This window comes from Thioalkalivibrio sp. ALE9, assembly GCF_000377445.1.
Taxonomy (GTDB): Bacteria; Pseudomonadota; Gammaproteobacteria; order Ectothiorhodospirales; family Ectothiorhodospiraceae; genus Thioalkalivibrio.
In genome coordinates, this window is record NZ_KB898135.1 from 1 (window position 1) to 57,671 (window position 57,671).

General features: G+C 65.2%; 43 protein-coding genes and 1 tRNA gene (1 of these 44 running past the window's edge). 9 read left to right on the plus strand and 35 right to left on the minus strand.

Annotated elements, in window-relative coordinates; genetic code table 11:
* Positions 1-1,178: IS256 family transposase (locus D106_RS0112490; protein ID WP_038045964.1), on the minus strand; the 1,178-nt coding region annotated here is incomplete at its 3' end.
* A gap of 379 nt (positions 1,179-1,557) precedes the next feature.
* Here D106_RS0112490 and D106_RS0112495 point away from each other — a divergent pair.
* Positions 1,558-2,337 carry a hypothetical protein gene (locus tag D106_RS0112495; protein WP_018880234.1) on the plus strand — a complete coding sequence of 260 codons (780 nt, stop codon included), beginning with the start codon at positions 1,558-1,560 and terminating at the stop codon, positions 2,335-2,337.
* 198 nt (positions 2,338-2,535) lie between these two features.
* On the opposite strand, the gene bamD is transcribed toward D106_RS0112495, so the two are convergent.
* The 13 genes from bamD to gspC all read right to left on the minus strand — a co-directional run bounded on the left by bamD (position 2,536) and on the right by gspC (position 14,646).
* Positions 2,536-3,243, minus strand: a complete 708-nt coding sequence (gene bamD, locus D106_RS0112500; protein ID WP_038045959.1) for an outer membrane protein assembly factor BamD — start codon at positions 3,241-3,243, stop codon at positions 2,536-2,538.
* Entirely contained in the window at positions 3,219-4,037 is an 819-nt protein-coding gene (gene gspN, locus D106_RS0112505) for a type II secretion system protein N (RefSeq protein ID WP_018880236.1), read from the minus strand. Before gspN ends, bamD begins: the two co-directional genes overlap by 25 nt.
* Position 4,038: 1 nt before the next feature.
* Complete coding sequence (gene gspM / locus D106_RS0112510) at positions 4,039-4,539, minus strand: type II secretion system protein GspM (RefSeq protein WP_018880237.1); 501 nt, start codon at positions 4,537-4,539, stop codon at positions 4,039-4,041.
* A complete protein-coding gene (gene gspL / locus D106_RS0112515; protein WP_018880238.1) occupies positions 4,536-5,828 on the minus strand; it encodes a type II secretion system protein GspL in 1,293 nt (430 codons plus the stop codon). The genes gspM and gspL overlap by 4 nt, the downstream gene beginning before the upstream one ends.
* A gap of 48 nt (positions 5,829-5,876) precedes the next feature.
* The gene (locus D106_RS0112520; protein ID WP_026280667.1) at positions 5,877-6,677 is read right to left on the minus strand and encodes a general secretion pathway protein GspK; all 801 of its coding nucleotides are present in this window, start codon (positions 6,675-6,677) and stop codon (positions 5,877-5,879) included.
* Complete coding sequence (gene gspJ, locus D106_RS0112525; RefSeq protein WP_018880239.1) at positions 6,674-7,360, minus strand: type II secretion system minor pseudopilin GspJ; 687 nt, start codon at positions 7,358-7,360, stop codon at positions 6,674-6,676. Before gspJ ends, D106_RS0112520 begins: the two co-directional genes overlap by 4 nt.
* Positions 7,347-7,739: a type II secretion system minor pseudopilin GspI gene (gspI, locus tag D106_RS0112530; RefSeq protein ID WP_018880240.1), complete on the minus strand. Its 393-nt coding sequence runs from the start codon at positions 7,737-7,739 to the stop codon at positions 7,347-7,349. The genes gspJ and gspI overlap by 14 nt, the downstream gene beginning before the upstream one ends.
* The gene (locus D106_RS0112535) at positions 7,736-8,314 is read right to left on the minus strand and encodes a prepilin-type N-terminal cleavage/methylation domain-containing protein (protein WP_018880241.1); all 579 of its coding nucleotides are present in this window, start codon (positions 8,312-8,314) and stop codon (positions 7,736-7,738) included. Before D106_RS0112535 ends, gspI begins: the two co-directional genes overlap by 4 nt.
* An 8-nt stretch (positions 8,315-8,322) precedes the next feature.
* Positions 8,323-8,793, minus strand: a complete 471-nt coding sequence (gene gspG / locus D106_RS0112540; protein WP_026280668.1) for a type II secretion system major pseudopilin GspG — start codon at positions 8,791-8,793, stop codon at positions 8,323-8,325.
* Between the two features lie 2 nt (positions 8,794-8,795).
* Positions 8,796-10,022, minus strand: a complete 1,227-nt coding sequence (gene gspF, locus D106_RS0112545) for a type II secretion system inner membrane protein GspF (RefSeq protein ID WP_018880243.1) — start codon at positions 10,020-10,022, stop codon at positions 8,796-8,798.
* A gap of 266 nt (positions 10,023-10,288) precedes the next feature.
* Positions 10,289-11,845: a type II secretion system ATPase GspE gene (gene gspE, locus D106_RS0112555; RefSeq protein WP_018880245.1), complete on the minus strand. Its 1,557-nt coding sequence runs from the start codon at positions 11,843-11,845 to the stop codon at positions 10,289-10,291.
* A complete protein-coding gene (gene gspD / locus D106_RS0112560) occupies positions 11,846-13,765 on the minus strand; it encodes a type II secretion system secretin GspD (RefSeq protein ID WP_018880246.1) in 1,920 nt (639 codons plus the stop codon).
* Positions 13,762-14,646 carry a type II secretion system protein GspC gene (gspC, locus tag D106_RS0112565; RefSeq protein ID WP_018880247.1) on the minus strand — a complete coding sequence of 295 codons (885 nt, stop codon included), beginning with the start codon at positions 14,644-14,646 and terminating at the stop codon, positions 13,762-13,764. Before gspC ends, gspD begins: the two co-directional genes overlap by 4 nt.
* 309 nt (positions 14,647-14,955) lie before the next feature.
* Here gspC and D106_RS0112570 point away from each other — a divergent pair, with 309 nt between their 5' ends.
* From D106_RS0112570 to D106_RS0112585, 4 genes are all read left to right on the plus strand, one after another.
* The gene (locus tag D106_RS0112570; protein ID WP_051077464.1) at positions 14,956-17,082 is read left to right on the plus strand and encodes an adenosylcobalamin-dependent ribonucleoside-diphosphate reductase; all 2,127 of its coding nucleotides are present in this window, start codon (positions 14,956-14,958) and stop codon (positions 17,080-17,082) included.
* A gap of 19 nt (positions 17,083-17,101) precedes the next feature.
* The gene (locus D106_RS0112575; RefSeq protein WP_018880249.1) at positions 17,102-17,803 is read left to right on the plus strand and encodes a hypothetical protein; all 702 of its coding nucleotides are present in this window, start codon (positions 17,102-17,104) and stop codon (positions 17,801-17,803) included.
* Between the two features lie 212 nt (positions 17,804-18,015).
* A complete protein-coding gene (locus D106_RS0112580; RefSeq protein WP_018880250.1) occupies positions 18,016-18,444 on the plus strand; it encodes a hypothetical protein in 429 nt (142 codons plus the stop codon).
* A 460-nt stretch (positions 18,445-18,904) separates the two neighbouring features.
* Positions 18,905-19,882: a 2OG-Fe(II) oxygenase gene (locus D106_RS0112585; RefSeq protein WP_018880251.1), complete on the plus strand. Its 978-nt coding sequence runs from the start codon at positions 18,905-18,907 to the stop codon at positions 19,880-19,882.
* 295 nt (positions 19,883-20,177) lie between these two features.
* Here D106_RS0112585 and D106_RS0112590 read toward each other — a convergent pair whose 3' ends face one another.
* From D106_RS0112590 to aroB, 19 genes are all read right to left on the minus strand, one after another.
* A complete protein-coding gene (locus tag D106_RS0112590; RefSeq protein WP_369773055.1) occupies positions 20,178-22,373 on the minus strand; it encodes a PhoX family phosphatase in 2,196 nt (731 codons plus the stop codon).
* Between the two features lie 668 nt (positions 22,374-23,041).
* Entirely contained in the window at positions 23,042-23,626 is a 585-nt protein-coding gene (locus D106_RS0112595) for a hypothetical protein (protein WP_018880253.1), read from the minus strand.
* Positions 23,627-23,890: 264 nt separating this feature from the next.
* A complete protein-coding gene (locus D106_RS0112600; protein ID WP_018880254.1) occupies positions 23,891-24,994 on the minus strand; it encodes a hypothetical protein in 1,104 nt (367 codons plus the stop codon).
* A gap of 120 nt (positions 24,995-25,114) precedes the next feature.
* The gene (locus tag D106_RS0112605) at positions 25,115-26,095 is read right to left on the minus strand and encodes an Abi family protein (protein WP_026280670.1); all 981 of its coding nucleotides are present in this window, start codon (positions 26,093-26,095) and stop codon (positions 25,115-25,117) included.
* The gene (locus D106_RS0112610) at positions 26,095-27,861 is read right to left on the minus strand and encodes a restriction endonuclease subunit S (protein ID WP_018880256.1); all 1,767 of its coding nucleotides are present in this window, start codon (positions 27,859-27,861) and stop codon (positions 26,095-26,097) included. The genes D106_RS0112605 and D106_RS0112610 overlap by 1 nt, the downstream gene beginning before the upstream one ends.
* The gene (locus tag D106_RS0112615; protein WP_018880257.1) at positions 27,858-29,348 is read right to left on the minus strand and encodes a class I SAM-dependent DNA methyltransferase; all 1,491 of its coding nucleotides are present in this window, start codon (positions 29,346-29,348) and stop codon (positions 27,858-27,860) included. Before D106_RS0112615 ends, D106_RS0112610 begins: the two co-directional genes overlap by 4 nt.
* A 79-nt stretch (positions 29,349-29,427) precedes the next feature.
* Complete coding sequence (gene hsdR, locus D106_RS0112620; RefSeq protein WP_018880258.1) at positions 29,428-31,839, minus strand: EcoAI/FtnUII family type I restriction enzme subunit R; 2,412 nt, start codon at positions 31,837-31,839, stop codon at positions 29,428-29,430.
* Between the two features lie 435 nt (positions 31,840-32,274).
* Positions 32,275-32,469, minus strand: coding sequence for a hypothetical protein (locus D106_RS0112625; RefSeq protein WP_018880259.1), 195 nt, complete (start codon positions 32,467-32,469; stop codon positions 32,275-32,277).
* 996 nt (positions 32,470-33,465) lie between these two features.
* Positions 33,466-33,837, minus strand: a complete 372-nt coding sequence (locus D106_RS0112630; RefSeq protein ID WP_018880260.1) for a hypothetical protein — start codon at positions 33,835-33,837, stop codon at positions 33,466-33,468.
* A 353-nt stretch (positions 33,838-34,190) separates the two neighbouring features.
* Complete coding sequence (locus D106_RS14940) at positions 34,191-34,433, minus strand: AlpA family transcriptional regulator (RefSeq protein ID WP_231372879.1); 243 nt, start codon at positions 34,431-34,433, stop codon at positions 34,191-34,193.
* 164 nt (positions 34,434-34,597) lie between these two features.
* Entirely contained in the window at positions 34,598-36,322 is a 1,725-nt protein-coding gene (locus D106_RS15125; RefSeq protein WP_155986361.1) for a hypothetical protein, read from the minus strand.
* Between the two features lie 103 nt (positions 36,323-36,425).
* Positions 36,426-37,646, minus strand: coding sequence for an integrase arm-type DNA-binding domain-containing protein (locus tag D106_RS0112660; RefSeq protein ID WP_018880265.1), 1,221 nt, complete (start codon positions 37,644-37,646; stop codon positions 36,426-36,428).
* Between the two features lie 171 nt (positions 37,647-37,817).
* Positions 37,818-37,894, minus strand: a tRNA-Ile gene (locus D106_RS0112665).
* 104 nt (positions 37,895-37,998) lie between these two features.
* Positions 37,999-39,909, minus strand: a complete 1,911-nt coding sequence (rpoD, locus tag D106_RS0112670) for an RNA polymerase sigma factor RpoD (protein WP_018880266.1) — start codon at positions 39,907-39,909, stop codon at positions 37,999-38,001.
* A 215-nt stretch (positions 39,910-40,124) separates the two neighbouring features.
* Complete coding sequence (gene dnaG / locus D106_RS0112675) at positions 40,125-41,906, minus strand: DNA primase (RefSeq protein WP_018880267.1); 1,782 nt, start codon at positions 41,904-41,906, stop codon at positions 40,125-40,127.
* Positions 41,907-42,265: 359 nt separating this feature from the next.
* A complete protein-coding gene (gene gltB, locus D106_RS0112680; protein ID WP_018880268.1) occupies positions 42,266-46,729 on the minus strand; it encodes a glutamate synthase large subunit in 4,464 nt (1,487 codons plus the stop codon).
* A gap of 348 nt (positions 46,730-47,077) precedes the next feature.
* On the minus strand, positions 47,078-48,940 hold the full coding sequence (locus D106_RS0112685; protein WP_026280673.1) for an SPOR domain-containing protein: 1,863 nt from the start codon (positions 48,938-48,940) through the stop codon (positions 47,078-47,080).
* 11 nt (positions 48,941-48,951) lie between these two features.
* On the minus strand, positions 48,952-50,121 hold the full coding sequence (locus D106_RS0112690; RefSeq protein WP_018880269.1) for a deoxyguanosinetriphosphate triphosphohydrolase: 1,170 nt from the start codon (positions 50,119-50,121) through the stop codon (positions 48,952-48,954).
* A gap of 4 nt (positions 50,122-50,125) precedes the next feature.
* Complete coding sequence (gene aroB / locus D106_RS0112695; protein ID WP_026280674.1) at positions 50,126-51,235, minus strand: 3-dehydroquinate synthase; 1,110 nt, start codon at positions 51,233-51,235, stop codon at positions 50,126-50,128.
* Between the two features lie 179 nt (positions 51,236-51,414).
* Here aroB and rpsU point away from each other — a divergent pair, with 179 nt between their 5' ends.
* The 4 genes from rpsU to hemE all read left to right on the plus strand — a co-directional run bounded on the left by rpsU (position 51,415) and on the right by hemE (position 54,689).
* Positions 51,415-51,630, plus strand: coding sequence for a 30S ribosomal protein S21 (gene rpsU / locus D106_RS0112700; RefSeq protein WP_012981683.1), 216 nt, complete (start codon positions 51,415-51,417; stop codon positions 51,628-51,630).
* A 40-nt stretch (positions 51,631-51,670) separates the two neighbouring features.
* A complete protein-coding gene (locus D106_RS0112705; protein WP_018876527.1) occupies positions 51,671-52,120 on the plus strand; it encodes a GatB/YqeY domain-containing protein in 450 nt (149 codons plus the stop codon).
* A 98-nt stretch (positions 52,121-52,218) separates the two neighbouring features.
* Complete coding sequence (locus D106_RS0112710; protein ID WP_018880271.1) at positions 52,219-53,625, plus strand: FAD-dependent oxidoreductase; 1,407 nt, start codon at positions 52,219-52,221, stop codon at positions 53,623-53,625.
* Between the two features lie 8 nt (positions 53,626-53,633).
* Positions 53,634-54,689, plus strand: coding sequence for a uroporphyrinogen decarboxylase (gene hemE / locus D106_RS0112715; protein WP_018880272.1), 1,056 nt, complete (start codon positions 53,634-53,636; stop codon positions 54,687-54,689).
* 90 nt (positions 54,690-54,779) lie between these two features.
* On the opposite strand, the gene D106_RS0112720 is transcribed toward hemE, so the two are convergent.
* Positions 54,780-55,409: a hypothetical protein gene (locus tag D106_RS0112720; protein ID WP_018880273.1), complete on the minus strand. Its 630-nt coding sequence runs from the start codon at positions 55,407-55,409 to the stop codon at positions 54,780-54,782.
* On the minus strand, positions 55,409-57,671 hold the 3' portion of the coding sequence (locus D106_RS0112725) for a penicillin-binding protein 1A (protein WP_018880274.1). The gene runs 110 nt beyond the window's last position; 2,263 of the gene's 2,373 nt are visible here — the last part of the coding sequence; the start codon falls outside the window, past its right edge; the stop codon is at positions 55,409-55,411. Before D106_RS0112725 ends, D106_RS0112720 begins: the two co-directional genes overlap by 1 nt.

The window sequence follows — 57,671 nt, forward strand, 5'->3', positions numbered from 1 at the left end:
TTCTTGTGCTCTTTGAGCAGATCCATGTTCAGGTAGCGGTTGTCCTCCAGCCAGCCTTCGTGGATTTCGACGGCCAGGGCCCGTACCAGGCGTAGACAGCTGTGGGTGTTGGGGAAGATCCGGACCACCCGGGTCCGGCGCCGGATCTCCTCGTTCAGCCGCTCGAGCATGTTGGTGCTCTTCATGTGCTTGTGATGGGCCCGCGGCAGGCGGTAGAACGTCAACGTCTCCTGGATGTTGTCTTCCACCCAGTCGCACAGGCGGGGATACTTCGCCTGCCAGCGCTCCAGCCAGGCCGCCAGATCGCGCTGGGCCTCGGTCAGATCCCGGCGGTCGTAGAGCCAGCGCAGCTCTTGCAGGCAGTCGTCGTCGGCCTTGCGCGGCAGGTGGTCCAGGGCGTTGCGCAGGAAGTGCACATAGCAGCGCTGCCATACCGCTTCCGGGAGGATCTCCAGGATGGCCCGGCGCAGCCCTGCGTGCTCGTCGCTGACCACCCGTTCGACCCCGTTCAGCCCGCGCTCGCGTAGCCGCTCCAGGAAGGCGCGCCAGCTGCTCGCGCTCTCGCGACTGGCCAGCTCCACCCCCAGCACCTGACGCCGGCCCTCCCAGTTGACACCGATAGCGATCAGTACCGCCTGGGACCGGATCACACCGCCCTCGCGGACCTTCTCGTAGCGCGCGTCCAGGATCAGATAGGGGCAGGGCTCCTCCAGGCGCCGCGACGCGAACTCCGCCAGGCGGCCGTCCAGCCCCCGGTTGATGGTCGAGATCGCCGAGGCCGAGAACCCGTGATCGCACAACTCCTCGGTGATGGCCTTGACCTTGCGCGTCGACACGCCCTGGACATACATCTCCATCAGGGCCGAGACCAGCGCCTTCTCCGAGCGCTGATAGCGCTCGAACAGGCTGGTGGAGAACTGGCCGTTGCGGTCCCGGGGGACCCGCAACTCCAGCTTGCCCACGCGCGTGATCAGGGTGCGCGGGTAGTACCCGGCCCGGTAGCCCAGGCGGCCCTCGGTGCGCTCGCCCGGTGCCGCCTGGAGCTGGTCGCTCATCTCGGCCTCCAGGACCTGCTGGACCGCCTCGCGCACCAGCGTGCGCATCAGTTCCTCGTCTGTCCCCAATAACGCTCGCAGTGACGTGCGATCCGCAGTAGCCTGGCTCTTGTGAGTGGTCATGGTCTCGCCCTCCTTGAGGGGTTCCGGTGGTCGCTAACCAACCCGAATACCATGGCCGCTCGCCTCCTGCCAGCTTCTGCACACAACTCAGCGCACTACTGTGAGCCAGTGGCTTGAGCCGGTAGCCGGTCGAGGTGGAAAGTAGGTTCAGGGGGCAGTCAGCAGTCTTCGCGCTAATCCACTCGCACAAGCCTTGCGGGTGAGGTCCGGGCCGCCAACCGTGTGCCCGAGTTCTCTTTTTCGAGATCCATCAAGCCGCTTTCTCTTGACTCTGCCGGGGCCGCATGTTCGATCCAGAGTGGCGATCGGGCTTCGGGATCTTTAGACTTTGCTATGGCCACAAGGCCTTTAAGGGAAAATTCTCAGGGAGAAAGACACGATGTGGAATCCGAAAACGGTCCAGGGACCGGCATGGACGGTCGGACTGGCAGCGGTAACGCTTGCTTTCGTCACAGGGTGTGGGGGTGGATCGTCCGATGATGGCGGTTCCTCCAACGGGAACGAGCAGGATGATGCCCGGGAGCCAGCGTCCGCAGAAGGGATTTGGCGTGGCACGTTCACCGAAGAAGGGGTTGGGACTTTCGATGCCCAGGGGCTTCTATACGACGGCCGGGTGATTGCGATAAGCGAAGGCGGCGGTGTTATCTATGATGGAGAGTATTCGGTAACGGGTGACTCGGTAGAGGCGTCAGTCCGTGCCTATCAGATTAATGGCTGGTACTTCGCAGATGCTGATCTCCAGGGCACGGTGAAGCCGTCCGAATCCATGGATCTAGAGTTTGAAACCACACTCGACACCGAGGGCTCGGTCTCTCTCGAGTACGACGCTCAATACGACCAACCTTCGGATACATCCATGATCGAAGGTATGTGGCGCTATGGGGAGCCAGGGTACGAGGCGATCGTCGATGTCGAGGCTTCGGGCGACTTCTTCGCCCAAGATACACACGGGTGTACCTATCTCGGCGAGGCGCGTTCTCTGAATCCGGACAAGAACCTTTACTCTGTTGATATGAGTGTCAGTTCCTGTGGTGACTTCGATGGCGCCTATACTGGCTTCGCGGCGTTGCTGGACGAGCCAAGTATGGGAGAGATTCTGCAGATCGTGGTCTCCAATCCAAATGCCATCGTCTTCAGGCCCTTGCAGCCTGTGGAATGATCGTCGGCAACCCTTGCGGTTGGCGTGGCGTGCCCCGTTGAACCGTTTTTGGATCGCCTTCCAAGAGGTCCGAATCCTGGCAGGATTCGGACCTCTTTGTTTTCCAAGGCGCGAATCCGGCGCGGCAACTATGGCGTGCGGGGGTATCAGGTGCGTGTGGCTGCGCCGCCCGTGCTGCTGGGGAGCTCTGAATGATGGTCAGCCTCCGGCATCCTCCTCCTGGCTTTGGAGCCGGTCGGCGGCCGTTTGCGCGGCGGCGGTGCCGGGGTAGTAGTCACGCACGTATTCGGTACGTGCATGGGCCTCGTCCTGGTTTCCGGCCGCGGCGGACTGGTCGGCGATCTGGAGCTCGATGTCGGCCAGGTTCTCGCGCAGGCGTGCGAGACGCGGGGCGACGGACTCCGTGTATTCCGACATGGGGTAGTCGTTCAGGAAGGCGGCGAGCCGCAGGAAGACCTGGCGGCCCTGCTCGCTGCGCTGTTTCGGCGGCACGGAGGAGGCCCGGTTCCAGGTTCCGAGTTGCGCCAGGGCGCCCAGGTAGGCGGCGTAGTCGATGTCCGGATGGTTCGGGTGCTCCTCGAGAATGGCATCGGCGAGGTTGCGGGTGCGCGTAAACTCCCCGCGCTGCAGGCATACGCGGGCAACGGACAGGCGGATGTCGACCACGGTCGGCGCATCGGCGCTATCGAGTGCATCGTAGGCGGCGCGGCAGTCCCCGCGGTCCAGCGCATGCCGGACGTCCGCTGTCGGGGAGTCGGCCCCCTGTGGCGGGGTTGTGGCGCACCCGGTCAGGGCCAGGCCGATGAGCACGCAGGCTGCGAGCGAAACGGGCGCAAGGGAGCGACGGTGGCTGTTTGGCGCGAACGTGGATTGTTCAGGTGTCACGGGGCTGATCCTGCGGTCCATAGATACCGTCCCTGCTCATTACGACGGAGGTTGTTTTCGAGTAGGCGCTTGATGCTGTCATCGGCGTGGTCGCGCGGGTCCAGCCGCACTTGCGCGTCCAGGGCCGGCGGGGTCGTTCGCAGGTCCAGGCGGAGGGTGCCGGTGATCCCCAGTTCGGCCTCCGGCGAGGCATCGAGCTCGATCCCCAGAAGCCCATCCCCGTCGCGCAGAGTGGCGCGTTGCTCGCCCAGAGGCAAGGGACGCGGGAGGCCTGCTGCCGCTTGCTGCCAGTTGACCCGTCCCGAGGCCTGCTCCACCGACCCGTCCCGCCGGATGCGAAGTTGCAGGTCGCTCGCCAGCAGGTGGCCGTTCAGCACGAGCGGGATGCCGGTATCCCACTGATGCAGGGCCGTTGCGGGCAGGGTGCCTTCGAGTCCCGATAGTTGCAGGCTGCCAGGCCTGACCCGCAGGGCCCCACGGAGCTCGCCTCCGCCGGGCGGAAGCCAGTGGAGGTTGGCGGCCAGCCCCCCGCGAAGCAATTCGCCAGGCCGGATCTCCCACTGCAGATGCCCCATGGGCCCCACAGGGGACTGGAGCCCATCGACGCTGCCCCGCCAGACCGACCCGTGCACCTGCTCCCAGGCGATGCTGTCCGGCAAACCGGCCCACCGTTCGGCCGCCGCCAGCGCGACGGAGGCGGGCAGGCGCGCAACCAGCGCGACCAGCAGCGCGAGCACGAAAAAGGCCCCCAGCGAGAACCACGGCGCGCGATATGCCTGCCGTTGGGCGGCCGGGTTGTCCTGGTCCGTATTCATGCTAGGGCTCGCGGGTGAGAAAGAGTTCGGCATTGACCCGCCCCGGATCGACGACGCGTTCCAGCAGGATGCGTCCCGGGACAACGCCGTCTTCCTGCTCCAGTTCGCCGAGCCAGCGCATCAGGGCGCTGTAGGGCACGGCTTCGAGGTGTACGTTCACGCCGGTCTCGCTCGGCCGCGCCCGGGCAAGGTGCTCGCCCAGGCCGGAGGCCCGGGCGGAGGCATCCACGTGGGCGATCAGCGAGCGGCCTTCGAGGCGCGGGCGCGGATCGGCCTGGGCCGAGCCACGGTCACGGGAGGCGGCAGCCGCGGCCGCAGAGGCATTGGCCTGCATCCAGGCGAGTTCCGCGCGGGCCTCGGCCAGCCGCTCGCGGGCCTGTTCGCGGCTGTCCAGCAGGGGCTCGATCACACCCAGGAACCCGGCCGCGATCAGGAGGATCAGCCCGCCCGCCAGCAGGAGGCGTTGTTCGCGACTTTGCAGGTTGTTCCAGAAGGCCTTCATGGTTCTTGCTCGATGGTCATGCGTGCCCGAACGCCCCGTTCCCCGGTCTCTGCGGAGACAATCCGGACGCGCGCGGTCAGGGCTTCGCGCAGGTCCTCGCGCAGACGTTCCAGCTCCGCGATTCCGCTGCCCTCCAGCTCGAGTTCCAGGCGGTCCGGCTCGCCTCGCAGCCGCTGCAGCGCAAGATCACGCGGTGCGAGGCCCTCCATGATGCCGGCCATGGATTCGCCGAGCGGGCTCAATACGGTGGGTGTCGTCGTTGCTGCCCCGTTCTGGCCCAGCAGGGCCTCGAACTGGGCGACCGGGTCCACCATGCGGGACTGTGGCAGGGTCGCCTCGAACAGGGCCGCGATGTCGCGTTCGGTCGCCCGGTATTCGCGCTCCAGCTGCGTGCTTTCCAGCCACAGGGATCCTGTCCAGAGTACGGCCAGTACGAGCGCCAGGGCGGCGGGTACGCGCCAGGGGGCGGGCAGGGCCGCGAACGAGGCCGGCCCCTCGCCGGGAGACGCGAAATCGAAGGCCAGTGCACCGCGCAGGGCCCGCTGCAGCCCGGACGGCGGGATAGCACCTGATTGCACCCCGGCCAGAAGGAGTTCGAGCACACCCCCTGCCCAGTCGGGCGGGGGGTGGACGGGGGTGCGCGGGTCCGGTTCCGTGCCGGGTTCGACCACAAGGGCCGCGCCCGTAGCGGGCTGCGCCTCGCCATGGGCGTCATCGGGGGGCGTAGTGAAGGGGCGCTGCTGCAACCACCAATCGGCGACCTCGCTCGGCATCGCGAGGGGTTCGGCCTCCGGCGAGAGCACGATACTGCGCTGTGCGCCCGAGAACAGAAAGGTCTCGTCACCGGTTTCCAGGCCTCGAAGGAGAGAAAGGTCCGGAATCAGGTGCGAGACATGGATGCCTTGCTCGTGCAGCCAGCCTTCCCAGTGTTCCAGGTCGCGGCGGGCGGCCACGCTGGCCGTGGTCTCGGTGCCGCGACGCGGACCGGCGACGATCCGGAGTTGCTCGAGATCCTCGCTGAGGCGCTCCTCGAGGGCGAACGGCAGCGCCCGGCGCCGGACACGGCTCGATTTGCCGGGGACGAAGACTCGATGGAGGGGGGCGCGTTCGCACGGCAGCAGTGCGACCGTCCGGTCGTCCGCGGAAATCAGCGTACACAGTTCGTCCGGCGTGGCCTCGCCCTGTCCCGCCACGGCCCCGTTCCTGTGCAGACGAAGCCAGCGCAGCCGCAGCGGCGCATCCGCGCCGAGCATTTCGGGTTCCGGTAACTGGAACAGGAGCCAGTTCATGCCGATTCCGGTCGCTGAGAGGCGTCTGCAGACATCCGTTCTTCCTGTTCAGGGTTCACAGGGGGTGTGTTCGCGAATGATGGTACGCCCGTTGGGCCCGTCCAGGATCGCGCAGTGAAAATAATCCCGTCCGGCGATGCGGACAACCAGTTGCAGACGGAAGTAGCGAATTTCAGGGGTCTCCTCGGTGGCCTGGTTCAGGCCTGCTGCATGGACCGGGTCCGGGGCACGGTCCATGTCGATCGCGTTGTCCATGCCCGGTCGGGCCACTACGTAGGGCGCCAGCGCCGACCAGAGGTCCGGGCTGAAACCGTGGACCTGGAGCAGCTCCGATGCGAGTCGCATGGGCCGGTTACCGCTGAGCCGGTGCGGTTCCATCCCCCGGTATACCGGATCATCCGTTTCCGGATTCAGCCAGTCGTGTACGGCGACGGCCAGGCGCCGGGCGTTGCCCGTTGACCCCTCGGTTTGCCCAAGGGCGTGCTCGACCAGGCCGGCGAATGCTTCGAGGGGCGGGTCGTCGGCCCGCGCGAGACTGTTGATGTTGAAGCGACAGTGGAGATTCTCCAGGCGAGCACGGACGCCGATGCCCTCGACCTCCAGTGGCATCGTGGGCGAGACGCAGCCCTCCCACGGCAGGTCGTCGTAGTTTGCCATCCTTTCCAGCATGTGGAGAGCGACGGTTTCCGCCCCCTGGGTTAGGCGCCGGGCGCGGTCCTGATCCTGGATGGTCGCCGCGCGGAATACCTGCTGATTGTCGCGCATGGTCATGGTGACCGCCGCCACGCTGGCGATCGCGACCACCAGCAGCGCCGTGATCAGGGCGGCACCCGATGCTTCGCGCTTCACTGGACCCCCGTCAGGGCGATGCGGCGCTCGACAAGACCAAGCCCCGGAATGACCAGGCTCACAATGACCTGGGCCGGACGTCGCTCGCCGGCGTCCAGTGGTGGCCAGCTATCCGTGATCTCCCGGGTGCGGCCGTCGACAAAATCGAAGCGGATTTGCAGCTCTTGATCCGGATCCCGGGACCCCGCGCGGCGCGCCGTGAAGGGTTCTTCATCGTGCGCCTTGCGCGCCAGAAACAGGCGTGCCTGCTCGGATTCTGCAAGCGCGCCGTCCAGAACCGGCCAGGTGACTCGTTCCAGCCCGCGCTCCGTGATCCTCCAGGCGACGCGTGCCAGGCGGTCATGTTCTCCGTTCCCCGCCCGCACCAGTTCAAGCTGCTGTGGTTCCGTGACCGGGCTGTAACGCAGGGGCGGCAGGCGATCACCGTAGCCGTCCCGGGGGCGCAGCGCTATGCTGTGGCGCAGGTCGCGCTCCAGTACGGCCAGGGTTACCTGGAGTTCCGTCAGCCGCTGACTCTGTTCCTGGGAGGCGTGGTCTGCCACCAGCACCGCGCGCAGCCCGCCAATGGCCAGTACGCCCACGGTGGCGAACACCGCCACCGCGACCAGCAGCTCCAGCAGGGTAAAACCGCGGGGTGCGCGGAGCGCTGGCGAATAACGGCGCGGGCGGTCAGGGCAGCGCATAAACGCTCGCCTGGGCCAGGGGTTGATCGGGATCGCCGTCCAGCGGCCAGACGCGGACCTCGATACGGCGCACCGCCGGCAGCGGCAGCGGGGCGTCGATGACGGTATCGCTGATCTCGACGCGGGCCTCCCATTCGCGCTCCGCGAGGGTCGAGCGGATGCGCTCGGTGCCGGGTTCGCCCCGACGCACCCCGGCCTCGTAGTCGGCGATCAGGTTGCTCGCGACCCACCCGGCGAGCGTGCGCTCCTGCAGGTATGCGGTATTGCGGGCGTGTTCGCTGCCCGCCTTGATGAGGGCGCCGAGCGCGACCCCCAGCACGACGAGGGCAATCAGCACCTCGAGCAGGGTGAAACCGCGCGTTGGGGCCCGTGCCGTCATCGCGAGTCGGGGCGTCCCGGGCGTTTCGCCAGCAGGCGTCGCGGTTCGCCGCCGGCCGGTGGCGGGTGCTCGAAGGCCTGGAGGGGCTGACCCCGTTCGAGGCGGAGCACGAAGCCGCTTCGTCCGTCGGGGTGCTCCAGGATGAGCTCGAAGGGCTCGATGTGACCGCTGCCGTTAATGGCGATGCGGTTGTGCTCGGGAGACTCGCGAAGACCGCTCCGGCGGCCGTCCACATAGAGCCGGGGTTGCAGCCCGTGCTGCCGGAAGTCGTGCGGCCCCAGTGGTCCCCTCTCGATGGGGATCCAGGTGACCCGGGTGTCGTCGATCCACTGGCGTTCCAGAATGACCAGCCCCTCCGTGCCAACGCCAATGGACAGTGCCTGTCCGGTCAGGAGGGTGTGCTCCCGGGCCAGTTCGATCTGGGATGCGAGCTGGCGTGCGGTCTGTTCGAGGTTTCGGCTGCCCAGCTGGCTCATGGACAGCACGCCGACGCTGGCGACCACCCCGATCACGAACATGACGACCAGCAGTTCTATCAGGGTAAAGCCGGAGGCGCGGTTGGAGCGGGTCGCCATGGGCGTTGTCAGAATTGGTCCATGTTCCAGTTGCCGATCTCGCCCTCGATGCCCTCGCCACCACGGCGGCCGTTGGCGCCGAAGCTGAAGACGTCGATATCGCCATGGCGCCCGGGGTTCAGGTACTGATAGGGGTTGCCCCAGGGGTCGCTGGGCAGGCGGTCCATGTAGCCCCCCTGGCGGTATTGAGGGGCCTCGGGCCCGCTGCGCGGCCGCTCCACCAGTGCATCCAGCCCCTGATCGGTGGTCGGGTAGCGGAAATTGTCCAGACGGTAGAGGTTCAGGGCGCTTTCAAGGGTGCGTATGTCCTGCTTGACCTTGGTGATACGGGCGTCGTCCGGACGGTCCATGACGCGCGGGACCACGATGGCCGCGAGGATGCCGAGGATGACCACCACCACCATGATCTCGATCAGGGTGAAGCCCCGGACGCCGCGAGAGCGGGGGCGCGCAGGAGAGGCAGGGCGGGAGTCTTGCATGTTCAGTTCACCAGCTGGTTGAGTTCGAAGATCGGAAGCAGGATGGCGAGCACGATGGTCAGGACGATGCCGCCCATGGTCAGGATCAGCAGCGGTTCGAACAGGCCCATGCTGACACTGATGCGCGACTCGACCTCCTGCTCCTGGGTCTCGGCGGCCCGTTCCAGCATCTCGGTGAGCCGCCCGCTGGATTCGCCGCTGCGGATCAAGTGTACGGTGATCGGAGGGAAGTATCCCGTCTCTTCCAGGGCCTGGCCAATGCTGCGGCCCTCGCGGATTCGTAGCGAGGCCTCCTCCACCGCAGCGCGCATCGGCCGGCTGCCGATGACCTCGGCCCCGGTACGCAGCGCCTCCAGCAGCGATACGCCGCTGGCGGCCAGAATGCTCAGGGTGCGTGCAAACCGGGCAGTGTTGAGCCCGCGCACCAGGCGGCCCAGGAGGGGAAGGCGCAGGATCAGCCGATCGAATTGCATGCGCGGGCCGGGCTGGCGCAGCCAGCGGGTGAGCAAGGCCAGCAGCACGCCCAGGGCGATCAGGGCGTACAGGCCGTAGGCGCGCAGGAGATCGCTGGTGCTGATCAGCACGCGGGTCAGGGTAGGCAACTGCTGGTCCAGCCCCTCAAAGACCTGGACCACTTCGGGCACGACATAGACGACCAGACCCACGGTGACGCCCAGGGCCACCAGGGTCAGGATGACCGGGTAGGTCAGGGCGAGCATGACTTTTTGCCGCAGCGCGTGACGATTTTCGAGGTATTCGGCGAGGCGTTCCAGTACCAGGTGCAGATGCCCGGAGGCCTCGCCGGCCGCGACGGTGCTGCGGTAGATATCGGGGAACACGCGAGGGAATGCGCCCAGCGCTTGTGCAAGGGAGTGCCCCTCCATGACTCTCGTGCGCACGGCGCTCAGGATGTTGCGAACCTTCTGCTTTTCCGACTGGCGGGCGACGGTCGCCAGCCATTCCTCGACGGGCAACCCGGCGCGCGCCAGCGTGGCCATCTGGCGCGTCGCCAGCGCGAGGTCGAGCGCGCTTACACCGCCCGCCACGCGTCCCGAAGGGGAGCGACTACCCCGGGTGGCTGCCGTGGAATCGCCGATTTCGTGCAGATCGAGTGGGGTCAGGCCTTCGCTGCGCAACTGGGACCGGACGCTCCGGGCGGTATCGCCTTCGGTGACGCCCTTGCGGGTCCGGCCGGCGGCATCCAGCGCCTGGTATTCGAAGGCGGGCACCTAGTGGACCTCCAAGGTGATCACTACGGGTTCAGTTGGTCTGTCAACGTTCAGGGCAAGGCGCGGCTCGCAGTGAATGGCGTCGCCCTTTACAAGAGCCGGAACGCGGCCATGGACGTTGACAGACCAACCCTTCGGGCGCTCCTGTCGCGCTCCGCTGCGGCGTTGCGGCGCTTGCCAAGGGCTACGGCCATTGCCTGCGCACCGCGCCTTGCAGCGGAGCGCCACAGGAGCGCTGAATCCGTAGTGATCACCTTGGAGGTCCACTAGCCCGCCTCGGTGACGCGCAGCATTTCCTCGAGGCTGGTGGTGCCGTCGAGCACGCGGCGGCAGGCATCGGCCCGCAGGCTGACGCTGTGTTCGCGGGCGGCCCGGACCATGGCCTGCTCACTGGCGTTGTCGTGAATGAGCGTGCGCATCTGTTCGTTCACCTCTACCAGTTCATAGATGCCGGTCCGCCCCCGGTAGCCCAGCTCGTTGCAGGCCGGGCAGCCCTTCGCGCGGTAAAGAGTGGGAGGGTGGCTGGAGGCGACACCCAGGAGTTCGCATTCCCGTTCCGAGGCTGCATGGGGTTCCCGGCAGTCCTTGCAGAGGACTCGCACCAGGCGTTGGGCAAGAATGCCGTTCAGGGTAGATGAGAGGAGAAACGGCTCCACGCCCATGTCGCGCAGACGCGTGATGGCGCCAATCGCCGAGTTGGTGTGCAGGGTCGAGAAGACCAAGTGCCCCGTCAGACTCGCCTGTACCGCAATCTGGACGGTATCGACATCGCGGATCTCGCCGACCATTACGACATCCGGGTCCTGGCGCAGGATGGCGCGCAGCCCCCGGGCAAAGGTCATGTCGATCCGGCTGTTGATCTGGGTCTGCCCGATCCCGTCGAGGTAATACTCGATCGGGTCTTCGACGGTGAGGATGTTGCGGCTGCGGTCGTTAAGCCGGGTCAGCGCCGCGTACAGCGTGGTGGTCTTGCCCGACCCGGTCGGGCCGGTCACCAGCACGATGCCGTGCGGCCGGGTCACCACGCGTTCCAGTGTGGCATGGGTGGCCGTATCCATGCCCAGGTGGGTGAGATCGAGGCGTCCGGCCTGTTTGTCCAGCAGTCGCATCACCACACGCTCCCCGTGACCCGAGGGCAGGGTGGAGACGCGCACGTCCACGGCGCGGCCCGCGACTTTCAGGGAGATCCGTCCATCCTGCGGCAGCCGCTTTTCCGCGATGTCCAGGCGTGCCATTACCTTGATGCGCGAGACGATGAGGGGAGCCAGGCCTGCCGGCGGGGTGAGGATCTCGCGCAGGACGCCGTCCACGCGCAGGCGCACGGCCAGTCGACTTTCGAACGGCTCGATGTGGATGTCCGATGCGTTTTCCCGCACCGCCTCGGTCAGCAGCGCATTGATGAGCCGGATGATCGGGGCGTCGTCCTCGGCTTCCAGAAGGTCTTGCGGCTCGGCGAGCGACTCCGCCACGCTGGACAGGTCGAGGCTGTCATCAATCCCCTCTATCGATTCCATCGCGCGCGAGCTGGACGATTCGTAGCGTTCGCGCAGTCGCTGTTCGAAGGTCGTTTCATCGACGGTTTCGGGCGCAAGAGGGTCGGGGCTGCGGCGGCGAAGCTCCAGCAGGCCTTGCGGATCGGCGTCCCGGCGCAGGAAGACCTGGCGCCTGCCATCGACAAGGTCGCCCGGTACCGCCCCGACCCGGCGGGCGAAGGAGTAGCTCACCGCAAGCGCCCCGTTCGGCGGCACCCGGGGCGCGCTGGGGTCGGCGGGCATGGGCTTACTGGGGGCTTCCGAATGCATGGCCGGGGTCTCGCGAGTCATTCAGTCACGGTTGCCATAGACATCATCGAAGCTGGGCGGGAGCTGGGTCAGGCGCTCCCATTCGGGCAGCGTCGGGCTGCTCCGGCGTTGGGTCCGTGCCTGCTCGCGCAATTGTTCGCCACGGATGAAGCTGTACTTCTCGCTGGTCAGCTCGGCCCCGCGCGCATTGTCACGGACGATGCGCGGATGCAGGAATACCATCAGGTTGCGTTTTTCGGTCTGGTTGCGATCCGCGCGGAAGAGCCGCCCGATCCCGGGGATGCTCCCGAGCCCCGGGACGCGAGCCTCGCTGTCCGTTTGCTGTTCTTCGATCAGCCCGCCGAGCACCAGCATGTCGCCGTCATCAATCAGCACGTGCGTCTTCAGGGTGCGGGTGTTGGTGATCAGATCGGCGGCGCCGGTAGTGCCCGGTGCCAGCTGGGACACCTCTTGCTCGATTTCCAGGCGCACCGCGTTGCCCTGATTGATCTGCGGGCGCACGCGAAGCTTGACTCCGACATCTTCGCGACGAATCGTGTCGAAGGCCTGCCCCGAGTCCTCGATCGAGCGACCGACGACAAACGGGACGTTCTGGCCCACCACAATCTCGGCTTCCTCGTTGTCCAGTGTCAGGAGGCTGGGAGTCGACAGGATGTTGCTGGAGCTGTCGCGTTGCAGCATGTTGACCAAGGCGGCAATCCGAGTGCTCCCGGTCGATCCCACCCCCCCGGCGGTCAAGCCGTCCCCGATGTTCGGGGGGGAGGAGACGTCGCCGTCCAGGAATGCCTCCACGCCGGCAGCGAGTTCTAGGATGCCGCCGGAACCGGCCCCGGAAAAGTTGAGGACTCCAGCGCCGCTGTTTCCGATGGCCCCCCACTGGACGCCGAGATCCTGCACACGGTCCGAGGAGACCTCGGCGATCACAGCCTCGACCAGAACCTGCGCGCGCCGGATATCGAGTTGCTCCACGATGATGTCGAAGTCCCGGATGAAGTCCGAAGGGCCATAGGTCACCACGGCATTTGTGGACTCGTGCGCCTCGATATGGACCCCGCTTCCGCCCGGGGCATCTGCGTCCACTTCGGGACTTTTTTCGGCGATGTTGCGGAGGAGTTCGGCGACTTCCTCGGCGCGCGCATACTTCAGATAATGCACCCGCGCGTTGCCCTCCTCCATCTCCCGGTCGAGCTGGGCAATTAGTCCCCGCAGTCGCAAGCGCGACTCCTCGCGCCCGGACAGGATGATGGCATTGCTGCGGCGATCGGCGAGGACCTGCGGTGAGCCGAGCTCGCCGGTACCTTCCTGGGCCAGGATCTGCAGTTGCTCGGCGAGTTCCCCCGCGCGGGCGTGCTTGAGCTCGATCACCTCGTAGTCATCCGCGAACGGCAGGTCCATGCGTTCGACCAGAGCCCGGATGCGATGCACGTTGTTGCGAGTGTCCGAGATTAGCAGTGTGTTGGGCTCGGTGGCCGCAGCCAGGTGCCCCCCCTGGGGGATGAGCGGGCGCAGGACCGGAACGAGCTGGGCGGCGGCTACATGGCGCAGCGCTATGACGTGGGTGACCATGCTCCCGCCGCGCACATCCGGATCGGTCTCGGCCTCGATGTCGAGCACCGACGGGGCATCCTGTTTGGCCTGAGCGTCGGGCACGATGCGCGTGGATGATTCGCCCGGGATGGCCGCGAATCCGTGGATCTTGAGGATGTCATGGAACAGGTCCATCAGTTCATCCCGGGGCACCGGGCGGCTGGAAACCACTGTGATGTTGCCGCGCACCCGCGGGTCGACGATGAAATTGGTCCCGGTTTCCTCGGACACCAGATCGATCAGGTTACCGATGTCCGTGTCGCGAAGATTAAGGGTCAGCTCGTCCGCCACGACGGGCCCCGCTGCGCAGAACAGGGACAGGACGAGGGCGAGGAGGCGCAGTCGGAAGGTCATTCGGTTAGCTCGATGGTCAGTGGCAGGGTTTGCCCGTCACGTTCAATGGTGATGTTGACCCGGTCCACACTGTCGAGTCCAGAGAGGATTTGTTCGGGGTCGCTGATATCGCGGATCTGCTGCCCCTCGACCGAGGTGATGATGTCGCCTTCCTGAAGGCCGGCCCGTTCAAACTCGCGCTGGTTGCGTGTGGGTGTAATCCGAATGCCGACCAGGGCGCCGTCGCGCATTACAGGTTGCGCCCGCAACGAGTTCATGGCCTGTTCCGGATCCTCGAGCCAGCGGGAACGGCTCACGCTCGCGGTGACCGGTGCCGGGGAGCCGGCGGGCTGGGAGGGGCGCTGGGGCGAGTCGGCCCTGCGATCGCCGACTCGCAGCTCCTCGCCTCGGGGGAGCCGGAGCGTCTCCAGCTGACCTTCACGCTCCAGGATGACCCGGTCCGGGTGAACCTGATGCAGCTTCGCCAGCTGATTCCCGATCGTGTCGCCTACATGGTAGAGCGCGACATTCGACCTGCCGCTGGAGATGATCGCGCTGCCGCGACCCTGGCCAGTCGCCAGCACCCCGATAAGCTCGAGGCTCAGACGTGTGTCCGGGGCGTGTTCAATCGCCTCGGGCTGGGTTTGCTGGAGGGTCCCGAACGGAGCGAAGTCCGCGCTTCTCGCAAAGCCGGATTGTACGGGCTCGTCGCTTGCCGTGGACGGGCTGGCCTGCTCGGCGGGGGCGCGGCCCATGAATTCCCCCGCGCCCGGTGCATAGGTGTGTCCCGGGACGGCGATCGTCCAGACCAGCCCGGCGATGACCCAGGCGCTGGCCGCAAGCAGCCCGGCACTGAGTATCCAGGGCAGGTGGGTGGGCGCGAGTCGGGGTAAAAGGATCATCTTCAGCTGAGTGCGCGGGTTATTCGAGTGCCTGGCGCCCGGGCCGGTTGCTCGGTCGAATGTGGCCGAGTCCCGGCGCAGGCTACGGCTCCGATCATGTGAGTTCGCATGGGGGTCCTTCGGGGCACACCCTTTCGCCGGGCACGGCATGAAGCGGCGCTAATCGGCCTAAAGAGACTTTTTGTATCGGATGACAAGCGAGTTCGCCCAAGGTAGTCCAGAATTTATCACAGGCCGCGCTGCGTCGTTTGTGTGAGGTGGAGACCCACTCGCGGGGTCGGGCTGCGAGCCATCGGCGGGGTTGGATCTATGCGTGACAAGCGAAAACGGAACCATCCAGATTGCGGCGACTGGAATCGCGTGCCGCCGCAGCCCTCGTCGTATTCCATCTGGGCCGAACGCTACCAGTTGCGCGATTCGGACGGTGAGCCGGAGGACGCCTCGGTGGAGGCGATGTTCGACCGCGTGGCCCGAGCGCTGGCGGCCGTCGAGGCGCCGGAGAAGCGCGCGCCGATCGAGCGCGAGTTCCGCTGGGCGCTGGACAACGGCGCCATCCCGGCCGGGCGAATACTGGCCAATGCCGGGGCCGAGGCGTACAAGCCGCAGACCACCCTGATCAACTGCACCGTCTCGCGCACGATTCGCGATTCGCTGCAGGCCATCCTCGATGCCAATACCGCCGCCGGGCTAACGCTCAAGGCCGGGGCCGGGATCGGCTACGACTTCAGCACCCTGCGCCCGAAGGGTGCGCTGGTCGCGGGCGCCGGCGCGCCGACCAACGGCCCGGTCGCGTTCATGCAGATCTTTGACCAGACCTGCCGCACCATCGGCGCGGCCGGTGGTCGCCGCGGGGCGCAGATGGCAACGCTGGACATCGGTCATCCGGATATCGAGCGTTTCATCCTCGCCAAGCGCCGCAAGGGGCGGCTGACCCAGTTCAACCTGTCCGTGCTGGTGCGCGATGCCTTTCTGGAGGCCGTGGAGCGCGACGACGAATGGGCGCTCGCCTTCCCGCTGCTGCCTCTGGAACAGGACGCGGTGGCCGCCTCCGATCTCGTCTATCGCGACTGGCCGGTGGTCGAGGACGGCTACCGCGTCGACGACCAGGGCCGGGTCGCCTGCCGTATCTACCGCCGCGTGCGCGCCCGCGAGCTGTGGGACACCCTGATGCGCAGCACCTATGACGTCGGCGAACCCGGCGTCATCCTGGTCGATCAGGTCAACCGCCAGAACAACGTCTGGTTCGACGAGGTGATCCGCGCCACCAACCCCTGCGGCGAGCAGCCGCTGCCGCCGGACGGGGCCTGCCTGCTGGGGTCGGTGAACCTGACGCGGTTCGTCTCCGCGCCGTTCGGCGCCGACGCAGCCTTCGACTGGGCGCGCTTCGAGGGGGTGGTGCGCGTGTTCACGCGCATGCTGGACAACGTCGCGGATATCTCCGGGCTGCCGTTGCCAGAGCAGCGCGCCGAGATGCTGCGCAAGCGCCGCCACGGCATGGGCATCCTCGGGCTCGGGTCGGCGCTGGCAATGCTGGGGGAGACCTACGGCTCGGATTCGGCCGCCGACTTCACCGCGGAGGTCTGTCGTCGCATGGCGCTGGAGAGCTGGCGCGCCGGGCTGGAGCTCGCGCGCGAGAAGGGCCCGGCGCCGATCATGGACGAGGACTTCACGCTGACCGCGGACATGCTCCGGCGTCAGCCGGCGCTGGCCGAGGCCGGCTATCAGGTCGATGACGTGCTGAAGGGTCGGGAGCTGCATGCGCGCTTCAGTCCCTACATGCAGCGCATCGCCGAGGAGGACCCGGCGCTGGTCGCGGCGCTGGCCGAGGAGGGCGCGCGCTTTACCCACGCGACCTCCATCGCGCCCACCGGCACCATCAGCTTCTCGGTCGCCAACAACGCGAGCAACGGCATCGAGCCAACCTTTCTGCACCACACCACGCGCAACATCCGTCGCCCCGGGCGGCGCACCCGCGAGGCCGTGGACTGCTACTCGTTTGAGCTGCTGGCCTACCGTGCCCTGGTCGATGCCGAGGCGGGGCCGGGGGATCTTCCCGCCAACGCGATCACCGCGGATCGGGTCAGTGTGGATGCCCACATCCGCATGCAGGCCGCCGCGCAGCCGTGGGTGGACTCGGCCATCTCCAAGACGCTCAACGTCCCGAGCGATATCCCGTTCGAGGACTTCCAGCAGGTCTACCTGCAGGCCTGGCGCGCGGGTCTCAAGGGCTGCACCACCTACCGGCCCAACCCGCAGGCGCAGATGGGTGTGCTGGTGGACCCCGAGCGCCTGCGCAGTACCTGGTACACCTTCACCCTGGCGGACGGCCGGGAGCTGACCCTGCGCGGCGACGAAGAGGTCGAATACGAAGGCCAGATCCACACCGCCGCGAATCTCTTCGCCGCGCTGGACGAGGGCTACTACGACGACGTCTGACGCCGTCGGGGAGGACACGATGCACCGGATCGACCAGCCCATCATCGCCTTTCGCCGCTCGGACACCCCGCAGGGCGAGGGCGCGTCCGGCAGCGACGATCACCCGCTGGGCAAGCGCATTCCGTCGCGCCCCGAGGGTGAGCTCGAGTCGGTCACCGAGAAGGTGCGCTACTGGACGCAGGACGGGCCGCAGACGGTTTACCTGGTGGTCAGCTTTGTAGCCGTCTCCGGCACGGTCAGCGGCGAGCGCGTGACCATCGAACGCCCGATCGAGTTCTTCCTGCCCACCGGGCAGCACTCCGAGTCCTACCAGTGGATCTCCGCGACGATGCGCAGCCTGTCGCTGGCGGCCCGTGGCGGCTACGCCGCCCGCGCCCTGCGCGACCTGCGCAAGGTCACCTGGGACCGCGGCCCGGTCCGCTGCGGCGAGAACGAATACGGCAAACCGCTGTACCACCCCTCCGAGGTCGCCGCCATCGCCCACGCCCTGCAACGCATCCTCCAGCGCCGCGGCTTCCTCGGCCCAGACGGCCACCCCCGCCCGCTACGCGAACTGGTCGCCGCTTATCGCGACCGGGACCGAATCCCGGAAGCCTCCGCCACCCTGGAGGCCCCGCACCTGGCGGCCACAGGCGCCGCGCCCTGCCCACAGTGCGACGGCCCACTCGAGCTCATCGACGGTTGTCTGACCTGTCGTGACTGTGGCTATTCGAAGTGCTAGTGCCTTCGGGCGAAGGCGGGCTGGACCCGAACGGCTGGCGACTGTGAAACCAATAAACGAACCGCGTACCCGGCGCCGACACGCGATCGACCAAAGGCTCACCTGGCCCTGGAGCAGCTTGGATAACCCCTTGGCTTGCGGGGCCGCCGTGGAAATCTCCCAGGGGGTCTCGTAGTCTCGCCGGCTCGTCCATCCCGCTCTGGAGACATCGTGTGGCCCACATCCTGAACCCGTACGCCGACGAACAGCCCGAGTCGAAGCACATCGTGCTGCGTGCCCGCAGTGGCCAGGCGGTCTCCGCCGAATTTACCCTGCAGGATCGGCGGGGGCGCCAGAGCGCGGCGGAATATCTGTTTCATCTCTATTCCACCATCAAGCAGAAGCTGGACGAGCCGGTGCTGGATGCCGCCGCGCCCTCGCCGGACGACCAGGCCGCCATGCAGCGATTGATCCTCTACTCGGCGGGTGCCCACGACACCATGTTCGGCACCTTCAATGGTTCCAATACCTCCTCGGAGATGCCGGAGGAGGAGCGCAACGAGTTCGTGGAGATCTTCCTGCTGGCCTGCGCCACGGTCATCGAGGGCCAGCGGATCACCGTTGATCTCCAGCGAGGCCTCATCACCGCCGAGGGCGCCTGAGCGTAACGACTTGCGCCCAGCACCGGCTTCTCCAGCACGGAGGTTTCCCTGATCTGCACAGACGCCCTTGTCCTTTGCATGGACTCAATGAACCATGCCGCGACCCGGAGTACCGGGCCGATAGAGAAGGCAAACGGCAAGGTTTGACCCTGGACTCGTGAGTTGCGTTAAGGCCCTCTTCATGGGGACTTTGTCGTGTCCGGGTGGCAAATGAGCTTGGCGAGGTGTACGAGGCCGGTCCCATGCGTCATGCAGTCATTTGTCTGCCGCATTTGTGGCCTTCACGGTCGATCAGGGGGCGCGTCGTGTACCGCAAATGGCATGGAGCCGGGAGTCGGACGTTTGAGTTCACGATTCCGAAACACGCGGTACGTATCGTTTTCCTGATCCCCTTGATTGAACACCCGGTCGCCTGAACGTTGCACCAGACGGTGATTCCCATGAAGCCCGTTGTCGACACATGAGCACGGTTCTCCCTGATTTCTGGCCCGGGCAGGTTCCCCCCGATTTCCTGATTCCCGGGCCGGGCGAGTCTCCAGCCACTTTCTACGAGCGTTTCTGCGGGCGGAAAACGGTCGTCGCGTTCGCCCCCGATATCCGGAGCTTGCCGGAGTTGAACGGGCTGTTGCCAGCCGTGGGTATCCTCGGCGTGGTGCCAGCGACTTCGGTGGAGGTGCAAGATCCCCCGTATCCCGTCGTACGCGACTCTGGACGGATTGCCGCGGCTTTCCTGGGAGAGCCGAACGCGAGTGAGCCCATGGTGGCCGTCCTGCGGACCACCCTGACGATCGAGAAATTACTCCGCCGCTCCGAGTTCGGGCAGATCCGGTATGTACTGGATGCCCTGCCCGATGAACCAAGCCGGGTCTGCAACGCAACCGCGCCGGTGCTGCTGGTCCCGAACGTTCTACCGCCGGCGCTTTGCAGCAGATTGATCGCCGCTCACGACGCCGACCATTTCGAGAGCGGGATGCTGCGCCACAACGGTGCTGGTGTCGTTCTGGAACCCGACGCCGTGACCAAGAAGCGGCGTGATCATCGCCTGACCGACCCTGAGCTGTCGGACGCGGTGACCGAGGCGCTGGGGGCACGGCTGCTACCGGCCATTGCGCGTGCCTTTCATTACCCGGTGACGCGGATGGAGGGTTACAAGGTCGTGGCCTATGATGCAGTCACTGGCGGCTATTTTCGGCCACACCGGGACAACTCGACACCGGATGCACGGCACCGCCGCTTTGCGCTGTCTGTGAACCTGAACGCGGAGTACTCGGGGGGGGATCTGGAGTTTCCGGAATTCGGGCCCTGCCTGTATCGGGCGCCGGCCGGAGGGGCGGTCGTGTTCTCGGGAACCCTGCTCCACGCGGCGCGCGATGTCACTGTGGGAAGGCGCTACGTCCTGTTGAGCTTTCTTTGGGGGGAAGAGGCGCCGGTCCGGTGAGAACGGAAGCGCCGCGCTGTTACCTGCAGCGCGTCCCGTGGGAGGAGGTTGCGTCTTCAGGTCAATGCTTCTGCCAGTATCAAGGATGCGCGGTGGGCTGCATTTCTCCCACCCAGGGCGGATGTCCGAGGGAACATCCTGATGAGGCCAAATCCGACAGACTGCCAACCTAGCAGCAAGTCGCCGATAAGCGGTTTGAGCTTCCCTGCGACCAAAAAGAAGCGGCACCCGGAACCTCCGAGTGCCGCCCGCGCAGGTGCAGTCCCTGCTTGCGTTTCGAGGGTAGAGCCCGGGCTCAGCTCCCGATTACCCCGCCATCATCCTTGGTGATCACCACCGTGGCCGAGCGGCCATAGTTGTTGCCACCCAGCGGCCAGTTCCCCTTGCCTGCGATGTCGCCTGCGGCAAAGTCGGTGGCAGAGATCGTCGCCCCCGGGTGCTGCTGGTTGATGAACATGGTGCGCTGGTCGGGAGTAGTGATCACGCCGGTGATCTCCTGACCGAGGCTTCCCGTCAGAAAGCGCCGGAGTTCCTTGTTGATCGGGTCACATGCCAGCATCTGGTTATTCCCGAACTGGGCCCAGTCACCCTGGTTCATTACGCTCTCGCTGATGTCGGTCTGAATCCAGATGCGGGATTCGGGGTCGATCCAGAGGCCGTCCGGGCTGTTGAAGATCTGATCTTCGGTCAGTGCCTGACCGTCGAACTCGGAATCATCGGTGGGTCCGGCAAAGATGAAGATGTCCCATTCGAAGGTGGTGGCCGCCGGGTCATCATTGGCCTCCTGCCAGCGAATGATGTGGCCCCAGCGGTTGTTCGCGCGCGGGTTGGCAGCGTCCTCTTGACCTTCATCACGGCGAGTATTGTTCGTCAGGGTGAAGTAGACCTGGCGCGTGTTGGGGTCCACTGCGCCCCACTCCGGGCGGTCCATCGGCGTTGCACCGACGCGATCCGCCGCAAGACGGGTGTTGACCAGTACGTCGGCCTGACTCTGGAAGCAGGAGCAGTCCCGCTCCTCGTCCTGGTTGGTGGGCTGTGGCTGCAGTACGCCCTGACCCCAGGTCAGCGGCAACCATTCTCCGGAGCCGTCGTCGTTGAACTTCGCCACATAAAGCGTTCCCGAGTCCAGCAAATGCCCGCCGGCCGTGGCCTGGAAATAGGGCTGCGCCGAAACGAACTTGTAGATGTATTCGAAGCGAGCGTCGTCACCCGAGTACAGGACGATTGGCTGACCCTCGACGGGCGGCTGAAATACCACTCCCTCATGGGCGAAGCGCCCCAGGTGAGTCCGTTTGATCGGCGTGCTGTCGGGGTCGAAGGGATCGATCTCGACGACCCACCCGAACGTGTTGGGTTCGTTACGGTAGTCGTCGGTGGCTGACGCGCCCGTCGGGGCGGCATTGAATCGCGCGTAGGCCTCCTGGTTGGACTCCGGATCGGCGTCCGCCAGCTCCCATCCGTATCGGCCGACCCCGGCACGTACACCGTAGCGCTGGTGTTCGCGTGGCTGGTCGTCGCCACTGTTGTCGCGGTTACGGAAATAGCCCGCCCAGTTTTCCTCGCAGGTGAGGTAGGTGTTCCACGGGGTTACGCCGTGGGCACAGTTGTTGATTGTGCCGCGGGTCATGGTCCCGTCCGGGCTGTATTTGGTCTTCACAAAGTCCGTGCCACGAACCGGTCCGCGGATCTCCATCGGCGTCAGGGCCGTCACGCGCCGGTTCCGGCCGTCCGCCACGACCGCCCACTCGCCGTTGACCTGCTGCTGAACCCGCACGACAGAGACGCCGTGGCCGTTCATCTCGGTCAGCACCTCGTCCGCCCGGCGCCGGGTTTCGCCACCGTCCTCGTAGGTCGGGACCCCGCTACGACTTAACTCCTGTCCGACGGCCGACACGTGCATATAACGGGGTTCCACGTACTCGTGGTTCATGACCAGCAGGCCGTCGACCGAACTGCCCTCGTAGGGGTCCGTTCCTTCGATCGGGAAGAAGTGCATGCCATCGTGATGAGAACCGATGGCATCGCCCTGTTTTTCGCCAGCGCTCATGCCGCCGTTGGCCGAGTCATCGGTGAAGGGGAGGTCATAGCGGATTCCCGGGTTGCTGACCGACAGACCCCATTCAGCGATGAAGTCTGTGCTGTAGCCACTGGCCACGCGGACCGTGTCGGCCTCGCTGACCGGAATGGCGTCAAAACCCAGCAATTGTGGCGATACACTGCCTGAACCTCCGGCGGCCCCGGAACTCGATCCGGAACTGCAGCCCTGGAGCGCGGCTGAGCCGAACAGGCCCGCAACGGCTGCCGACAGGCTCCCTTTCAGAACCATGCGACGGTTCATTCGTGCCTCGAGGATTTCCTGGAAGTGAGGTGCCTGGCTAGGGTTGCTCATCGGCTCGTCGCCGTTGCCATGATCGAGCGGGTGTCCGGGAAGATGCTTTTCGTTCATCGGGTCTCTCCGTTTGGTCGGAAGTCTGGAAGACCACGCAAGCATAGGAAGGGGTTGTGTCTGCGTTATGGCGGGGAGATGACCGGCGCTTTACCGATTGGCGCAGCGTTTTGGCAAAGGCTGCGCTCACCCGTATGAGGGCCGTTACACTCGGCCTGGTGCGATCCGAGCACGTTGGAGCGCAAGACGCAGGAGACCTCGGCCCGTCGACGTCTCCCACGCAGCCCGCTACTCATCAGTGCGCGAAGGCTGGAGAAAGCCCTCCGAGGTCAACAGCCGCCTGCAGGTGGGTGCTTCGGTGCGGGTGATCTCCTGCAGATCGAGGCCGGAACGGCGTGCGCCGGGAGGCGCGCGCCTGGAATAGTCCGACCCGCCCAGCAGGAGCGCAAGCGAATGGTGGGCCCGGTTGGGTGGAGGCCGGCCGCGCAGCGGCGCGAAGCCTGTCTTCGCGAGGCCGGAACGGCGTGCGCCGGGAGGCGCGCGCCTGGAATAGTCCGACCCGCCCAACAGGAGCGCAAGCGAATGGTGGGCCCGGTCCCCACCGAAAAGATATTTTAAGACCTTGATATATAGGGTAATTTGTCGATTCTTTCTGGGTCCATACCCCCAGATGTACCCCCATGGAGCGGATGCTTCCTCGGCACGCTTCGTTAGGAGGCAGCAACCCTAGATAAAGGAATCCTGGGTTAAGGCCCAGTGAGTTGGCTATGTGATTACCTGCCGCGTTGCGGGTAGAGGAAATGATAAGGGCTCTCATTCTCGAGCCATGTTTTGGATCCACTAGAAATTCGCCGTGCTTCGTCAGCGAGGGGCCTAAGCGCGAGCTCTAGTTTGCTCCCATCGCTATTCTCCGAGATAAACACCATCTCGTCTTCTATCAAAACCCGCTTTATCCGCTTCTGTTCTGCACGCAGGTACTGAAAGCTAGATCGGTCGTCCAATACCATCTCCAAGATAGTCTGGCCACCTTGCCCAACCCAGTTATCGATACGCTCGTCAAAATGCTCGAAATTGTTACGGGCGTCTCTTGGCAGAATAGCCGAGGAGTCATCTACGCCGAGCCTGCTACGAAGTACTTCCATCCGGGTCTTCGTGAAGCCGCGCGGGTTAATCGGAGATAGGTATTTCGAAATCATTGCTGCGTGAGCGAGGAATGCGGTGAGATGAAACCAGACAAGGCGGGTCTGCCGAATATCCTGATCAATTAGCGCAGCTTGCAGTGCCCCAAAGTCTCGGCAGGCTCCCCATCCATGCATCGCTAACTCGTCCAGATACCAAGTGAGTTCGTGATCATCCACGCTGTTTTCCAGTCCTGACAATGATGAATTGTGGGTGGCCAATTTATTCTGGCGAGCCCATTATCCGCGGGGTTAGCTACATCCAAAGCGCTGCGAATGAGGCAGGGGCAGAAGGCCCCAAGGTCCGCGTGCGTGGACCTAATGCTCGTCGCACGCTATCGCACCTTGGCGGACACGCAAGCGACTTCGTTGCTAGGCTCGGACCGTCCTGCATCGGCTCGTTTGCTACTTCCGCCAATGGTTATCTTGGTCCAAAAAGCGGCGCTACTCGAGGCGCCAAACGCGTTTGAGTCGGTCGATGGTGTGGGACCATTTTGGGGCGGTCGGTTTGCAGACGGTGTTTTGATTGCCAAACAGGCCGACCTCGCTGAAAGCCTCCTCGCGGGGGACCGTGTGGATCCAGCGCACCGGGACCAGATATTCAGCCTCATCGTCGTCCACAGACGGCTTGATCTGTGGATAGCCCTCGATCAGATCCATCTCGACGAGCGTCTTCGGACCTTCGGGCGTGTCGAACCGATAGGCTTCGGCGCGACAGCGTTCGCCAATCACCTCGCCGACCCCCACGTATCCGGTTTTGGGGATGTTTACCCACACCCGGTCACCCTCCGAGAGCATGGCCAGCGTCTTGGAATACCAGGCGGCACCGCCACCGCAGATGAAGCCGAGACGTCGGGCATCCTCCCACGGGTAGTCGGGGCCGAAGGATGCGTAGAACTCGCCGTTCCAGGGCTCCTTTTTCGACTTGTTGGAGACCGGTTGGGCCGGTTCGTCGGGGTTGATCATCCAGGCCCGACTGAGGTAGCGGTTGCCACCATCCTCGAAGGCCGAGAAGAACATGGCGTTGATCGAAAGCTGGCCGTGCTCGTTCAGGTAGTTGATGATGCGTTCGCTGCTGGCATCCAGCCGCGTGGCGACCACTACGAGCTGATGGCTGTCATTCAGGGTCACAGAGTCCAGCGTAACGCCGAACGTGTCCTCGAAGGCTTCCTGTAGCGAGGCATGGGGGCGTTCATAACGTTCGGCAAAGTCCTGGTAGATCTCGATCAGCTGGTAGTCGGCCAGGGTGACCACCCAGGAGGCGTAGTCGATGGCCTGGGCGACCACGTCGCGCGGCGTCTTGTCGCGCTTGAGCTCGATCACGATCACCATGCCGTTGGCATCCACGGCCAGCAGGTCGATTAGCTTGTCGAAACCGGTACGCACCTGGCGGCCGATCAGCAGCCAGTCCCGATTGAGGATCGACACGTCCTGCATGATCTGCTCTTCCAGTATGCCTTCGTCGGCGAGCCCCGCCGGGCGGAGCTTCTGTGGCGGTTCGCCCGAGCTGCCGGTGGCAAGCTTCCAGATCCCTTGTTCAATGGTCATCCTTCTCCCCCGAATGCGGCGTTGTGCTTGCGTTTTGCTGGCGGCCTGGGCTAGTATTTCGGGTAACACGACCCCGGCCTCTTGGCTGCTTGCAGCCTACGCTGGGGTTCTTTGTTTCTGCTACCACCACGTCTGCCAGTCCTCGGTAACCCCCATCCCGTGCAGGTTCAGCTTCCTTGCGGAATGCTGTTCCGGGAACGTCGCCAGATGTTCCGCCAGGCGTTGATGCCACTGGGTTTCCGGGCAGATCGACTTCACCAGCATGCGCGTAATCGCCAGCAGCAGAAACGGTTTGAAGCGGGTCGACTCGCTGTCGATGAACGTGTCACACCACGGGATTTCACCGCGTTCCGGCAGCTTGGGCTTGGTCGTGATGTTTCGGTTCCACAGCCTGCTGTGATGAGCCACCAGGTTGCGCAGGTAGCTCAGGCTGAACAACCAATTGCCGAAAACTTTCCAGTCGCTCACCCCGTAACGGAAGGCAATCGCCTGCTGGTCCTTCACGTGCAGCATCCCGAACAGCTGAGACAGCGCTCCAAAATCAAGCACCTCCACCGCGACCCAGATCGGCAGTTCATCGCCGTGGTTGTCGTGGTAGTGCCGGACGAAGTCCTCCTTGGAGCGCGCCACGAGCCCCCGGTACTTGCTCAGCCAGGCGTCAAACTGGGATACCGGACTTCCTTTGCGGGAGGGCCGATTGGCGAACCGGGGGTGGAAATGCGCCTTCGTGTTTTCGACGTGCGCGAAGGCACTGCGTTCGCCAAGCAGGTAGGCCAGATCCACCCGTAGCGAGATCTCGATGCGCTCGAGGGCGTCGGCCAGGCAAAGCCGCAGCTTCTTGTCGAACAGGTACAGTCGCACTGCGTCGACAAACTGTGTGCTGGGAACGAACTGGTCGGTGGCTCGGTGGATGGTGCGGCCGCGGTTGTCGCGCCCCACCGTCTCGAACTCCCGGAAGGGATACCAGTACGCGCTCAGTCGGTAGTAGCCGACACGTTGCAGGTAGTCGAGCGCGGCCGCCTCGTCGGTGACTGACATGCCCCTCTGCCTGAGCAGGTCGAGCTGTTCATCGAAGGATTTCCATGGCCGGTTATAGGCCATCAGTTCACCGCCTGTTCCACCGCTGTCTCGGCCAGCCGGCTGCGTGTCTCGCTGGCCTCGCCCAGCCGTGCCTTGAGCTGGTCGCAGAAGGCCGTCAGCTCGTCGACTTTTTCGACGATGCGGTGTTGTTCATTGGCAGGAGGGAGGGCGACTGGCATTTTATTCAGAATGCCATGGTTAAGGTTTGTCATGGTGGTGCCGACCGAATTGCCGGTTAGATAGCTACGCACACTATCGGTGGTGAATATCATCAAAATGAATCTTCGGCTGAGAGCGTCGTGGAATCGCAGTACAAAGCTCCCTGTGCCACATAGCCAGCCGGCCTCCCTATCGGTGACGATCGAACATCGGCCAACCTCGCCACGCCTGGCCATCACGATGTCGCCTGGGCTCAACTTGTAGCTGGCTAGCTCTTCCGCCTTAGGGCCTGGGACGCTGACAGATCTGTCTTCTTGGATTTCCCCATTGATCATATGCGACGGATTGATTAGTGGTACACCATTGTCCACATAATCATGCTTGTGAATCATGGAGCCGAAAGGTCCTGTGGATATTTCATTGGCGATATCCTGAAATCGCGCCCAAGCCCAATTTTTGTTGGTCTGATAAGAGCGCTCTTCGACCTCAATGTCAGGAAGTCGCTTCGGCTTCTTGATTTTCCCATCCTTGACCAGCCTGGTCTTCTCCTTGGCGATGCGCTCCAGCAACACACTGGCGGGCTCGTCGTTGGGATCCTGCCCCACTAGCCGCCCCATCACTGCCAGTTGAAGGATGACTTGCTTCAGCTTGTCGATGCTCGATTCGGTGGTGAAGAGGGTGTCGAAGTGTTCGGCGATGCGGGCCCAGTGCGCGGCCACCTCGCCTGCGTCGGTTGCGCGGGTAAGGGCGTCGAGGAGGGTGTCGACCAACACCTCGTGGGCTTCGAGCTGGTCACCGACCCGCTGCTCCAGCCGATCGCACAGCGCCATCAGCTCGCCGACTTTTTCGACGATGCGATGCTGCTCCTGCAGTGGTGGCAGGGGGATCGGCTCTTGCGAGAAATAATCCTTGGGCACGCGTTTTTGGCCGGCAGAGCCGGTCATCTTCTTTGTTCCCTCACCGATAAAGCGCGGTGATTTCAAGAAATAGAGTGCGAATTTTGGATTAAGGCAATCACCGACAGGCCTGGCAACGTGCAGTTCTGTCGTTCCGGCGCCTATCCCATTGCTCAGGTTTGTGAATACGGCTGCCTTACTGTTTTCGAAGCATGGCGTGATCTTCGCAATGGCTATGTCACCCTCAGCGATGTGGGTGTAGCCTTTCTTGATTTCCCCCCAAGGCCGTTGCTCCTGTTCATGGCATCCGTCGTATGACGTCGAAATCATAGGCATGGAGACGAATGATGCGGGGGTTGTGTCGTCCGCGTCATTTCGGGGGTTGATTTGAGCGATGATGCCGAGACGGGTCCATGACCATCCTGGTGGAAGGTCGAAAGGCTCTTCTTGCACACTGACGGTTGGGGGTGTCTTTGTACTCTTGAACTTCCCGTCCTTGACCAGCGAGGCCTTCTCCGCGGCGATGCGCTCTAGAAGCGTGTCAGCTGGCGCGTCGTTCGGGTCCTGCTCAACCAGCTTGCCGCGCACCGCGAGCTCGAGGATCAGCTCGCGTAGTTTCTGGATGCCGGTGAGCTCGATCTTCCCGTTGCGGCCTCGGCCTGCGGTGGACTTGGTGGTGACGGCTCCGGTCCAGAGGTCGAGGTGTTCGGTGATTAGATCCCGTGCGCTCATGCCTGCTTCCGTTCCTCTGCGGGGACGTGGCTCAGGGCATCGCCGAGGATCTGCTTGAGCTGGTCGCGCAGTTCCTGGATTTCGGCCTGTTGCTGGGCGTATTGCTCCAGCAGTTCGTCGGGATCGTGGCTGACCTCTTCGCCCTGCCAGGGGTTCTTGATGTCGAGGTTGTAATTGCGGGCCTTGATGTCGTCGATACTTACCTTCCAGGCCTGCTCGGTCTCCGTGCGACTGGCAAAGTCGTCGGCCTCGTCGCCCCACCAGTCGATCTCGGTGGCGAACTCCTCGAAGCGCATGGGCTTGGTCTTGCTGTAGCTCTTGTAGCCCTCTGGGTAGGGGTGCTCGTAGTACCAGACCTGTTCTGTGGGGCGGCCCTTGGTGAAGAGCAGCAGATTAGTCTTGATGCCGGTGTAGGGGTTGAACACGCCGTTGGGCAGCCGAACGATGGTGTGCAGGTTGCACTCGGTTAGCAGCTTTTCCTTGAGGCGGGTCTTCATACCCTCGCCGAACAGGAAGCCGTCGGGCAGCACGACGGCGGCGCGACCGCCATCCTTGAGCAGCTGGATGAACAGGGTGAGAAAGAGGTCGGCGGTCTCGCGGGTGCGGAAGGCCTGCGGGAAGTTGTTCTCGATGCCGTCCTCTTCCATGCCGCCGAAGGGCGGATTGGCGATGATGACGTCCACGCGTTCCTTCGGGCCCCAGCTGATCAGCGGCCGCGCCAGGGCGTTGTCGTGGCGGATCTGATCGGGGATCTCGATGCCGTGCAGGACGAGATTGGTGGTGGCCAGCAGGTGGGGCAGCGGCTTCTTCTCGATGCCGCGGATGCTGGCCTGCAGGGTCTTTTCGTCTTCCGGTGTCTGCACGTAGTGGCGCCGCTTGTGCTCGATGGTGTTGGTGAGAAAGCCGCCGGTGCCGCAAGCCGGGTCCATTACGAGTTCGTCGAGTTTCGGGTCCACGCGGTTGACCATGAACTCGGTGACTGCGCGCGGGGTGTAGAACTCGCCGGCATTGCCGGCGCTTTGCAGGTCTTTGAGGATCTGCTCGTACATGTCGCCGAGCTGGTGGCGGTCGTTCTGGGTGTTGAAGTCGATGCCGTCCTGCAGCTTGTTGATGACTTGGCGCATCAGCTGGCCGGACTTCATGTAGTTGTTGGTATCCCCGAAGACGTTGCGGATGACGACCGCACGGGTGTCGTTGCCACGCGGCTGAAGTTCTTGCAGGCCGGGGAACAGGTCGTTGTCGACGAAGTGGCGCAGTTCGTCCCCGGTCATGCCTTCCGGGTCGGCGGCCCAGTTGCGCCAGCGCAGGTGGTCGGGGATGGGGGAGCGATAGTGGTCGTCGAACAGCTCCCACTCCTGTTCGCGGTCGTCGAAGATCTTCAGGAACAGCATCCAGACCATCTGGCCGATGCGCTGGGCGTCGCCATCGACGCCGGTGTCCTTGCGCATGATGTCCTGGATGGCCTTGATGGTGGCGGAGATGTTCATGGGCGCAGTCTTTCCCTGATGTCTTGATATATGGAGCCGGCATCCGCAGATGGGATGCTGACGGGAGACAGGATAGCGATCAGGCGCCGGATTGGTAGAGGGCGTCTTCCAGCTCGTGCACGGCCTGGGTGTAGCCGGCCTTGCCGCCGAAGGCGCGGACCAGTTCCATGGGTGCGCCAAGGTCGCTGAAGGGAGCCAGGGTGAGCACCTTCGGATCTTCGATGGGGGTGATGCCGGCGTTGGCATACTTGTCGACCAAGGATTCCAGCACCTGGCGCGCCTGGCCTTCGTAACGGTTAAAGATGTCGCGTTTGCGGACCTGTTCGGCACGCTCGCGCCGGGTTAGTGGCGGACGATCAAACGCGATGTGGCATACCACGTCGAAGGGGTCGGGCTCGTCGCCGAGCTTCTGGCCCAGCTCGCTGATGAGCTCCTCCCAGAAGATGCCCTGCTCGGCGAGTTCGTCGATGATGGCCTGCTTGCGGTCGGCCTTGTGCCAGCGGCGCAGGAAGTCATCCAGGGAGGCGAAGTTTTCCTGCATCTTGCGGCGGGTGTAGTCGCGCAGGCTTTCGGTGATCAGGTCGCCCTGGGCATCCAGGTACTGCACACGCTGGGCGACGACGCTGACCTCGACATCGTCCACGACGTATTTGCGACGAGGCTCGGGCGGTTCAGGCGGTGGACCGGATGGCCCGGTATCGTCGGTCTCCCAGGTGGCGCCTTCTTCGATGTCGTAGGGGCCCGGTTCCTCGGCTGCGCCCGGAATGCCTTCATCATCGCCCAGCTCGTCACCGGGGATGACGGGATCGTCCGGGCCTGGCTGGTGGACCCTGACCGGATCGCCATCGAAGTCGGGATCGGCAAAGAGCTCGGTAGCCTTCTTGAAGTCGAGGATGGTGAACCAGTGCTTGTGGTAGTCCTCGTTGATCCGGGTGCCCCGCCCGATAATCTGCTTGAACTCGGTCATCGACTGGATGCGCTGGTCGAGCACGATCAGTTTGCAGGTCTGGGCGTCGACGCCGGTGGTCATCAGCTTGCTGGTGGTGGCGATGACCGGGTAGCGCGCCTCGGGGTTGATGAAGTTGTCGAGCTCCGCCTTGCCCTCGGCCTCGTCGCCAGTAATGCGCATGACGTATTTGCGGTTCTCGGCGACGCGTTTGGGGTTCAGGTTGACGAGCGCCTGACGCATGCGTTCGGCGTGATCGATGTCCTCGCAGAAGACTATGGTCTTCTGAAATGGGTCGGTGCTTTCGAGGAATTCGGTGATCTTGCGGGCCACCAGTTCGGTGCGCTGTTCCAGCACCAGCTGCCGGTCGAAGTCCTTCTGGTTGTAGATGCGGTCCTCGATCTCCTGCCCAAGTTTGTCTACCTGCCCCTTGCTCGGGCGCCAGCCCTGCAGGTCGCGGTCGATGTCGACGCGGATGACCTTGTAGGGCGCTAGGAAGCCGTCCTCGATGCCCTGCTTGAGCGAGTAGGTGTAGATGGGCTCGCCGAAGTAGTCGATGTTGGAGACTTCTTTGGTCTCCTTGGGCGTGGCGGTCAGGCCAATGTGCGTGGCCGAGCTGAAGTAGTCGAGGATGCGGCGCCAGGCAGAATCCTCTGCGGCACTGCCGCGATGGCATTCGTCGATGACGATAAGGTCGAAGAAGTCTGGCGAGAACTGCTTGTAGATGTTCTTCTCTTCCTCGCTGCCGGTCACCGCCTGGTACAGCGAGAGGTAGATCTCGTAGGAAGTGTCGACCGTGCGGTTGGTGACCTTGGTCATGGCCTGGCCGAACGGCTTGAAGTCGTTGCTCTTGGTCTGGTCGACCAGGATATTGCGGTCGGCGAGGAACAGGATTCGCTTCTTCTGCTTGGCTTTCCACAGCCGCCAGATGATCTGGAATGCGGTAAAGGTTTTGCCGGTTCCGGTGGCCATCACCAGGAGGATGCGGTCCTGCCCGCGCGCGACGGCCTCGACGGCGCGGTTGATCGCCACGCGCTGGTAGTAGCGAGGCGTGCGGCCGCTGCCATCGTCGTAGTACGGCTGCTCCACGACCGGGCGCGCAGGCCCCTCAATGCCTTTGTACTGGCAGTAGCGCTCCCACAGAACCTCGGGGGGCGGGAACTCGTCGAGGCTCAGGGTAGCCTCGGTCTGCGCGCCCAGGCCGGTGCGGTCGTGAAACAGAAAGCCGTCGCCGTTGCTGGAGAAAACGAAGGGCACGTCGAGTGCGTCGCTATAGGCCAGCGCCTGTTGCATACCGTCGCCGAGGCTGTGGTTGTTGTCCTTGGCCTCGATGACGGCGATGGGCTGGTTTTTCTGGTGACTTAACAGGTAGTCGGCGCGGCGTCGCTTCCCGCGCGTGTGAAGCCGCCCACGGACGAGGATGCGCCCCGCTGTGAAGGACACTTCCTCGCGCACCTGTGTCTGGATGTCCCAGCCCGCGCGTTCCAGCGCCGGCGTGATGAACTTGGTACAGATGTCCCGTTCGCTCAGGGCTTTCTTGTTCATATGACCGGTATGGAGGCTCAGGCGTGGGTTGCCGTTTCGGGCGAATAGCCCAGACGGTAACGGCCCGGCTTCGAGATGACCAGCATGGGCGATCAGGCAGATGCCTCTAGAATCAATGTGTATCCGGACGGGGCAGAGGCCTGGGCCGGTGGAACAGGATCCGCCAGTAACGGATTTCGAGAGGCAACGCTCCACATCGTTAGGAAGGTGACGTCGTGGGGGCTGGCGGTACGGCACGTACAGGCATGACGGTCACGGAGATCTTCTTTGTGGTCCGAGATTGCGTTTCAGTGGCCGGGCGCCGGTGCGCGCTGTAGTCGTGTATCCCTGTCACAGCAATTCATTCTCTGACACAGACAAAGCGTGCGGCCCGGGTCCAGGGATCGGGCGGGGCTCGTATGGTCTGGTTGCTGGTCGCGATGTTCGGGATATTGGCTACTTCGTCTCCATGGCGCGCAACTCCTGACAGCGGCGCACTGCCGCCTCCATATCGCGCTGCAGGGACTCCAACTCGAAGGGCGTCAGTCGACGCGACTTGGAAGCGCGCGAGGTGTCCGACTTCGCGCTCCGTGAGCCGTTCGAGTGGGTGGCCGAAATCCGGCTGCCATCAGTTTGCAACTTCTCGTCCATGATGCTTCTTGATCCCTCGCACCGACTTGGCTGGTGCGTAGAGAGTAGCTGAGTGATGAGCGGCCAGCGAGGGTGCTGCCCCTGGTTCAGTTTGAAGAAGCCATGATCTGGGCCTGGCGACCCAATGCAGGATCCGTTGTTCGCGCGCGTAGGGGGTGCGAACTTCTGTGCGAACCACCGACGGATTGGAGGTAACGAAAGTGCTTGAGCCTCAGTGCTCTTTTGTCGGCGAGTGGGCTCCTACGGGACTCCGCGTCGCCTTCATTGCCTGCCACATGCCGCAGCGACTCGTTTGCAGCCCGACGCGCAGCAGGTACTGACCGCCCGGTGGGTTGCCATGCTGCGTCAGTGGGCCGTCAGTCCTCCGGTGGAGGTGTGTGCTTTCAGATCCGTCTGCGAAGTCAGCATTCTTCAACATTTTTCGCAGAGGTTACGGCAGTAGGTTCGCAGAGCGGGCGGCCTCCGTACTCAGGTCATCGACGTCGATGCGTGGGCACCCATTCATGCTCTGAAGGCCCAGCGTCTTCCCGCGGGGCGCTACCCTCCGGCTGCCCAGTCACTCCCCTCTTCGCACGCATCAGGCGCACCCACTTGTCTCAAGTCCTCCTCGGTCGCTTCGCAACGTCTTCGTCAGGATGCCTCAGTCCGTTTTTGCTGGCGGCCCGGAATGCTTGCCGGGCAGTTTCACCGTTCAGCTGGTTGCCGTTCCTGGTCAGCGTGAACCCATCGCACCGGCCGCAGGAGGGGCACCGCTTGAACCGAACTGCCAGGCCTTCCGACCGTTCCTTGTGCTTGAGCATCACGCACCCGCAATCGCAGATCATCGGACCCCCCTTGGTAAATCTATCTGTGTGTACATTGCGTACACCGAGGATTGGGCTTTCGCGTCCTGTCGGTGTGCATGGTGTACACCGTGGAGGGTGGTGGGGCCGGATGTCCAAGGCTCCGGTGTACATGACGTACACCGAGCATGTACATGGCGCACACCGGGGATTTTTATGGCTGCCATCGGGCGAAAGTCTTTGGCGGCGTGGCCCCGTCCCCATCGTGGAGTGGCAGGTGCTCTAGGGCGTACACCGGCGCGTGTCGGACTTTCCGAGAGAACGCGCCGGGCTCCATCAGCCGAATCCATCCGCGGTCGAGGAGTTCGTCCCGCGCTTGCTCGGCTATCCGCCTGCCGACATTCACCCGGGCCTGAATCTCCCGCAGCGACATGAACACCCGGTTGCCGTTCGTTGGGTTGTATAACAGCCGCATTTCGATCAACAGGGCTCGGGCCGCGGGGCAAAGGGTCTGCCAGGCTGGCAGGTCCGCTTCCCATTTGTGAAGCCGGGCGTGCCGCTCCCCTTTCTTCTTGTTCCGCGCCATTCATTGCCTCCCCTCCTGGTCCATGCCCAGTAAGGTCCAGGCGTACTGGCGCTGGTCAGGCTCCAACCAGTACAAGACTACGCGCGTGTCGAAACCCTGGAACCCCCGCACAGTGATCCATCGGCGGGCGATACGCAGGCCCCTGCGCTCTAGGGCCGAAATGGTGGAGTGAAGGCAGTGGTCATGGAGGCGGCGTTCAGCTTTGAACCTATGAAACCTCTCGCCTTCTGCCAATGCTTTCAACACGCGCCCGACCTTGGTGCCTTCGCGGATCGCGCTGCGCTTGGTATGTTGATTTTGGTTGCCGGTCTCCCCCCGGTGCGGGGTATGCGGTTTAAGCACGATTCACCCCCTTACCCGCGTGCGATTTGCTGGTTGATCCAAGTGTTTACCTCGGACTCAACCCATCGGGCGGAGGCGCCGACCTTGATTGGTGCTGGGGCTTGGCCTTTCTTGATCAGCTCATACCAAGCGGACCTTGACGTAGCAGTGCGGTCCAGCACGTCGCGCAGACGCAGCAGACGCTCGTTCGCGCCATACAGGCGCATTTGGGTGTCGTTCGGTGCTCGATCCGGGGCGGGTTTCGTTGTGGTCATGACCATCTCCGATTTCTGTGGTTGGTCTCGTCCGCCGGTGGATTCCAGCGGACCTCACACCCACTCACAGGGACTTGGTCATTACTTGATCTATTAATTGTTTTATATCAGAAGGTTAAGGCGCGGATGACCAAAAATTCTGGTCGTGACCATGCCCGTTTTGGTCATCCATCTTCATCCGTGTAGGTCGGATCATTGGGATCAAACGCGGGATCATTTGCACGTAGCCAGTCGCTCCCGTTGCTCGTCGCTCCTGGTATGCGGCCATCATCGAAGGTGACCTGGCGTCGTTTGGCCTCTCGCTTTGCTCGACTGTCCTTCGGGATATGCGCGGTGAACTTCGGTCTCCCTCTTGGAAATGGGTTTTCCGTCATGCCGAGAGCGTGCCTTAACGCCTTGCCCAGACGATCGATGCGCCGCTTTTTTCCTTTATCGGCAGGGTCGTAGTCGCCCCTGGCTATGGCCATGAATTCTTGGCCCTGGGCGTTCAGGGCGAAGCCGTTCTTCTTGGTCAGGCCGAGTACGTGGAACGCGACGCTCGCTACCAATTCCCGAGCCTCTACTTGCACCTTGAGGTTATCGGGATCGACCTTGAAGGCGACCTCATCGAACGTGAGTGCCTCCATAGAGCGGAATCTGGAAAGATCATCGCTAAATCCTGCCATCACGCGGTCACTGGAGCTGATCGTTCCAGGCGCGCCCTGCAAACCAGCGGCCGCGAACCGAGCCAGTAACGCCTCAATTTCCCGGATACGTTCGTCGCGGGCTGCTATGTCCGCTTGGCTGGATGTGGAGAGTTTCTTTCTTTCTTCCCTTTCAGCAGCCAGTTTCGGCGGCGTGTTGATCGTTAGCCCCAGGGGTACTGCCTCCGCTTCTGCCCACGAAAGTAGGTCCACCAGCGAAACCTGAACGTCGCACCCGTTGCGGCATTGGGCGACTTCCCATGCGCCCCCCTGATGGGCGCTCAGTGCGCTGTCCCACAGGCGGCGCAGTGGGTGGCCTGTCCGCATCGTCGTACCTTCTGGTTGGCCCGCCAGAAGGTTGAAGGCTTCGGCCAGGGGGAGATAGCCGGGGTCGTTATGGCATGGTGCAATTTGGGCCGACCAGTCCAGGATATTCAGGGCTTGAGCCACCTCATCTACCTCACCTTCGATTTCCGCTATGCGCTGTTCCTTTTTCTCGGCCTCACTCGGTGTCCTAGCATCGCGTTGTCGCTCGTCCCGCAGTTTCGCTTCCAGCTCTTCGTGACGTACTTGGAGGTCAAAGTATCGTTGCCGCTCCTGCTCTGTCTCGGGATGGTTCTGGTAATCCCATTCCATGGCCCTCGTGCGGCGCTGCTCCGCACTGAGGGGGTCCCAAGGTGATGGTGCAAAGTCAGCTGCAACTCTCAAACGCAGACCAATCGGTAGGGCTGCAAGCGTTTTGTCGAACCATCCATCTAGGGCCTTCGCGAGAGGCAAAAAGGCGCGTGATCCGAAAAAGCGCTCCGGAAGCGGTAGGTGATTGCGTTCCAGTACATGCCGAAGCTCGTCGAGCCGGATTGCTATGTCCTTTTGGCGCCAGCGCTCCGCGTATTCGGGGGGGCGCCAATCGAGGGATTGCCGTTCAGGTTTTCTGGCTGCCGTCTTGTTGGTGTAGGCGGGCAGGTTTGCAGATACGCACAGGAGTCGGATCAGCTTTGCGTGAAGGTGGCCTTTGCATGGCTTGCGTGACCAGCGAATGAGGAATTCCCGAACCCGTGTGCTTGCGTCCTGCTCTATTGCCTCGACTACGCGCTCAGCATTTGGGGCGACGTTCTTCGGTCCATCATTGCTCGGGATGAAACCCCACCAGGGATCAAGCTCTAGGGCGTGCTGAAGTTCTCTGAACGTGGTGGTCTGTTGCGACATCTTCCCTCCATGCTTCGGTCTGCATACGAGGAGACGCGAGCAGCTCGACGCATGTTTCCCAGGTTTCGGAGCGTCTTCCTGGCCCACACCAGCCTTGGTATTGCTAGGCGTCCGTGTGCTTTATAGCTACCGCCTGTCCCTCCTGCCTAAGCCGGTCCAAGTAGTCCGCCCACTCTTGGAGCATCCGACGGCGTTCCGGGTGAAACGATGCGCGGTTGTAGGCGCGACCTAAGGGATCACGCACGGTATGTGCCAGCTGGTGCTCGATAATGTCCGGCCTCCAACCCAAAACCTCATCAAGGATCGTCCGAGCGGATGCCCTGAATCCGTGTGCCGTTGCAATTCCCCGCAGACCCATATTGGCGAGTGCTGCTGTTACGGCATTTTCGGACATGGGGCGCTCTGGGCTGCGTGCTCCTGGGAGTACGTAAGGGCTGTGGCCCGACCATGGGCGGAGTGATTCGATGATCTCCAAAGCTTGCCGGGGCAGGGGTACGAGGTGATCCGTTCCTGTCTTCATCTTTGCCCCGGGGATCAGCCATGTTCCCTCGTCTTGGTCGATCTCGGACCATTCCATATGACGGAGTTCCCCGGGCCGGACCAGAAGCATGGGTGTCAGTTTTAGCGCGGCGGATACCGTGGGGGTTGCTCGATGTGTGTATCCCCAGAGAAAGCGTAGTACGTCCGCCAGCTCTTGTGGCGTAGTGGCGGCTGCGAAGTGATTGGCCTTGCGCTTCGGACGAAGAGCGCGGCTCAGATCAGCCCCCGGGTTGGTTTCGATCGAGCCGCTGGCGATACCGTGGCGGTATGCCCCGCGCACGTGCTCCAAGCACCGGCGGGCGGTTTCCTGAGCCCCGGTGTCTTCGATGGTGCGCAGTAGCGCTAACAGCTCCGGCGGCGTGATCTCGCTGGCGGGGCGTTCGCCCAACTGCGGTAGCACGTGCCGTTGCAACCGCCCCTCGACCTTTTTGCTGTAGCTAGTTGCCCAGTGCTGTCGAGCTAGCCAGTCTTCGATTAGAGCGCGCAGGGTCAACGCCTGTTCGGTTTCGTAGCCGCGACGCTGCTTCACAGGGTCTAAACCATCCGCGATCAGCGCCCGCGCTTCAGCGCGCCGTTCGCGGGCAATGGCTAGGGAGGTGTCGGGGTATGTGCCCAGGGACATCAGGCGCTCCCTGCCGCGAAGCCGAAACTTCAGCCGCCAGTAGCGCCCGGCCTTGGTGACGAGCAGAAACATTCCCTGGCCGTCGGCTAGCTTGTAGTCCTTACCCTCGTGCTTTGCTGCGCGGACGGCTTTGTCCGTCAGCTTGTTTGTACCCCGCGCCATGGTGCCCCTGAAGGGGTAGATACCCCCATGTGGAAGTCCGTACCCCCAAAAATACCCCCATGGTTCTTGGCTGTCCACGGACGGATCTGGAAAGAAACGAACAACAAGTAGACGTTAAAGGCTGGTTTTAGAGGGATTTCGGCAAGGAGTGGACAGAAGGGGAGAAGAGAATGGTGGGCCCGGTCGGACTCGAACCGACGACCAAGGGATTATGAGTCCCCTGCTCTAACCAACTGAGCTACAGGCCCGTATTCGGGGAGGGTACAAACGACTGCGGCGCCATTCTACCCGGAAAGGGAGCGATGGCGCCGCAGCGGCAGGGCAGGTTCCGGCCGTTCGGCCGGGACGCCGGTTACTCGGCGTCGGTGTAGGTGCGCAGCAGTTCGGCGCGAGTCGGGTGGCGCAGCTTGCGCAGGGCCTTGGCCTCGATCTGACGGATGCGTTCGCGGGTGACGTCGAACTGCTTGCCGACCTCTTCGAGGGTGTGGTCGGTGTTCATGTCGATGCCGAAGCGCATGCGCAGGACCTTGGCCTCGCGCGGGGTCAGCGTGGAAAGGATCTCGCGGGTGGCCTCGGTGAGGCTTTCCTGCGCGGCGGAGTCCGACGGCGAGGCGACCTTTTCGTCCTCGATGAAGTCGCCCAGATGGGAGTCTTCGTCGTCGCCGATCGGAGTCTCCATGGAGATCGGTTCCTTGGAGATCTTGAGCACCTTGCGGATCTTGTCCTCGGGCATCTCCATGCGCTCGGCGAGTTCTTCCGGCGTGGCCTCGCGGCCCATCTCCTGCAGCATCTGGCGGGAGACGCGGTTGAGCTTGTTGATGGTCTCGATCATGTGCACCGGGATGCGGATGGTCCGGGCCTGGTCCGCGATGGAGCGGGTGATGGCCTGGCGAATCCACCAGGTGGCGTAGGTCGAGAACTTGTAGCCGCGACGGTATTCGAACTTGTCCACCGCCTTCATCAGGCCGATGTTGCCTTCCTGGATCAGGTCGAGGAACTGCAGGCCGCGGTTGGTGTACTTCTTGGCGATGGAGATCACCAGGCGCAGATTGGCCTCGACCATCTCTTTCTTGGCGCGGCGGGCCTTGGCCTCGCCGATGGACATGCGACGGTTGATCTCCTTGATCTCGGAGATGTTCAGGCTGGCCTCGTGCTCGATCTCGGCGAGCTTTTTCTGCAGGCGCACGATCTCGTCCTCGTGCTCGGCGAGGGCGGTGGTGTACTTGCCCTTGGCCTTGCAGGCTTCCTTGATCCAGTCGAGGTTGGTCTCGTTCTTGGGGAAGCTGTCGATGAAGGCCTTGCGCGGCATCTGCGCCTGTTCCACGGCCAGCGCCATGATGCGGCGCTCGTGGCGGCGGATCTGGTCGATGCTGCCGTGCAGCTGCGTGGTCAGCTGGTCGACCATGCGCGGGACCAGCTTGAACTCCATGAAGTACTTGGCGGTGGCCTCGCGCGCGACGGCGTAGGCCTCGCGGTTGCCCTTCTCGAAGGCCTTGTGGGCCTTGGCGTGCAGCTTGCGCAGCTTCTCGAAGCGTTCGCGGGCCTCTTCCGGGTCCGGGCCGGTGTCGACCGGTTCGGCGGCTTCTTCGTCTTCCTCGGCGTCCTCCACCTCGTCGACGATGGCATCCAGCTCGGCGCTGGCCTGTTGTTCGGCAGCCGCCGCGGCCGCGGCCTTCTGCTCGTCCTGGGCCTTCTGCGCCTGTTCCGGCGTCACCAGGCCGCGGGCCACGGCCTCGCCGTTGGCGTGGTCGTTCGGGTCGATGAAGGAGACCACCAGGTCGGTCAGACGGCCGTTGTTTTCGACAATCTGGTCATACTCGTGGATCAGTCGTTCGATCGCGCCCGGGTGGTGAGCCAGCGCGAACAGGACCTGCATCAGGCCTTCCTCGATGCGCTTGGCAATGCGGATCTCGCCCTCGCGGGTCAGCAGCTCGACCGTGCCCATCTCGCGCATGTACATGCGCACGGGGTCGGTGGTGCGGCCGAAGTCGCTGTCGGCGGAGGCCAGCGCGGCCACGGCATCCTCGGCGTCCTCGTCGGCGGAGACGGAGCCGTCGGACAGCAGCAGGCTGTCAGCGTCCGGGGCCTGTTCGTGCACCGCGATGCCCATGTCGTTGATCATCGCGATGATGTCCTCGACCTGGTCGGAGTCGATGATCGAGTCGGGCAGGTGGTCGTTCACCTCGGTATACGTGAGGTATCCCTGCTCCTTGCCCTTGGCAATCAGTTCCTTGAGCTGGGATTGCTGCTCTTCACGATTCATTGCGGTCGTACTCCGAGGTGCTTGGTCGAGCCGCTACAGGACGGCTCTAGGAAATTGGGGCGCAGAAAAATCAATCCTGTATTGTAGCAGAAGATTCTTATATTGCCGGTTGCCGGACGCTGATTGCGGTCAAGGCCCTGCGCGGCGCGCCGTGTGGCGCCCTCCGGCTGTCTGAACAATGCGGGCAATCGCGTCCGCTTCAAGGCCCGGGCTGGCTATTGCGGCCGGTCGAATCGCTGCAGCTGCTCGGTAAGACGGGCGAGCTCGGCGCGTTGTTCCGTCCCCAGCTCGGTGCCGGGGCGAGTCAGTTCACGAATTCGCGAGCGGTAGTGCTGGCGCAGGAGCTGGCGGGCGCAGTCCAGCGCCGTCTGCCGGGTGACGGCCACCTCGCCGTCGTCCAGGGCCTGGTGGGCCAGGGCCATCAGGCGCTGGAAGTGGCGTTCCTCGCGGAAGCGTTCCAGCAGCCCGGCGGTATGCCGTTCGGGGTTTTCGTCCAGGGCGGCGAGGAGCTCGCGCAGGGTGGCCGCGGCCACCCCGGGCAGTTCGACGAGCTGGCGGATTTCCGGTTGCGACCAGTCGAGTTCCGGGTGTTGCAGGACACGCGCCAGCAGGGCGCCCCACAGGGCCGGCGGGCTTTCGCCGCCGGGTGCCCGGCTGGCGGTGGGGTTGGCCGGAAGATCGCCCCCCGAACCCGAGGCCGTCGCGCGGGCGGGTTCGGGGGGCTGCTCGGACAAGACCTGTTCCAGGCGCTCGTGGCTCAGATGGGTCTCCTCGGCGATGCGTTCGACCAACTGGTCGCGGAACAGGGGATCGCGCGTGGTGGCGACCAGCTTCATCGCGGCATGCGCGAAGCGGGTGCGGCCTTCGGCGGTGTCGGTCGGGTGCTCCTCGCGCAGCAGCCGGACCAGCGTCTCGGACAGGGGCAGGGCACCGGCCAGCCGTTCCTCCCAGCCGGCGAGGCCGTCACGCAGCACCAGGCTGTCGGGGTCGTCCCCCTCGGGCAGAAACAGCACCCGCACCTCGCGCAGGCCCTGGATCGCGGGCAAGGCCTCGGCCAGTGAGCGCCAGGCCGCGCGGCGCCCGGCGGCGTCGCCGTCGAAGCACAGGGTGATGCGCGAGACCTGGCGGAACAGGCTGTCCAGGTGGGCGCGGGTCAGGGCGGTGCCCATGCAGGCCACGGCGCGACGGAAGCCGGCGTGCGCCAGGCCGACCACATCCATGTAGCCTTCGACCACGACGATGTCGTCCAGGCGGGTGTTCGCCTTGCGCGCCTCGAACAGGCCGTAGATCACCTGGCCCTTGTGGAAGACCTCGCTCTCGGGGCTATTCAGGTACTTCGGCTCGCCGTCCTCGATCAGGCGCCCGCCGAAGCCGGTAATGCGCCCGCGCCGGTCGCGAATCGGAAACATGATGCGCGTACGAAAGCGCTCGCGGATGCCGCCGTCGTCGCGCCGCGCGGCCAGGCCGGCATCCACCAGCTGCTGCGGGGTGAAGCGGGGCTTGAGCGCCTCGATCAGGCCCGATGGGGGCGCCCAGCCGATCTGGTAGTCGCGGGCCGTGGTGCCGTCGATGCCACGGTTTTTCAGGTACTCGACGGCCTTCGGCGTCTGGCGCAGCTGCTGCACGTAGTAGTCGGCGGCCGCGTTGAGGGCCTCGTACAGCGGGGCGTGGGCCTCGCGTTTGTCGTCCCCTCCGGCCTCGCGCGGGACCTCCAGTCCGGCCTGTTCGGCCAGCTGCTCCACCGCCTCGGGAAAACTCAGATTCTCGTACTCCATCAGGAAGCTGATGGCCGTGCCGTGCGCCCCGCAGCCGAAGCAGTGATAGAACTGTTTTTGCGGCGAGACATAGAACGACGGCGTCTTCTCGCCGTGGAACGGACAGCAGGCGGCGAACTCGCGCCCGGCCTTCTTCAGGCTCACGCGGCGCTGGATCACCTCGACGATGTCGCTGCGTTCGAGGAGCTCGTCGATGAATGCCTGTGGGATGAGACCTGCCATGGTGTCGCCGGCTATTCCTCGGGGGTGTGCTCGTCGTCAGGTTCGCATGATAGCCCAGCGTTGGGCCGCAACACGTCATTGCGGGACGCGGCAGCCGACGCAGTAAGCCCTGAGTGAGTCTCGGTGGTCGCCGGGGCTGTCCGTGGAGATCGCCACGTCGCTTCGCTCCTCGCGATGACGCTCCTTTCTATCTCCCCGTCCTTGCGAGGAGCCTTGGGCGACGAAGCAATCGCTTGGTGCTGTGTCCCGGTGGCAGTTTCTGGAGATTGCTTCGCTGCGCTCGCAATGACGGTTTTTCGGCACTGCAAACAAAACGGGCCCCGTGAGGGGCCCGTTTCAAAGTTCCGCCGGGTGGTGGGTCAGGCGGCCTGGCGCAGGTTGGCCAGCAGGCCCCGGAGTTCGGAGGCCTTGGGCTTCACCAGCCAGAACGAGCCCTGGTAGTCGTCGAAACGTTCCAGGATCTCGCGGCCCCAGGCGCTGTCGGTCTCGTGCACGAACTCGGTGATGAGTTCCTCGAGATAGTTGCGGTGCGCCTCCATTTCCTCGGTGTCGAGGCGGTGCAGGTCGATCAGCTCGTTGTTGATGCGGTCCGGGAAGTCGTTCTCCCGGTCCAGCACGAACGCGAAGCCGCCGGTCATGCCCGCGCCGAAGTTGATGCCGGTGTTGCCCAGCACCACCATCACGCCGCCGGTCATGTACTCGCAGCCGTGGTCGCCGATGCCTTCCACCACGGCGATCGCGCCGGAGTTGCGCACCCCGAAGCGTTCGCCGCACTGGCCGGCGGCGAACAGCTTGCCGCCGGTCGCGCCATACAGGCAGGTGTTGCCCATGATGGTGGTGTCCTGGCTGGCGAAGCCCGAGCCTTCCGGCGGGCGGATCACCAGCTTGCCGCCGGTCATGCCCTTGCCGACGTAGTCGTTGGCATCGCCTTCCAGGTACAGGTGCAGGCCGCCGGCGTTCCAGACGCCGAAGCTCTGCCCGGCCGTGCCCTTCATGCGCACGGTGATCGGGGCATCGGACATGCCCTGGTTGCCGTGGCGTTTGGCGATCTCGCCGGACAGGCGCGCGCCGATCGAGCGGTCGGTATTGGCGACGTCGAAACGGTACTCGCCACCGGCCTTGTTCTCGATCGCCTCGAGCATCTCGGCGACCATCTTCTCGGCCAGCTCGCCCTTGTCGAACGGCTCGTTCTTCGGCTCCTTGCAGAAGCGTGGCTTGTCGGCGAGGTCGCCGCTGGCCAGCAGGCCGTTCAGGTCCAGGTGCTGCTGCTTCGGCGTCTCGCCCGGCAGGATCTCCAGCAGATCGGTACGGCCGATCAGATCCGTCAGGCTGCGCACGCCCAGCTTCGCCATCCACTCGCGGGTCTCGCGGGCGACAAACTGGAAGTAGTGCATGACCATCTCGGGCAGGCCGATGAAGTGGTTCATGCGCAGCACCTTGTCCTGCGTGGCGACACCCGTTGCGCAGTTGTTCAGGTGGCAGATCCGCAGGTACTTGCAGCCCAGCGCGACCATCGGGCCGGTGCCGAAGCCGAAGCTCTCCGCACCCAGGATCGCCGCCTTGATCACGTCGAGGCCGGTCTTCAGGCCGCCGTCGGTCTGCAGCCGCACCTTGTCGCGCAGGTCGTTGCCGCGCAGGGTCGCGTGGGTCTCGGTCAGGCCCAGCTCCCACGGGGTGCCGGCGTACTTCACCGAGGTCAGCGGGCTGGCGCCGGTGCCGCCGTCGTAACCGGAGATGGTGATCAGGTCGGCGTAGGCCTTGGCCACGCCGGCGGCGATCGTGCCAACCCCGGCCTCGGAGACCAGCTTCACCGAGACCAGCGCATCCGGATTGACCTGCTTGAGGTCGAAGATCAGCTGCGCCAGGTCCTCGATGGAGTAAATGTCGTGGTGCGGCGGCGGCGAGATCAGGGCCACGCCCGGATTCGAGTAGCGCAGCTCCGCGATCATCTTGTTGACCTTGTGGCCCGGCAGCTGGCCGCCCTCGCCGGGCTTCGCGCCCTGGGCAACCTTGATCTGCAGCACCTCGGCGTTGACCAGGTAGTGCGGGGTCACGCCGAAGCGGCCGGAGGCCACCTGCTTGATCTTGGACATGCGCTCGGTGCCGTAGCGGGAGACGGCCTCGCCGCCCTCGCCGGAGTTGGAGCGCCCGCCTAGGCGGTTCATCGCGGTGGCCAGGGCCTCGTGGGCCTCCGGCGACAGCGCGCCCAGGCTCATGCCAGCGGAGTCGAAGCGCGGCAGGATCTCGGCCTCGGGCTCGACCTCGTCCAGCGCGATCGGCTCGATGTCGTCGCGGACCTTCAGCAGGTCGCGCAGCACGGTCACCGGGCGTTCGTTCACCAGGTCTGCATATTCCTGGTACACGCCGTAGTCGCCGGACTGCACGGCGCGGTGCAGGGTCTGGATCACGTCCGGGTTGTAGGCGTGGTACTCGCCACCGTGGACGTACTTCAGCAGGCCGCCCTGGCCGGCGCTCTTGCGCGGGTTCCAGGCGCGCTTGGACAGCGTCTCCAGGTCCGCCTCGATATCGGCGAAGCGGGTGCCCTTGATGCGGCTGGTGGTGCCGGTGAAGCAGGTGTCCACGACCTCGTCGGCCAGGCCGACGATCTCGAACAGCTGCGCGCCGCGGTAGCTGGCGATGGTGGAGATGCCCATCTTCGACAGGATCTTGAACAGGCCCTTGTTGATGCCGCGGCGGTAGTTCTGCGCCAGGGTCAGTGGGTCCGCGTTCGGGATCTCGCCGGACTCGCACATGCCGTGCAGCGCGGAGTAGGCCAGGTAGGGGTAGATCGCAGTGGCGCCGTAGCCGAGCAGGACCGCGAAGTGGTGCGGGTCGCGCACGGTGGCGGTCTCGGCGACGATGTTCGCGTCGGTGCGCAGCTTGGCGCGGATCAGCGCGTGATGCACCGCGCCCACGGCCAGCGCGGCCGGGATCGGGCGGCGTTCCGGGTCGATGCCGCGGTCCGACAGCACCAGCACCACGGCACCGCCGCGCACGGCCTCGACTGCGTTTGCGGTCAGGGCCTTCACGGCGTCTTCCAGGGAGCCGGCATGGACGTCGTAGTTGAGGTCCATGCGCTCGACGCGGAAGGCGTCCTCGGTCTGGTTGCACAGTTCGCGGAACTTGGCCTCGGACAGCACCGGGGAGTCGGATACCAGGCGGTGGGCGTGGTCCGGGGTCTCCTCGAACAGGTTCTGCTCACGGCCGAAGCAGGTCTCCAGCGACATCACGATGCTCTCGCGCAGCGGGTCGATCGCCGGGTTGGTGACCTGGGCGAACTGCTGGCGGAAGTAGTCGTACAGTGAGCGGGTGTGCTGCGACAGCACCGCGAACGGGGTGTCGTCGCCCATCGAGCCCACGGCCTCCTGACCGGCCTCGGCCAGCACGCGCAGGATCTGGTCGCGCTCCTCGAAGGTCACGTCGAACAGCTTTTCGTAGGTCTCCAGGCGCTCGGGCGGCATCGGCTCGCCGGAGAACAGCTGGTTGTCGTCCAGCTGGCTCTTCAGGTGTTTCTCGTGGGCGCGCAGCCACTGGCGGTAGGGCTGGCGCGTGCGGTTGATGCGGTCGACGTCCTCGGGATGGAGCAGCTCGCCGGATTCGGTATCCACGGCCAGCATCTGCCCGGGCTTCAGGCGGCCCTTGGCGACCACATCCTCCGGGGCGTAGTCGTACACGCCGATCTCGGAGGCCAGGGTGATGTGGCGGTCCTTGGTGATCACATAGCGCGCCGGGCGCAGGCCGTTGCGGTCCAGGGTGCAGGCGGCGTAGCGGCCGTCGGTCAGCACGATCCCGGCCGGGCCGTCCCAGGGCTCCATGTGCATGGAGTTGTATTCGTAGAAGGCGCGCAGGTCGGAGTCCATGTGCGCGACGTTCTGCCACGCCGGCGGGACCAGCAGGCGCATCGCGCGGAACAGGTCCATGCCGCCGGCCAGGAGGACCTCCAGCATGTTGTCCAGGCTCTGCGAGTCGGAGCCTTCCAGGTTGACCAGCGGCTCCAGTTCGGCCAGTTCCGGCAGCTTCTCGGTGGCGAACTTGTGCTGGCGTGCGACCGCCCAGTTGCGGTTGCCCTGCACGGTGTTGATCTCGCCGTTGTGGGCGAGGAAGCGGAACGGCTGCGCCAGGCCCCACTGCGGGAAGGTGTTGGTGGAGAAGCGCTGGTGGAACACGCAGATCGCGGTCTCCAGCTCCGGGCGCTGCAGGTCGCGGTAGAACACCGGCAGGTTTTCCGGCATCACCAGGCCCTTGTAGGAGACCACGCGCGCGGACAGGCTCGGCACGTAGAACACCGGGTCGTCGCCCATCGCGATCTCGGCGCGGCGGCGTACCACAAACAGGGCGCGCTCGAAGTCATCGCCGTCCATGTCGGCCGGGGCGTTGATGAACACCTGCAGGATGTGCGGCTGGCTCTTCAGGGCCTCGGCACCACAGGCGTCTTCCGGGTTGACCGGGACCTCGCGCCAGCCGGCAAGCGTAAGCGGGCCGCGCTCGATCGCGTTCTCCACGGCGGCACGCGTCTCGGCGATCTTTTCCGGGTTGATGAACACGATACCGGCGGCGAAGCGCTCGGCCAGCTCGATGTTCGACTCCGAGGCCAGGGTGCGCAGGAAGGCCTCGGGGGCCTTCATCAGCAGCCCGCAACCATCGCCGGTCTTGCCGTCCGCGGCGATCGCGCCGCGGTGGGTCATGCGTTCCAGTGCCTTGATTGCCGTGTCCACCACCCAGTGGCTGGCGACGCCGTCCATGTGCGCAATGAGGCCGAAGCCGCAGTTGTCGCGCTCGAATTCGGGGCGGTAGAGGGTGCCGTTCAGTTGGTTCTGTCGCATCGGTGAACTCCGGTCGCAGCGCGCAGGGCCTTGCGCGGGCGCGGTACGTGGGTCAGGGCCGTCCCTGGGAACAAGAACACGAAAAAAGGCGCAGGAATATAGCGAACCGCCATTCTCCCGGCAAACCGGGCCCGGTCAAAAAGACACGACACCCGCGCAGGTTAAAGTCCGGCAGGGTAGTTCACCACGGAGCCACCAATCAGGTCGAAGGCGGTTCACAGGAAGATGGGAAGACTGGAAGGTACTGACTGGAATGTTTTTGGTCGGAATCGTCTTTTCCTTCCCGTCTTCTCATCTTCCTGTTAATGCTTTTCAGGTTCTCTTTGGGCACCTTGTGGTGGGTGCAGCTTAATCCCGGACGGCGTTCTGGACCGAGCCGATGGAGCGGATCCAGGGCTCGTCGTTGCGCACTGCGGCCGGCAGGTCCTCGGCGGCGCGCTGGGCGGCCGCCCGGTCGGAGAAGACTCCGGCCAGGATGACCACGAAGTCGCGGTTGTTGACCCGGGTCGGGATGTAGCGGATGGCACCCAGATCGTGCTGGTCCGCGTATGCGCGTGCGGCCTCCATGTTCGGCGCGGCCAGCAGCTGGATGGTCGTGGCGCTGCCGTCCTGGTTGTTCAGCCAGTCGCGGTCACTGGCCAGACGCGCGGCGTCGGCGTCGTCCACGGCCGGTGCTTCGGCGGCGGGTTCCGGCTCGGGTTCCGGTTCCGGCTCTGGCGCCGGTTCCGGTGCGGGCTCGGGGGTTGGCTCCGGCTCGGGTGCTGGCTCCGGCTCCGGAGCGGGTTCTGCGTCACCGGCTTCTGCGGTGGGTTCAGGTTCGGGTTCGGGTGCTTCTGCGGCCGGTTCCGGGGAGTCGGTCCCGGGCGCGGACGGTTCGGCCGCGGCCGGCGGGGGCAGATCCAGCGGGTCGGCCACGGCGATCTCGTCATCGTGCGCGGGCGCCGGCTCGGGCCTGGGTTCGGGCTCGGCCTCGGTGACGCGCGGTTCGGGCAGGGGTAGCTCGATGATCTCGCTGTCGGCGGGCGCGGGCTCGCCCTCCAGCAGTTGCCAGGCGACCGGTGCGGCGATCCCCAGTGCCACGGTGATGGCGACGGCGGGTACGAACCAGCGCTGGTTCCAGAACGCGGCGTTTTCCGGTGCCGGGGGCTCGGGGATACGGTCGTCGGCCGCAATGCTGCCCGGCTCGCTCGCGGAGCTCTCCGGGGCGGGAGGCTCGGCGGTGGAGGTGGACAGGGCTTCGGCCGCGGGCGTGAAGTCCTCGTCGTCGCGGCTCGCCCGGAGGCTCGGTTCCGGGTCCGGGGCGGGCTCGGGGGTCGGCTCGGGCTCCCTGCGAGCGGCGTGAAAGGCCGGTTCTTCTGTGTCCGGTTCCGGGTCGGGGGTATCGACCTCGGCGGCGTCCCCTGCGGCCACGCCGGGCGCGGCGCTGCCGGTGGTCGCCGCGGCGCTGGCCCGGCGCTCGCTGCGGCACTGGCGTTCGAGGAAGCTGTTGGCCTCGCGGTTGAGGTTGCCCGGCAGGCCCTGGCTGGTGGTCTGCAGGTGGGCAATGGCGTCCGCGTCCAGCAGGCGGTCGGGGTCGGTCAGGCCCGCCGCCTGCAGGCGGTGGCGCAGGTAGGCCGCGGTCTGTTCCAGGTTGAAGGCGCGCAGGCTGACCCGGGTGACCTGATCCTCGTCGGAGGGGTCGGGCAGGTACAGGCGGCGGCGCAGCAGGCCGCCGGACCCCACCAGGATGATGCGCGGGGCGCGGCCGTGCTTGGCGAGGACCTCGCTGCGCATGCGCATCAGATTGTTGACGATGTCGGTGCCCACCAGGTGGGCGTCGTCCATGGCAATGACCGGGTCGACGCCGTCGTCGACGCGGTCGGCCAGCAGTTCGGTCAGGGGGCGGTCGGGGTCGTCCGCGTTCTGCGAGCGCAGGTAGTTGCGAATGGTGTTGTCCACCGATTCGAACTGGGTATTGATCCGCGCGCGGAAGGCAATCAGCTCGAACGGGTCGGGCAGCATGGCCAGCAGCCGCATCAGCTGCAGGCTGCGTCCGGAGCCGTTCTCCCCGGTCATCAGGACGACCGCCCCGGGGCCGTTCAGGGCAGCCCGTGCCGATTCCAGCTGGCCGTCCAGCAGCGGATCGCTGTAGATGAAGGTCTCGTCGGGGGCGTCGTCAAACGGCGGCGCGTGCAGGCCGAGTTGTTCCAGGCATTGTTCGGAAAGCGCCATCGGATTCGGTCTCAGGTCAGCGTGCCCAGGTCGAACAGGCGGTGGTGTTCGCGGATGGCGTGGCGGTCGGTCATGCCGGCGATGTAGTCGGCGATGGCGCGTTGCAGGGCGTGCGGATCATGCGCGGCGATTGCGTCCGCGTGGCGCTGGTAGTTCTCGGGCATCAGGCGGGGCTCGGACTCGAACGCGGCGAACAGATCGTGGATCAGTTGACGTGCCTTGTGCATGACCCCGTGGACCTGATGGTGATGGTAGAGGTTCTCGCGCAGGAAGCCCTTGAGTTCACGCGCCTGCTCGGCCACCTCCGGGCTGAAGCGGATCAGGGCCTCCCCGGCGCGGCGGACGTCATCGGCGGACTGCGGGCGGTGGCGGTCGATGGCCGCCTGGCTGCTCCCGATCAGGTCGCTGACCAGGGTGTCGATCATGCGGCGCACGGTCTCGTGCTGGGTTCGCCGTGGATCCAGATCCGGATAGCGGGCCTGGACCTTCTCGCGGCAGTCGCGGAACAGGGTGACCTCGGCGAGGCGGTCCATGGTGAGCAGACCCGAGCGAAGGCCGTCGTCGACGTCGTGATTGTTGTAGGCGATCTCGTCGGCCACGTTGGCGAGCTGGGCCTCCAGGCTCGGCTGTTCCTTCTGCAGGAAGCGCACCCCGACCTCGCCCAGCTGGCGGGCCTTTTCGGGCGAGCAGTGCTTGAGGATGCCCTCGCGCGTCTCGAAGGTCAGGTTGAGGCCGTCGAACTCGGCGTAGTGGCGCTCCAGCAGATCGACGATGCGCAGGGACTGCAGGTTGTGCTCGAAGCCGCCGTGCTCGCGCATGCAGGCATTCAGGGCGTGCTGCCCGGCGTGCCCGAACGGCGTGTGGCCGAGGTCATGCGCCAGGGCGATGGCTTCGACCAGGTCCTCGTTGAGTTGCAGGGCGCGCGCGATCGAGCGCCCGATCTGCGCGACCTCCAGCGAGTGGGTCAGACGGTTGCGGAACAGGTCGCCCTCGTGGCTGATGAAGACCTGGGTCTTGTACTCCAGGCGGCGAAAGGCGCTGGAGTGCACGATGCGATCGCGATCGCGCTGGAAGTCGCTGCGGTGGCGGGGGGCGGGCTCCGCCTGGGCGCGCCCGCGCGAGTGCGCGGGATCGCAGGCCCAGGGTGCCAGTCCCGGTGTGAGGCTGCCGGGCGTGGTCATGGCCTCAGGCGACACGGGCATGCTCGCGCAGGGTATGGTCCAGGGCCGCCGGATCGAATGCGTCGGTCAGCACGGCCTCGCCAATGCCGCGCAGCAGGACCAGCCGCAGGCGGCCACTGGCGACCTTCTTGTCGATGGCCATCAATTCGCGGAAGCGCTCCGGGGTGACCTCGGCCGGGGGCTCCAGGGCCAGGCCGGCGCGTCGGATCAGGGCCTCCGCGCGTTCGCGGCCGGCGCGGTCCAGCCAGCCCATGCGCTCCGACATGCGTGCGGCCATGGCCATGCCGGTGCCGACGGCCTCGCCGTGCAGCCAGGCGCCATAGCCCATGCCGGCCTCGATCGCGTGGCCAAAGGTATGGCCCAGGTTCAGCAGGGCGCGGATGCCGCCCTCGCGCTCGTCGGCGGCGACGATCTCGGCCTTGCAGGCGCAGGAACGGCGAATGGCGTAGGCCAGCGCCTCTGGATCCAGCGCGCCGAGGGCGTCGATGTGCTCCTCCAGCCAGGCGAAGAAGTCGGCGTCGCGGATCAGGCCGTACTTGATGACCTCGGCCAGGCCGGCCTGCAGCTCGCGCCGGGGCAGGGTCTTCAGGGTGTCGGTGTCGATCACGACAGCGCGCGGCTGATGGAAGGCGCCGATCATGTTCTTGCCCAGCGGGTGGTTCACCCCGGTCTTGCCGCCCACGGAGGAGTCGACCTGGGCGAGCAGGGTGGTCGGCACCTGCACAAAGTCGATGCCGCGCTGATAGATGGCGGCGGCAAACCCGGCGATGTCGCCGACCACGCCGCCGCCGAGGGCGACAATCCGGCTGCCCCGGTCCAGGCGAGCCTCCAGCAGCCGGGTCAGGATGCTTTCCACCGTGGCCAGCGTCTTGTGCTGTTCGCCGTCGGGCAGTTCGATCCACAACGGCTCGCCGTCAAGGTCGCAGGCCGCGAGGCTGCGGCGCAGGGCGTCGCCGTACAGGGGGCCCACGGTGGTGTTGGTCACCACGGCGACGCGCCGGCCCGCCAGCGCCGGGCGCAGGTGTTCCGGGGCGGCCAGCATGCCCGGCCCGATGTGGATCGGGTAGGCGCGCTCGCCCAGTTCGACATTGAGGCTTTCCATGGGCGCCATCATAGCGTGCGGGCCGATGATGGCGTAAGCCGGGCATGCGCCGTGCTGCGGATCGCTTCACGGACTTTTGCAATTGGTGCGGGTTGGATTACCATAGGGAGTTCTGCATGGTCGCCCGGAGTGTTGGCGGCCGGTTTTGTTGTTTTTGATCGAAAAGATCCAGCATCCGTTTCGGAGATTGTATGCCGCACGTACGAGTTCGTGAGAATGAGCCCTTCGAGGTCGCCCTGCGCCGTTTCAAGCGCACCTGCGAGAAGGCCGGTGTGGTCGCGGAAGTCCGCCGCCGCGAGTACTACGAAAAGCCGACCACCGAACGCAAGCGGAAGGCCGCGGCCGCGGTGAAGCGCCAGTTGAAGAAGAACTCCCGCGACATGACCCGCCGGGTGCGCCTGTACTGAACCCCTGTCCGGGTAGCTGCCCGGACCCGAGGACCCGACCATGTCGCTCAAGGCCCGGTTGCAGGATGACGTGAAGCAGGCCATGCGGGCCCGGGAGAAGGACCGCCTGGCGGCATTGCGCATGATTCAGGCCGAGGTGTCGCAGTTCGAGGTCGACGAGCGGCGCGAGGCCGACGACGACACCGTTCTGGCAATCCTCAATCGCATGCTCAAGCAGCGGCGCGACTCCATCGATCAGTACCAGAAGGGTGGTCGCGAGGATCTCGCCGAGCGCGAGGCCGCCGAGATCGCCATCATCGAGGAATACATGCCGGAGCCGCTGGATGCGGCGGCCCTCGATCAGCTGGTGCAGGAGGCGATCGCCGAGACCGGCGCCGCGGCCCCCGGCGACATGGGCAAGGTGATGGGCGTACTCAAGCCCCGGGTCTTCGGTCGTGCCGACATGGGTCAGGTGAGCCAGAAGGTCCGGTCCGCACTGGGGCATTCTTGACCGTTACGCTCGTTTGAGCGAAACGGACCATTCCTGAACGCATGAACGGTTGAACCCCGTGGCGTCATGCCGCCGGTTCCCGTCGGAGCGAGTGATCCATGGCTTCCAATCCGATGCAGTTCCTGGACCTGCCGCGCCAGGACCCTCAGAAGACCCCTGCCGAGATTCGTATCCACGAGTTCGGCGAGATCATTGGTCAGTTCGACCCGGCGACCGCGGGGCAGCAGGCGGGTCGCTGTCTGGCTTGCGGCAATCCCTATTGCGAATGGAAATGCCCGGTCCACAACTTCATCCCCAACTGGCTGAAGCTGGTGGAGGAAGGCAACCTGTTTGCCGCGGCCGAGCTCTCGCACAAGACCAACTCCCTGCCCGAGGTCTGCGGCCGCGTGTGCCCGCAGGACCGTCTTTGCGAGGGCGCCTGCACCCTGAATGACGGCTTCGGCGCGGTCACCATCGGCTCGGTCGAGAAGTACATCACCGACGAGGCATTGAAGGCCGGCTGGCGCCCGGATCTCTCTGACGTCACCGCGACCGGCAAGCGGGTCGCGGTGATTGGCGCCGGCCCCGCGGGGCTGGGCTGCGCCGATATCCTGGCGCGTAACGGCGTGCAGGCGGTGGTGTATGACCGTTATCCGGAGATCGGCGGCCTGCTGACCTTCGGCATCCCGCCGTTCAAGCTGGAAAAGCACGTCATCCGCACTCGCCGTGAGATCCTCGAGGGCATGGGGGTCGAGTTCCGGCTGAATACCGAGATCGGCCGCGACATCGCGATGGACGCCCTGCTGGAGGAATACGATGCCGTGTTCCTCGGCATGGGCACCTACACGGCGATGCAGGGCGGCTTCCCTGGCGAGGACCTGCCGGGCGTGTATCCGGCCCTGCCGTTCCTGATCTCCAACATCCGCCAGGTGATGAACTGGCCGCAGGAAGAGGGCGGCGAGTTCATCGACATGGCCGGGCAGCGCGTGGTCGTGCTGGGCGGCGGCGATACCGCGATGGACTGCAACCGCACCTCGATTCGCCAGGGCGCCGCCTCGGTGACCTGCGCCTACCGGCGTGACGAAGAGAACATGCCCGGCTCGCGCAAGGAAGTGGTGCATGCGCGCGAAGAGGGCGTGCACTTCGAATTCAACGTGCAGCCGGTGGAGATCGTCGGCGACGGCAAGGTGGAGGGCGTAAAGGTCGTGCGCACCCAGATGGGTGCCCCGGACGAACGCGGCCGCCGCCGTCCCGAACCGGTCCCCGGCTCCGAGCACGTGATCCCGGCCGACCGGGTGCTGATCGCCTTCGGCTTTCGTCCGTCGCCCTCCGACTGGTTTGCCGACTACAAGATCGGTATCGACGAGGGCGGGCGCGTGCAGACCGCGGGCGAGCATGCCTTCCAGACCGGCAACCCGAAGGTGTTTGCCGGCGGCGACATGGTGCGCGGCTCCGACCTGGTGGTCACCGCCGTCTTCGAGGGCCGCGAGGCCGCCGAAGGCATCCTCGAATACCTCGGCGTCTGAGCCTTTCGATGTCCAATAGCCTGAAAAACGATCGTCTCCTGCGGGCCCAGTTGCGCGAGCCGGTGGACCGTCCGCCGATCTGGATCATGCGCCAGGCCGGTCGCTATCTGCCGGAATACCGCGAGACCCGTGCGCAGGCCGGCAGCTTCATGAGCCTTTGCCAGAACCCGGAGCTGGCCTGCGAAGTCACCATGCAGCCGCTGCGCCGGTTCCCGCTGGACGCCGCGATCCTGTTCTCCGACATCCTGACCATTCCGGATGCGATGGGGCTGGGGCTGTACTTCGAGACCGGCGAGGGCCCGCGATTCCGCGAGCCGGTCCGCACGCTGGAGGCGATCGAGAACCTCCCGGTGCCCGACCCGGAGCAGGAACTGCGCTACGTGATGGATGCGGTGCGCCTGATCCGCCGCGAACTGGACGGCCAGGTGCCGCTGATCGGCTTCGCCGGCAGCCCGTGGACCCTGGCGACCTATATGGTCGAGGGCCAGGGCTCGCGCGACTTCGCCGAGACCAAGCGTCTGATGTACGGCGAGCCGCAGGAGATGCACGCCCTGCTGCAGAAGGTGGCCACTGCGGTCACCGACTACCTCAACGCCCAGATCCGCGCCGGCGCCCAGTCGGTGATGATCTTCGACACCTGGGGCGGTTCCCTGACCCCGCGCGCCTATCGCGAGTTTTCGCTGGCCTACATGCAGCGCATCGTCGATGGCCTGATCCGCGAGAACGACGGTCGCCGTGTGCCGGTGACGCTGTTCACCAAGGGCGGCGGTGCCTGGCTGGAGACGATGGCCGACACCGGGGCGGATGCCCTGGGCCTGGACTGGACCATCGAGATCGGCGAGGCCAGCCGGCGGGTCGGCGACCGCGTCGCGTTGCAGGGCAATCTGGACCCGTCGGTGCTCTACGCGCCGGAGGCCGTGGTGCGCGAGGAGACGCGGCGGGTGCTGGACGGCTTCGATCGCGATACCGGCCACGTCTTCAACCTGGGTCATGGCGTTCACCCGGGGATCGACCCCGAGCGCGTCGCCGCGATGGTGGATACGGTCACGAACTACCGCCGATAGCGGCATCCGGCTCGCCGCGGCCCGGACGGGCCGCCGAGGCATTCCACGAACCGCGCTTTTCGCTGGCGGCGCCTGCTCTTGAGGCCCCGCTCAGTCCGCCGGTGCCGGCGCTTCTTCGGCGTCGGCCTCTGCCAGCAGCCTTTCTACCTCCGCGCGCGTGGCCCGGGGCATCGGTCGCCCGTCCACCGGGGAGGGGGGCGACTGGCGCAACCCGTCCAGCGGGAAGACCGTCAGTTCCACGTCGGTGTCGTCGGGTCCGCGAAAGGCGAGGAAGGGAATGCGCTGCTCGCGGCCCTGACGGCTGCGATAGCGGCGTTCCCCGGTCTCGCACTGGATACCCCGTTCACCCAGTTCCAGGATCACCTCCTCCACGGTCTCGGCAAAACCATGCAGATTGAGCAGGGGCTGGGATTCGACCAGGCCCTGGAGCAGGGGGCCGACCAGGCGCGGCTCGAGATGGCGCAGGCGCTCCATCACGATCAGGGCCGCCGCCAGTCGTTCCCGATAGGCAGCGCGGCTGGCCGGGCTGGCGAACAGCCGGCTGCGCTCGATGGCGGCATCCTGGATCTCCAGATTGCCGGGCATCTCGTGACGGTTGTCCACTCCCAGGTGCTCGGCGGCCTTGCGCTTGGCGAGCGCAAAGTCGCGGATGCCGTCGTCCAGCATGATGCGCGCGGCCTCCTGCGCCAGTTCCTGGCGGATACGCGAAGGGGTGCCCATCAAAACACCAGTTCGGGTTGCTGACTGCCGCTGTCGCCGTTGCTCCCCGGGATCACGTGGCCGCGCTCCGGGATCTGATGGGGCAGTAGCCACTGGTTGCGCGCGCCCGGCGTGTTGTCACTGGGCGCGCGCTGGCCATTCGGCAGGATGGCGACGCGCACGAGGTCGTCGGGGCGCTCCAGCGGGCGTTCCGGCTCATCCGCCAGAACGCTCCCCATGAAGCGCGTCCAGATCGGCAGTGCCGCGCGTCCGCCGCTCTCGCGCCGGCCCAGTTCGCGATTGTCGTCAAACCCGATCCAGGCGGTCGCGACCAGATCCGCGTTGAACCCGGCGAACCATGCGTCGCGGTAGTTGTTGGTGGTGCCGGTCTTGCCGGCCAGGTCCGAGCGCCCGAGTTCCAGGGCGCGCCGGCCGGTGCCCGAGGTGATCACCCCGTGCAGCATCTCGCTCATCTGCCAGGCGACCCCGGGCTGCAGCACCGGCGTGGGGTCGGTGTACTGCAGGGGCCCGCTGCTCGCGACCAGCGGCAGGTCCTGCCCTCTGGGGCTGGAGCAGGGGGCCGGGCAGGCGCGTTCGGTGGGCGCCTCGTAGAGCACCTCGCCATCCACGGTCTCGATGCGGGTGATGATCCAGGGGCTGTTCAGGCGGCCGCCGCTGGCGAATACCCCATAGGCGTTGTTGAGCTGCAGCGGGGTCAGAGTTCCCGTGCCCAGGACCATGGACAGGTTGTTTGGCTGGGTTTCCAGGTCCAGGCCGAAGCGGGTCAGTTCCTGATGGACGTTCCCGGTACCCAGGCGGTCCAGCAGCCGGATAGACGCGAGGTTGCGGGAGTTGGCCAGTGCCTCGCGCAGGGTGGTTTCGCCATGGAAGCGCCGGGTGTAGTTCTGGGGTCGCCATTCCGCCCCGAGCGCTGGGTCGTTGAAGACCATCGGGGCGTCGATGACGGTCCCTTCGGGGCGGTAGCCCTCGCGCAGGGCGAGGGCGTACACCAGTGGCTTGAAGGCCGAGCCGGGCTGGCGCTGGGCCTGGGTCGTCCGGTCGTAGCGGTTTTCGAAGAAATCGAACCCGCCGGCCAGGGCTGTGATGGCACCGTCCTCCGGGGCCTGCGCGATCACGGCCCCGGTAACCTCCGGCTTCTGCGCCAGGCGCCAGCGCCCGTCGGTGTAGGGGCGGATGCGGATGACGTCGCCGCGGGCGAAATCGGGCGATCCGGCCCATTCGCGGTCCTCCGGCAGGATTGTCTGCTCGCCGATGCGGCCACCGTCGACCCGCAGGGTCCCGTCCTCGTCCAGGCCCAGCACCACGGCGGGAAAAAGCAGGCGTCCGTGGATGCCGATGGCCTTCAGTGCCCGTTCGCGGGCATCGGAATCGTCCAGGGTGGCCTCCGGAATGCGCATCTCCGGACCGCGAAAACCGTGACGCTCGTCATATTCCAGCAATCCTTCCCGGAGGGCCTGATTGGCCGCTTCCTGCTGGCGGGAATCAATCGTGGTGTGCACCTGGAGCCCGCGGCGATAGGCCTCGTCACCCCACAGGTTCACAACCATCTGGCGTGCCATCTCCGCGACCCAGTGGGCGTCGATTTCGGTCGCGGCGGTGTGGCGTTCCGACAGGACCGGGCGCGACACCGCCGTTTCGAAGGCGGCCTCGTCGATGGCGCCGGTCTCCAGCATCCGTCGCAGCACATAGTTGCGGCGGATCTCGGCGCGTTGGGGGCTGGCGACCGGGTTGGTCGTGGAGGGGGCCTTGGGCAGGGCCGCGAGGGTGGCGATCTCGTCCAGTTCCAGATCCTCCAGCGACCGGCCGAAGTAGACCCGCGAGGCAGCCTCGATACCGTAGGCCCGCTGGCCCAGATAGATCTTGTTCAGATACAGCTCGAGGATCTCGTCCTTGGACATTTCCTGTTCCAGACGGATGGCCAGGAAGATCTCGCGGAGCTTGCGTTCATACGTGCGGTCGCGCGTAAGAAAGATGTTGCGCGCCAGCTGCATGGTGATCGTGCTGCCGCCCTGGGTGCGCTGGCCGCCGGTGGAGACGAGGTTGAGCGCGGCCCGGGCCAGCCCCATCACGTCCACGCCCGGATGATCGTAGAAACGCTCGTCCTCGGCCGCGATAAAGGCGTCGCGAACCTGCTGCGGGATGGCGTCGATCGGCACCGGGATGCGCCGCTCTTCCGCGAACTCGCCCATCAGGCGTCCGTCCGCGCTGCGTACCTGCAGGGGTGTCTGCAGGCGCACGTCCCGCACGGCGTCCGCCTCGGGG

Coding starts and splice junctions, on each gene's coding strand:
- rpoD (WP_018880266.1), bottom strand. CDS start 39,909: ATGAATCGTGAAGAGCAGCAATCCCAGCTCAAGGAACTGATTGCCAAG.
- aroB (WP_026280674.1), bottom strand. CDS start 51,235: ATGATGGCGCCCATGGAAAGCCTCAATGTCGAACTGGGCGAGCGCGCC.
- hsdR (WP_018880258.1), bottom strand. CDS start 31,839: ATGAACAAGAAAGCCCTGAGCGAACGGGACATCTGTACCAAGTTCATC.
- D106_RS0112685 (WP_026280673.1), bottom strand. CDS start 48,940: ATGGCGCTTTCCGAACAATGCCTGGAACAACTCGGCCTGCACGCGCCG.
- D106_RS0112630 (WP_018880260.1), bottom strand. CDS start 33,837: ATGGCGCGGAACAAGAAGAAAGGGGAGCGGCACGCCCGGCTTCACAAA.
- hemE (WP_018880272.1), top strand. CDS start 53,634: ATGTCCAATAGCCTGAAAAACGATCGTCTCCTGCGGGCCCAGTTGCGC.
- D106_RS14940 (WP_231372879.1), bottom strand. CDS start 34,433: ATGACCACAACGAAACCCGCCCCGGATCGAGCACCGAACGACACCCAA.
- D106_RS0112660 (WP_018880265.1), bottom strand. CDS start 37,646: ATGGCGCGGGGTACAAACAAGCTGACGGACAAAGCCGTCCGCGCAGCA.
- D106_RS0112705 (WP_018876527.1), top strand. CDS start 51,671: ATGTCGCTCAAGGCCCGGTTGCAGGATGACGTGAAGCAGGCCATGCGG.
- D106_RS0112720 (WP_018880273.1), bottom strand. CDS start 55,409: ATGGGCACCCCTTCGCGTATCCGCCAGGAACTGGCGCAGGAGGCCGCG.
- D106_RS0112605 (WP_026280670.1), bottom strand. CDS start 26,095: ATGGCCTATAACCGGCCATGGAAATCCTTCGATGAACAGCTCGACCTG.
- D106_RS0112710 (WP_018880271.1), top strand. CDS start 52,219: ATGGCTTCCAATCCGATGCAGTTCCTGGACCTGCCGCGCCAGGACCCT.
- gspM (WP_018880237.1), bottom strand. CDS start 4,539: ATGAAGGCCTTCTGGAACAACCTGCAAAGTCGCGAACAACGCCTCCTG.
- D106_RS0112600 (WP_018880254.1), bottom strand. CDS start 24,994: ATGACCATTGAACAAGGGATCTGGAAGCTTGCCACCGGCAGCTCGGGC.
- D106_RS15125 (WP_155986361.1), bottom strand. CDS start 36,322: ATGTCGCAACAGACCACCACGTTCAGAGAACTTCAGCACGCCCTAGAG.
- gspE (WP_018880245.1), bottom strand. CDS start 11,845: ATGACTCGCGAGACCCCGGCCATGCATTCGGAAGCCCCCAGTAAGCCC.
- gspD (WP_018880246.1), bottom strand. CDS start 13,765: ATGACCTTCCGACTGCGCCTCCTCGCCCTCGTCCTGTCCCTGTTCTGC.
- D106_RS0112585 (WP_018880251.1), top strand. CDS start 18,905: ATGAGCACGGTTCTCCCTGATTTCTGGCCCGGGCAGGTTCCCCCCGAT.
- D106_RS0112625 (WP_018880259.1), bottom strand. CDS start 32,469: ATGGACGAGAAGTTGCAAACTGATGGCAGCCGGATTTCGGCCACCCAC.
- D106_RS0112690 (WP_018880269.1), bottom strand. CDS start 50,121: ATGACCACGCCCGGCAGCCTCACACCGGGACTGGCACCCTGGGCCTGC.
- gspN (WP_018880236.1), bottom strand. CDS start 4,037: ATGAATACGGACCAGGACAACCCGGCCGCCCAACGGCAGGCATATCGC.
- bamD (WP_038045959.1), bottom strand. CDS start 3,243: ATGGACCGCAGGATCAGCCCCGTGACACCTGAACAATCCACGTTCGCG.
- dnaG (WP_018880267.1), bottom strand. CDS start 41,906: ATGGCAGGTCTCATCCCACAGGCATTCATCGACGAGCTCCTCGAACGC.
- D106_RS0112570 (WP_051077464.1), top strand. CDS start 14,956: ATGCGTGACAAGCGAAAACGGAACCATCCAGATTGCGGCGACTGGAAT.
- gltB (WP_018880268.1), bottom strand. CDS start 46,729: ATGCGACAGAACCAACTGAACGGCACCCTCTACCGCCCCGAATTCGAG.
- D106_RS0112575 (WP_018880249.1), top strand. CDS start 17,102: ATGCACCGGATCGACCAGCCCATCATCGCCTTTCGCCGCTCGGACACC.
- gspJ (WP_018880239.1), bottom strand. CDS start 7,360: ATGCGCTGCCCTGACCGCCCGCGCCGTTATTCGCCAGCGCTCCGCGCA.
- gspG (WP_026280668.1), bottom strand. CDS start 8,793: ATGCAAGACTCCCGCCCTGCCTCTCCTGCGCGCCCCCGCTCTCGCGGC.
- gspC (WP_018880247.1), bottom strand. CDS start 14,646: ATGATCCTTTTACCCCGACTCGCGCCCACCCACCTGCCCTGGATACTC.
- gspL (WP_018880238.1), bottom strand. CDS start 5,828: ATGAACTGGCTCCTGTTCCAGTTACCGGAACCCGAAATGCTCGGCGCG.
- D106_RS0112615 (WP_018880257.1), bottom strand. CDS start 29,348: ATGAACATCTCCGCCACCATCAAGGCCATCCAGGACATCATGCGCAAG.
- D106_RS0112590 (WP_369773055.1), bottom strand. CDS start 22,373: ATGCTTGCGTGGTCTTCCAGACTTCCGACCAAACGGAGAGACCCGATG.
- D106_RS0112610 (WP_018880256.1), bottom strand. CDS start 27,861: ATGAGCGCACGGGATCTAATCACCGAACACCTCGACCTCTGGACCGGA.
- rpsU (WP_012981683.1), top strand. CDS start 51,415: ATGCCGCACGTACGAGTTCGTGAGAATGAGCCCTTCGAGGTCGCCCTG.
- D106_RS0112495 (WP_018880234.1), top strand. CDS start 1,558: ATGTGGAATCCGAAAACGGTCCAGGGACCGGCATGGACGGTCGGACTG.
- D106_RS0112535 (WP_018880241.1), bottom strand. CDS start 8,314: ATGGCGACCCGCTCCAACCGCGCCTCCGGCTTTACCCTGATAGAACTG.
- gspI (WP_018880240.1), bottom strand. CDS start 7,739: ATGACGGCACGGGCCCCAACGCGCGGTTTCACCCTGCTCGAGGTGCTG.